Origin of the sequence: Flavobacterium sp. (genome assembly GCF_036782315.1) — a bacterium.
Lineage (GTDB): Bacteria > Bacteroidota > Bacteroidia > Flavobacteriales > Flavobacteriaceae > Flavobacterium.
Window position 1 is genome coordinate 57,985 of sequence record NZ_DAIPZK010000010.1, and the last position, 51,992, is coordinate 109,976.

The window sequence follows — 51,992 nt, forward strand, 5'->3', positions numbered from 1 at the left end:
CTTATTATTACAATAGCGAATTTAAAAGAGATAATTTAGGTTGCCAAATTATAAGCTATTAGTAAAAATATTTTCCTGATAATTAAAAAAACAGGTTGAAATAAAGGTTTTATTAAATTGAAAAGGCCTAACATTGCTGTTAGGCCTTTGTGAAAAAATCTTTATTGTCCCCCTACAGAAATAAAAATTCTTATTATAGCTTGAACGAAATTAGGAAAGGCTTTCCTACTTGCCAAATTAAAAGTGATAAGTAAAAATATTTTACGATATAATTAAAAAAACATACATTTAGTGCACTAATCTAAGTAAAATGGCAGGAGAAGGCTCAATGATGCAAGCAATAAAAAGCTTAGCATACAATAAATCTTTAAGAGATAATCGTAATCGAACTAATTGGAAAAATTATAAAACCAAAGATTTATCTCCTGGTTATGATCCAATAAAATCTACACCAGAACAATTAGAAACTATAAGGCATCGCTTACAAGCTGAAAACAAAAAAAGAAAGAAGCATCAAATTATATTGGCACTTCTTTCTATTATTATAGCAATTCTAGCAATATATTTAGTTACGAAAATAATTTAACTGAAACATTGACTTATTGTCTTATCAACACATTAACTATTCTTTTCTATACTTTTTTGTTTCTTCAAAAACGTGTTCTAAAATTTTAGCATCTTGTTCAGTGAATTCTACATTACGGCGACTCATAACAATTTTAGCTGTTTCAAATGCTTTTTTTGTAACATATGTGGTAAATCCGGAAGCGCCTCCCCATGAAAAACTTGGCACAAAATTTCTTGGAAATCCAGATCCAAAAATATTGGTTGAAACCCCTACAACGGTTCCTGTGTTAAACATGGTATTGATGCCACATTTACTGTGATCGCCCATCATTAATCCGCAAAATTGTAATCCTGTGCGTGCAAAACCTTCCGTTTCATAACTCCATAAACGCACTTCTTCATAGTTATTTTTCAAATTAGAATTATTCGAATCAGCACCAATGTTACACCATTCTCCTAAAACAGAATTTCCTAAAAACCCATCATGGCCTTTGTTAGAATACCCGAATAAAACTGAATTATTCACTTCGCCACCTACTCTACAATGCGGTCCAACAGTAGTAGCACCATAAATTTTAGTCGCCAATTTCACTTGCGCTTCTTCACACAATGCAAATGGTCCACGAATAACCGAACCTTCCATGATTTCAGTATTTTTTCCTATATAAATTGGCCCCGTAGAAGCGTTTAAAGTAACAAATTCTAGCTTTGCGCCTTCTTCTATAAAGATGTTTTCTGGAGCAATTACGTTCACGCTTTTTGGAATTGGTTGCGAAAATCGATCTTCAGTAAGTAATTCAAAATCTTCCCGAATAGCGGCATCATTCTTAGCAAAAATATCCCAAGTGTTTTCGATTCGTAAAACGTCACCTTCGTACTCAATTAATTCATATTCATCAAAATCGATATCTTCTTGTGTATCATGGGTATGAAAAGCGATAATTTCTTCTCCGAAAAGTATAGCTTCCTTTGGATTCAAATTTTGAACCATATCAATTAAAATCGGATTTGGTAAAAAAGAAGCATTAATCATAACGTTCTCCTCCATTTCTACCATTGGATATTTCTCCATCAAATATTCTTCAGTAAGCGTTGTGGTAGTATATCCTAAATATTTTTCCCATTTTTCACGTATGGTTAAAATTCCGACACGAATATCAGCCACAGGACGCGTAAAAGTAAATGGAAGTAAGGCATTGCGAACAGTTCCGTCAAAAAGTATATAGTTCATATTTTAGTATTTTGTTGAGACAAGTCAATGACTTTATCTGTACGATAGACTTTATTAGATTATAAATTCAAAAATACAATTTATTCCACAAAAAAAGCTTCACAAAATGTGAAGCTTTCTTATTATTTTGAAAAAGCGAAAAATTATTTAGCTTTTTTAGCGTATTTACTGTTGAATTTATCGATACGACCTGCAGTATCAATAAGTTTAGATTTACCTGTATAGAACGGGTGAGATGTTCTAGAAATCTCCATTTTATACACAGGATATTCAACTCCTTCGTGAACAATTGTTTCTTTTGTTTCTACTGTAGATTTTGTAATAAATACATCCTCATTTGACATGTCTTTGAAAGCTACTAATCTGTAATTTTCTGGGTGAATACCTTTTTTCATTTTGTAAATCTTTTTATTAAGCGATTATAATTTGTTTCGCGGCTTTAAAACTATAAAGGTGTAAACAACTTATAACCTTTTGGTTTATAAACTTTTTAATTTGAGAGTGCAAAATTACATTTAATTTTTAATTTACCAATGTTTCTGTAACTTTTTTTTATTTATCAACTCTAATTCTACAACGATTAGAATTCTTATATTTGTAAATTAATTAAACCAAAACAAACTATGAACGAAATTATTAAGAAAAACGGAATTAACTTTGGTGTTATCACTGGGGTATTAAGTGTATTGATTACAACTTCAATTTACATTGTAGATTTATCTTTAATGACAAAATGGTGGTTAGGTATACTCATTTTAGTTGTTTACATTATCATTGGTTGTGTTTTACTGGTTAAAACTAAAAAAGATTTAGGAGGCTATATGAGTTTTAAAGAAGGTTTTACAACCTATTTTATCTCAGCTCTAATTGGAATTGCAATTTCTATTGTATATAATATATTACTTTTTAATGTTATTGATCCTGATGCGGCAATTCGTTTAAAAGAACTTACGCTTGAATCAACTGTTCAGATGTTAGAAAAATTTGGAACACCTACTTCTGCTATCAAAGAAACTGTTGATAAAATGAGTGAATACAACCAGTTTTCTCCAGCAGAACAATTAAAAGGAAGTATCTGGAGTATTGTAGGTTCTGCAATTTTCGGTGCTATTTTAGCCGCTATATTTAAAAAAGACAAACCTGTATTCTAAATCAATGAATCTATCCATAGTTATCCCATTATTAAACGAGCAAGAATCGTTACCCGAATTACACAATTGGATTGTGAAAGTAATGCAAGCGCATAACTATTCCTATGAAATCCTTTTTATTGATGATGGTAGTACCGATGCTTCTTGGAATGTTATCGAAAAATTATCTCACGAAAATCCGAATGTAAAAGGAATCCGTTTTCTTAGAAATTACGGAAAATCGCAAGCTTTACATGCCGGTTTTGCCAAAGCAAAAGGTGATGTTGTAATTACCATGGATGCCGATTTACAGGATAGTCCAGATGAAATTCCAGAATTATTCCGTTTAATTACTGAAGATAATTATGATTTGATTTCTGGATGGAAGAAAAAGCGTTATGATTCGGTTGTAGCGAAAAACATTCCATCTAAATTATTTAATTGGGCCGCTCGAAAAACTTCAGGTGTTAAATTGAATGATTTCAACTGCGGATTAAAAGCTTATAAAAATATCGTTATTAAAAACATAGAAGTTTCAGGCGAAATGCACCGTTACATTCCTGTTTTAGCTAAGAATGCTGGATTTGGAAAAATAGGTGAAAAAGTTGTGATTCATCAAGCAAGAAAATACGGAAGTTCTAAATTTGGAATGAGCCGTTTTATCAATGGTTTCTTGGATTTGATTACAATTTGGTTTCTTTCTACATTTGGAAAACGACCGATGCATCTTTTTGGATTATTAGGTTCTATTATGTTTGTGATTGGATTTTTGTTCGCCCTATACTTAGGAATTGATAAATTATTCATCAACACATCTGGAAGATTAATCACAGAAAGACCGCAGTTTTATTTGTCGTTAACCGCAATGTTAATTGGAACCCAATTATTCTTGGCTGGATTTTTAGGTGAAATTATCCTTCGGACAAAAAATAACGAAGAACGCTATAAGATTAGTGAAGAGTTGGGAGCTGAGAGTTGAGAGAAAAAAATTAGTAACCATTTAAATTATATACGCCATGCAAAAATTAGAGATTATTACACAAAAAATTTATGAAATTAGAGGTTATAAAATAATGTTAGATTTTGATCTTGCAGAACTTTATGAAACTGAAACAAGAATTTTAAAACAAGCTGTAAGAAGAAATATTGAAAGATTTCCAAAAGATTTCATGTTTGAATTAACTGAAAGCGAAATTATTTTATTGGTGTCACAATCTGTGATACCATCAAAAAGTAAACTTGGAGGTGCAAAACCTTATGCCTTTACAGAACAAGGTGTTGCAATGCTTTCAAGTGTTTTAAATAATGAAAAAGCTATAGAAATAAATATAGCTATAATGAGAAGTTTTGTTTCATTAAGAAAATTTGCTTTAACCTATGAAGAGCTGACCAAAAGGCTTACAGAAATTGAACAACAGTTTCCTGAAATATACAAAGCTTTAAATTATCTGATGGACACCCATCAGAAAAATGTAGAACAAAAAGAAAGAAGCAAAATTGGCTTCAAAAAGAAATAAGAATATGCATATCGAACAAAGTATTTTAAATAAAGTAAACGAGTGGTTAACCCCAACCTTTGACGAAGCAACTCAAGAAGCTATCAAAGAAATGATGACTTCGGCTCCAAAGGAATTAGAAGAAAGTTTCTATAAAAACCTAGAGTTTGGAACGGGCGGAATGCGTGGTGTTATGGGTATTGGAACCAATCGTATCAACAAATATACTCTTGGAAAAAACACACAAGGTTTATCCGACTATCTAAACAAATCGTTTCCAAACGAACAGCTAAAAGTAGCCATTGCTTACGATTGTCGTCATAATAGTGATACATTAGCTAAAGTTGTGGCTGATGTGTTTTCGGCTAACGGAATTAAAGTGTATTTGTTTTCCGATATGCGTCCAACTCCTGAATTATCATTTGCTGTTCGTTATTTGAATTGTCATGCTGGAATTGTGTTAACAGCTTCTCACAATCCACCAGAATACAACGGATACAAAGTATATTGGCAAGATGGCGGTCAATTAGTTCCACCTCAAGATGCTGAAATTATCAAAGTAATCGAAGATTTAAAATACAGCGACATCAAATTCGAAGCGAACAACGATTTAATTGAATATATCGACAATGAAGTTGACGAAGCTTTTGCAAAATCAACCGTTGAAAATGCAAGTTTCAATACTCCAACTGAAGCTAAAGCGAATTTAAAAATCGTTTATACCTCTTTGCACGGAACTTCTATTAAAGCTATTCCAAATGTGTTAGCAAAAGCAGGTTATACCGATGTTAACATCGTTTCGGAACAAGCGGAACCTAATGGTGATTTCCCAACCGTAGTTTCTCCAAATCCTGAAGAACCAGAAGCGTTGTCTATGGCAATTGCTTTGGCAGAGAAAATTGGGGCAGATATGGTAGTAGGAACCGATCCTGATTCTGACCGTTTAGGCGTTGCCGTTCGTGATTTAGACGGAAACATCAAATTATTGAATGGAAACCAAACGATGGTTATCATGACGGCTTTCTTATTAGAACAATGGAAACGCGCCGATAAATTCCAAGGAAACGAATTCATTGGCTCAACCATAGTTTCTACTCCAATGATGTTAGAATTAGCAGCAGCTTATGACGTAGAATGCAAAGTAGGATTAACCGGATTCAAATGGATTGCGAAATTCATTAAAGATTTCCCAAATCAGAAATTCATCGGTGGTGGTGAAGAAAGTTTTGGTTTTATGGTAGGCGATGCGGTTCGTGATAAAGATGCAGTTGCCGCTATTTTATTGGTAAGTGAAATTGCAGCTCAAGCAAAAGCTTCAGGAAGTTCGTTATATCAAGAATTATTGAATTTATATATCGATTTTGGCTTCTATAAAGAGCATTTGATTTCGATTACCAAAAAAGGAATTGAAGGTGCAAATGAAATAAAGCAAATGATGATTGATTTACGCGAAAATCCTATGAAAGAAATCAACGGACAACGTGTAATTTGTATCGAGGACTACCAAGCTTCAAAAGGAAAAGACTTCATGAACAATGAAGAATTTGAAATTCATATTCCAAAATCAAACGTATTAATTTACTATTTGGAGGATGGAAGTAAAATCTGTGCACGACCAAGTGGAACTGAACCAAAAATCAAATTCTATTTCAGCGTAAATGGAGTTTTGGACTCGATTGAAAACGCAAAATCAGTAGAAAAAGAATTAGACAACAAAATTGCAGGAATTATTTCGGCAATGAAATTAAACTAAATGGACGAAAATTTTAAAAAGCTTATTCCTTTTGCTAAAAAGTACAAGTACAATGTGGCGGGTAACATATCGTTCAACATTTTGTATGCTTTATTTGGAACATTAGGAATGGTCTTTATTATGCCAGTTCTTTCTGTTTTATTTGACGAAAGAAAAACAAGTAAAGTTGAACTCCCAAAATACGATGGAATCATTAATGCTTTAAGTAATTGGCAAGAATATATTGCTTATTATGTAAATCAATATTCCAATGATTATGGTATTCAATATGGACTAATGCTAACTGTGGCTTTAGTTTTAGTTACATTTTTACTTAAAAATCTATCTAATTATCTAGCGTTACAACATTTAACAAAAGTAAAAACAGGAGTGCTACGTGATTTACGTGAAAAGATGTTCAACAAAATTGTTTCGTTACCTGTTTCCTATTATTCTGAAAAAAGAAAAGGTGATGTAATGGCTAGAATGCTTGGTGATGTAAATGAAGTTCAAAATTCGTTTTTTATGGTTTTAGAACTCATTATTAAAGAACCACTAACTATTTTGTTTTCTTTAATTGCAATGATTTCAATTAGTTGGAAATTAACTGTTTTCGTATTTATTTTTATTCCCGTTTCCGGATTTGTTATTTCTAAAATTGGGAAAAGTTTGAAATCAAAATCAAGTAAAGCCCAACAAGAAAATGGTTATTTGATTTCAATTGTTGAAGAAAGTTTAGGTGGTTTGAAAGTGGTAAAAAGTTACAATGCTGAAAAATATTTTGCCAAAACTTTCAACGATTCCATTAATCGTTTGTACCAATTAACAATCTCGATTGGAAAGAAAAATAATTTAGCCTCACCTATGAGTGAATTTATGGGGATTCTAGTTATTGGCGTGTTATTGGTTTACGGTGGTAACCTAGTTTTAGTTGAAGGTTCTTTAAAAGGTTCAAATTTTATTACTTATATTGGATTAGCGTATAACATTCTGACTCCAGCAAAAGCCATTTCAAAAGCTTCTTATGCTGTTAAAAATGGATTAGCAGCTGCAGAACGTGTGTTTGAAGTTTTAGAAGTGGAAAACACCATTACCAATAAAGAAAATGCAATCGTAAAAGAGACTTTCACAGAAAAAATTAGCATTGAAAACATTAACTTCGGATACGCTGAAGAAAATGTATTGAAGAACTTCTCTTTGGAGATTCCAAAAGGAAAAACGGTGGCATTAGTGGGACAATCTGGTTCTGGGAAAAGTACGATTGCGAATTTATTGACTCGTTTTTATGATGTGCAAGAAGGAACCGTAAAAATTGACGGAATCGATATCAAAGATATGACGTTAGAATCGCTTCGTGATCTAATGGGATTGGTTACTCAGGATTCGATTTTATTCAATGACACCATTAAAAATAATATTCGTTTAGGGAAAGAAGATGCAACCGATGAAGAAATTATTGCAGCTTTAAAAGTGGCCAATGCTTACGAATTCGTAAAAGATTTACCTAATGGAATTGAAACCAATATTGGTGATGCAGGAGGGAAACTTTCAGGAGGACAAAAACAACGTTTATCGATTGCAAGAGCCGTTTTGAAAAATCCACCAATCATGATTTTAGATGAAGCAACTTCGGCTTTAGATACCGAAAGTGAAAAATTCGTTCAAGTAGCGTTAGAGAATATGATGCAAAATAGAACATCAATTGTAATTGCGCACCGATTATCTACGATTCAAAAAGCAGATAAGATTGTCGTAATGCAAAAAGGCGAAATCGTAGAACAAGGAACACATGACGAATTATTAGCTTTGAATGGAACATATTCGAAGTTAGTGATGATGCAAAGTTTCGAATAAAAGTGAAGAGTTGGGAGATGGAAGTTAGGAGTTTAGCAAAATAAATTAATCTCATTTTCAAGATTTTTTAGATTATGTAAATTTCTTAAATCTGTGTTCCAAAACTTGAATTTTGAACTTGAATTTGATTTTTGAACTTAAACAATTATGTACGTAAAACATCCAAATATCACTTTACCCGATGACAATGACACCGTTGTTTGGAAGTATTTGGACTTGTCTAAGTTTTTAGACATGCTGTTATCGCAACAGTTGTTTATGTCGCGTTCGGATAAGTTTGAAGATCAATACGAAGGTACATTTTCGGAACCTACTTTTGAGGAAATCAAGAAAATTGCTGCTAACAATCCAAAATTTTTAGATTACTATAAATCACATCGCGAAAAAGTAGTGATTAGCAGTTGGCATATTAACGAATATGAATCGTTTGCCATGTGGCAGATTTTCACTCAAAACACCGAAGGTTTAGCGATTCAAACTACAATTGGCAGACTAAAAGAAGCCTTACAACCTGAAAGACAAACCGAACAATATATTGGTGCGGTTAATTACATTGATTACAAAAAAGAGTTTATTCCGTTTGAAGATACTTTTTTCCCTTTTTTGTTTAAACGTAAAAGTTTTCAGTATGAAAGAGAAATTCGCATTATTTCTGACGTTTCTAATAACGGAATGAAAATAGATAATGGCTTAAAAGTAGATATTAACTTAAATCAGCTGATTGAAAAAATCTATATTCACCCTAAAAGTGAAAACTGGTATAAGAATTTGGTAATTCAGCTGGTTTCTAAACTGGGATTTGATTTTGAAATTGAAAAATCAGATTTAGAGAGCGATATTTTGATTTAGGATTGGAACGCGGATGAAACGGATGCTTAGCAACGCGGGTTAAAACCAATTTTTTTATATCGTCCCAACGGGACTTGTCTGTTCATGCTAGAGTTACTTTTACCCAAATTTCGTTCCTACGGAACTAATAAATTTATGTATAAATATTTCTGAAATTTGAATAATGCCGTTAGGCATGAAATTAAGATTAATTCGGATTATAAACTTCCACTTTCCAATCGTTATCTAGAAGATTTACATAATGGTAATGTACTTTGTCATTTTTATCAAAAGCGCCGTTTTTATTGATATCTTCAATACATCTGAAATACAAACGATTTTGTGCTTCGATGATGTTCCAATCGATTAATTCTTGAAATTCTTCAGAAATCTTAATGAATTTACTTCCACTTATCGTACTTAAGTATAAAGATTTAATATCATTTTGATTTACTTTTCCGTCTTGATTTGTATCGCTGTCCACTAAAGTATACACTATAATTTGCTTTTTAGTTTTAGCAGCAATGGTATTTAAGTAGGTTGCTGTTTGAATTTGGATTTTCTTATCAGTCAATGGTTTTACTGAAGTAGAATCTACATGTTGAAAGTTCAAATTATCAAAGAATCCCGTAATTTCAAATCGGTTGTAATTTGAAATCGCGTAACTTACTTGATTCGTTTTACTACTTCCGTATACTTTACTATCGGTATCATACACTCGAACATCGCCCACAGGATGAATCAGATATTGTGTTCCTTCCATTAAAATCGGTAAATCGGCTACTTTTATTGAACCACTATCTCTTACCACAACTTCAGCTTTAGCTTTACCTTCTTCGTAAATTACTTTTGGAGTTGGTTCTTCTTTTTTACAACTTAACAAAGTCGTAAATGCAACTAATGAAAAAAGGATACGTTTCATTCTGAAAATTTTATAGTCAAATATACTAAAATAATTCTTGGCTTACAATCGGGCAACCAATTTGATATTGAAAACACGTGTTGTCATGTAATTAGGAATACCATATTGTGATTTTGTGTACACATCGCGAACCCAAGTATTCGTAATCGAATTTTGATTGTTAAACAAATTGAAAATCTCTAAACCTAATGAAAACTCATTAAAAGGTTTTAACCATATTTTACTCGATTTAATACCTTCGTCTTTAAACACATAAGAAAACCCAACATCAGCTCTACGATAATCATTTAAACGCAATTGATACGCATACGGATCAGCGTATGAAGGTGAACCTCCTGGCAATCCCGTATTGTAAACCAAATTCAGATATAATTTTAAGTTGGGTATATTAGGCATATAATCTTGAAATAGCATTCCAAATTTCAGTCTTTGGTCGGTTGGACGAGCAATATAGCCTTTACCATCTTGATTTTCTTCAGTTTTTAAATAACCAAAACTAAACCATGATTCGGTTCCAGGAACAAATTCACCGTTTAAACGAGCGTCAAATCCGTATGCGTAAGCTTCTGCATCGTTATTAGCTCTGTATCGAATTCTAACATTATCAATAGTATAGGTATTAACATCTGTAATATTTTTATAATAGGCTTCCGAAACCAACTTGAAGGGTCGGGACCACATTTTAAAACTATAATCATTACTTAAAACCACATGAATCGATTGTTGCGCTTTTACATTGGTTTGTACGACCCCATTTTTATCCCGAAGTTCTCTATAAAATGGTGGCTGATGATACAAACCTCCAGACAATCGGAACATCATATCTTTATTCCAATCGGGCTTAAAGGCAAATTGAGCTCTAGGTGAAAAAGTTATTTGACTCTCACCATCAGGTCTTCTCTCAGCCGTAACTTGCCATTGGTGTGCTCTTACCCCTGCATTTAACCAATACTCATGTGTTCCGATTTTCCCTCTGTAATTCCATTGTGCATATCCTGAAAGACGATTAATTTTCGTGTAATTTGTTGCTCTAATATTTTGATAAGGGGCTAATGGTCCAACATATGGATTATAAGGTTGATCATTAACATACTCTAAAATAGGATTTGGTAAAGAAAAACCAGCAGAATCAACCACCTCCCACTCTACTAAACGATCTCTAATATCTTCTAGAGTATACTTTGCACCCCATTCAATTTGTGATTTCTCATTTAATTCATGAAAACCTTTTACTTCAGTATTGACAATCAAAGCATCTAAATCGTTACGGGCATGATTTAATTGCGAACCTATGCCGCGAGAAAAAACAACGTCTCCAAACGTTTCTGAACCAATATTGGAATCGACTTCACCCAAACGATATTCGGCTAAAATATCATAATATTCTTGTTCTTGAGTATGGTAAGCAGAAGCAATAAACTTCAACTTATTTTTATCATTATATTGATATACCGCTTTTCCTGCTCCAAAAAAAGTAAGATATTTATCTTTTTCTTGACCTTGATAATACACTAAAAGTGCAATTGGTTCATCTATTGTTCCAAAGTTGGTTTGACGCGTTAAAGGCTGATAATTGTATTTATTTTGAGAAATGTTACCCAAAAAACTATATTGCCATTTAGCAGATGCATTAAAATTTAATAAACTTTGTACATCAAAAAATGTTGGTCTAAAATTAGTTTGTGTTTCCTGACTATTGACTAAAAGGCTGTTATCACGATAACGAATTCCTGTTATATTACTCCACTTTTGATTTTTAGAAACACCTTCAACTGTTAAACTTCCTCCTAAGAAACTGGCTTCTAAACTTGCTCCAAAACGTTTTGGATTTCGATAGGTAATATCTAAAACGGATGATAATTTATCACCATATTTTGATTGAAATCCACCAGCAGAAAAATCTACGTTTTGAACCATATCGGTATTGGTAAAACTTAATCCTTCTTGTTGCCCTGAGCGGATTAAAAATGGACGATAGACTTCAATTTCGTTTACATAAACCAAGTTTTCATCATAATTCCCACCTCTTACAGCATAAGATGTACTTAATTCATTATTAGAATAAACTCCTGGTAATGTTTTGATTATATTCTCAATTCCAGGGTTAGCGCCAGGAATTTTACGAATTACTACAGGATCAATGGTGGTTACACCTTCAATGCGTTTTTTACTATTTCCTGTAATAAAAACTTCTCCAAATTCTTCTACTTTAGAATTCATAACAGGATTTAATTCGAAATCTTCATTAGCTTTCAAATTAACTTCGATAGTTATTTTCTTTAGGGAAACGTGAGAAAAAACAATAGTTACTTTTTTGTTTGCTTCAATTTCTAAAATATAAAAACCGTTTTCATTGGTTACCGTTCCTTTGTCACCCGCTTTTACGGTTACATTTTCAACTGGATTATTAAATTCATCTAAAATAATACCTTTAACTCTAGCCTTTTGTGCTGAAACCGTTAAAGAAAATATGCCTATAAAGAATACAAAAATTATATTTTTCAAGAGAAATTGTTTTAATTATCTAAAAAAGTAAGATTCAAAGGTACTAGAATTTTGCAAATTATCCGTCACAACAATCTTTAAATCGTTTCTACCTTGAACGCAAATATTATCATCTAAATTGTGTACCAGCTTTTTTGTCTTATAATCGTATTCCATTAAAATCCATTTTCCATTCAAATAACCGTTGTATGTGTTAATATCCGATTGTAAATCACTAATAGAAACACTAATTATTTTTTGCTCTTTTAGCGTGCTTCCTTCTACAAAATTTACGTTATAAATTCTAGGAGGCGTTACATCTTGTGCCAATTTATACTTCCCTAACGTTTTAGTTTTAATGGAGAATGTATTTCCTTTTCGATACGTTTTATTGTATTCTAATTTATAACCATCTAAAGTAGCAATATAGGTTTTGGCTAATTGTTCTTCTGTTAATCCTTGTACGTTACTAAATGTAATTGTTATGTTTTTATGTACTGGAACACTATCATCATGTAAAGTTAATATATCTTTATTTACATCAAAATTCAAATAGAAATTCGAATAAAAAGCATTTTCTGGGATTTGAACCGATACATTTTCTTTCTCAAAAATCGACTCATTTTTAGCTTTTACGAAGTAAGGTGTTTTTTGAATTACCTTTTTAATCGTAGGTTCTGTAGTCGAAAATTCTATTGGAATAACTAATTCTACTTTATTGCCATGGAAATCATACAATTCTACTCGATAAGTATAATTAGCACCCGGCTGCACTTTTATTGTGCCATCTTTTTTATTTCCTGCTACAACAGACAAAGGATAATCGGACAATTGAAATAATTTTTGCACACGTTGTCCCATCAAATGAAAACGTTCATAATCGATAAAATTATTAATGTAACGCGTTTCATCAAAAGCAAAGCCATCAAAACCATATTGGTAATACAAAACGCCATTTAAATAGGCCTTTACTTTATATAAACCATTTTTATTGTAGGCATTTGTACAATAATCAAAAGCATTAATACCTATTCCTATTTTACCATTGGCTTGAATTTTAGTACCTAAATAATTCCCATCAGCTTGTTTAGAAAAGTTAATAGCAATTGGCTTTTGCGATTTATTAACCACGGTAGAATCTAACGGATAAGCAACAACGCCTTGAATTACGGGTTTTCTATCATCGTTAATAATTTTTTTGAAACCAAAATGCATTGGGTTTAAAATTTCTTCTGATTTAGTGTTTCGAAATTCAAAATGCAAGTGAGGTGCCCCACTTCCTCCCGTATTACCAGTAAAAGCAATAATATCACCTTTTTTTACAGGTAATTCTGTTGGATACAAATACATTTCTACTTCGTATGATTGCTCTTTATATTGCTTTGATTTGATGTAAGTCTCAATGGCTCCATTAGCTTTTTGTAAATGACCATAAACCGAAGTATAGCCGTTTGGATGTGTAATGTAAATTGCTTTTCCGTATCCAAAAGTTGAAATTTTGATACGCGAAACATAACCATCACCAGCAGCATAAACTGGTAAACCTTCTACTCCTTTTGTTTTAAAATCTAATCCCGAATGAAAATGATTACTTCTTAGTTCTCCAAATGAACCAGAAACATCAAGAGGAATATCTAACGGCGATTGAAAATAATCTTGAGGAAAATCCTGACTAAAAACAAAAAGTGGGGCAATTAAAATGGCTAATACAAATTTCATGAAGCTTGTGTTTGTTGCTAAAATAGTAAAAATAATTTTATATAAAGTAATCAAAAACCATACCCTGAATAATTATTTAATTATCAAACAGTTAGATGTAATAAAAATTAATTCAGAAAATTTAATAAAAAGTATTGCTATTTTTGAATACTAATGTTAACTTTGTGAAATATTGAAATGAATTCTATCATTAATGAATGGATTATCTGAATTAATTGATTCTCTCGAAGTTAAATTTTTTAAGCTCAATCAAAAAGTGGTTATGCTTGAAAAGAAAAACCAAGAGTTGCAAGACGAATTGTTGCTTTCTAAAAAAAATCAACAACAGCAATCAAGCGAAATTGAAGCTTTGAAGAGTCAATTGGATACTCTAAAAATGGTAAATTCATTACTAGGCAGTGAAGAAAACAAACGAGAAACAAAACTCAAAATAAATTCATTAATCAGAGAAATCGATTATTGTATAGCCCAACTTTCGGATTAGAAAGCTCATGAGTGAAAAGCTGAAAATTAAAATATCTATAGCAGATCGCGTTTATCCATTAACCGTGGATCCATCGCAGGAAGAGGGACTAAGAAGTGCTTCAAAAAAAATTGATGCTATGATTAAACAGTTTGAACAAAGCTATGCAGTAAGAGACAAACAAGATGTTTTAGCTATGTGTGCTTTACAATTTGCTGCACAGGTTGAGCAAAAACAAATTAATAAATCTCAAGATAATGAAACCAATATTACCAGATTACAGAATTTGGATAAAAAATTGAGTGAGTTACTCTCAAAATAATACGTTCTTACAAAAATAAATACGATACTGCCTACATTAGTATATATTTGATAAACTCAACACTAACAAATTAAACGAGTGAATCTTTGCAACTATAACAGGCCCTTAAGTGGGAAGTTTGAACTGCATGTTAGCTCAAATCTTGTATAACAGAGTTTATACAAACCCCTAATGTAGGCTTTTTTTATATAATTTTTTTTACACATATCATGATACTAAACATAATAATAGGTATTTTAATTGGTCTTGCTGGAGGTTTTGGAGTTGCTAAATTTTTAGAAAAAAGCAACGTTTCTAATTTAATTAAAAATGCAAAAAAAGAAGCAGCTTCAATTTTAAAAGATGCAAAAACAGAAGCTGAAGCAGCAAAAAAAGATAAAATTCTTCAAGCTAAAGAGAAGTTTTTAGAATTAAAAGCCGAACATGAACAAGTAATTTTAGCTCGTGACAAGAAAATTGCTGAAGCCGAAAAAAGAACACGAGACAAAGAATCTCAAGTTTCTAATGAATTAGCTAGAGCAAAAAAAGCGGCTGATGAAGCTGAAGCTAAAATTGCAGATTACAACAACAAAATAGAGTATTTAGACAAGAAACAACAAGAGATTGACAAGCTTCACAGAAGTCAAGTGGAACAACTAGAAGCTATTTCTGGATTATCTGCCGAAGATGCCAAAAATCAATTAGTAGAAAGCTTAAAGGCGGAAGCTAAAACAAATGCTATGTCATTTATCCAAGATACTGTGGAAGAAGCTAAAATGACAGCACAACAAGAAGCTAAGAAAATCATCATCAACACTATTCAACGTGTAGGTACAGAAGAAGCAGTTGAAAACTGCGTATCGGTATTCAACATTGAATCAGATGATGTAAAAGGTAGAATCATTGGTCGTGAAGGACGTAACATTAGAGCTCTAGAAGCAGCAACGGGAGTTGAAATCATTGTGGACGATACTCCAGAAGCTATCATTCTTTCTTGTTTTGATCCTGTGAGAAGAGAAATCGCACGTTTAGCATTACATAAATTAGTAACTGATGGGCGTATCCACCCTGCTCGTATCGAAGAAGTTGTGGCAAAAACTGCAAAACAAATTGACGAAGAAATTATCGAAACTGGAAAACGTACGGTTATCGATTTAGGAATCCACGGATTACACCCTGAATTAATTAAAGTGGTAGGTAGAATGAAATACCGTTCATCTTACGGACAAAACTTACTACAACACTCAAGAGAAGTAGCTAAGTTATGTGGTATCATGGCGGCTGAATTAGGCTTAAACGTTAAACTAGCCAAAAGAGCTGGTTTATTACACGATATTGGAAAAGTACCAGATACCGAGAGTGAATTACCTCACGCAATCTTAGGTATGCAATGGGCTGAGAAATATGGTGAAAAAGAAGAAGTTTGTAACGCTATTGGAGCGCACCACGATGAAATTGAAATGAAATCATTAATTTCTCCTATTATTCAAGTTTGTGATGCTATTTCTGGAGCACGCCCTGGAGCAAGAAGACAAGTTTTAGATTCTTACATCCAACGTTTGAAAGACTTAGAAGATATTGCTTTTGGATTCAACGGAGTGAAAAACGCTTATGCAATTCAGGCTGGTAGAGAATTACGTGTAATTGTTGAAAGCGAAAAAGTATCTGATGATGCAGCAGTGAATTTATCATTTGATATTTCTCAAAAAATTCAAACTGAAATGACATATCCAGGTCAGGTGAAAATTACGGTTATCCGTGAAACTAGAGCTGTGAATATCGCTAAGTAATATTAATAAAATAAACATTAAAAGACCTGTTAAGTAATTTAATAGGTCTTTTTTTTTTAATCAATTTATACTTTTTGGCATCATTTTTTCGTTTTAAATGTGTAATCATAAAACTAAAAGATATGAAAAAAGTAATTTTATCAGTACTAGTTTTTATCGGTACACAAACTTTATTGGGACAAGAAACATCAAAAAATGATAGTAATTTTGGAATCAAAGGTGGGTTAAATTATTCTACTGTAACCAAAGGTGATTTCGACGAAGGCCCAGATCCAAGAACAAGTTTTTACATTGGTTTCTATGGTGAAATTCCGCTTGTAGAAAAAGTATTTTCCATTCAGCCTGAATTTATTTATTCTCGACAAGGTTTTGAAAATAACTTTACGATTTTAGGAAATAATTACAAATCCACTTACAAAATTGACTACATTAACGTGCCCATTTTAGCCAAAATCTATCTGGGAAAAACATTTGCTATTGAAGCAGGACCTCAATTTGGTGTAAAAATTAATGAAAATATAGAAACCAATAATTCATCGAGTGACAGGAATGAAGTAAATTCTTTTGATACAGCCTTAGCTGCGGGTGTATCTTTAAATTTTGATTCGATGTTTATTTCTGGAAGATATACATACAGTTTGAATGAAGTTGTTAAAGATTCTGATGCTAAAAATTCTGTTTTTCAAGTTGGAATAGGCTTTAAATTTTAAATCTATTATTTTAGAATATCCATTTTTTTGTCCCTTCGAGCGAAGTAGGATACTTATTATAATTAATAAAATCTCGACTTCGCTCGATTTGACAACAAATACAAGTACAATTACAATTTCAAAAATTAACTTAGACCTTAAAACCTGTACAACTACAACATCCGAAACTTTGAACTCGGTTTAACTCTCTCAACACAGTACGTTTAAAAAAACTCAATTTAATTCTGTGAAAAAACAAACACTACTTCCTCGGATGATAATTATTCAAAACTTCTGACAAGAATTTTCTATCCAAATGCATATATACTTCTGTAGTTGTAATCGATTCGTGGCCAAGCATTAATTGAATAGAACGTAAATCGGCACCATTTTCAAGTAAATGTGTAGCAAATGAATGACGAAATGTGTGTGGGCTGATGGTTTTATTCAAACCAATTTTTACGGCTAAATCTTTTATAATAGTAAAAATCATTGCTCGAGTCAATTGTTTGCCTCTTCTGTTTAGAAAAAGTGTATCCTCGTGCCCTTTTTGCACCGGATAATGAACTCGAATTAAATTTACATAAGTAGTAATATATTTGATTGTAGATGTTCCTATGGGTACAAATCGTTGCTTATTACCCTTTCCGGTAATTTTAATAAAACCTTCTTCAAAATATAAATCGGAAAGTTTTAAACCGACTAATTCAGAAACACGCAAACCACAACTATATAAAGTTTCTAAAATAGCTCTATTGCGCTCTCCTTCAGGAGAAGATAAATCGATAGCAGCAATAAGTGCATCTATTTCAGAAGTTGCCAAAGTATCAGGCAACTTCCTTCCTGTCTTGGGAACTTCTATTAATTCTAGCGGAGTATCTTTCCGATAATCTTCAAAAACTAAATAATTAAAAAAGCTTTTAAGTCCAGAGATTATTCGTGATTGACTTCTAGCATTTACTTTTGAAGCAACTTCGTAAATAAATTGTTGAATGGTTTCCTCTGTAATTGTAATTGGAGAAACTTGAATATTATATTGATTTAAAAACAACACTAACTTTTCAATATCAAACGTATAATTTTCAATGGTGTTTTTAGAAAGCCCACGTTCTAAACGCAGATAATTTTGATATTCTTTAATATAGGATTGCCAAGTACTCATATTTCAAATGTAGGCAAATTACAGCAATAAAAAAATCCCGCAGAAGCGGGATTTTTGACTTATTTGTTTTTTACAAATTAGAATTTGTAAGTTAAACCAAATTGAGCAGTTGTAAAGAAGTTATTGAAAACATTTACGTTTGCATTGAATTCAGATACATTCTCAGCACCATCCCATTTTTGAGAAGAGTAAGATAAAACATCTGTTAAAGCGAAGTTGATAGCAAAACTATCAGAAACGAAATAGTTCATTCCTAATCCTGCACCAAATCCAAATCCAGAATACTTAGCATCTCCTAAACCAGCTTTTCCTGATTCCATACCTAAACCAGCTTCAGCATAAGTTTTGAATCTTTTTCCTAAATCTAAGAAATAATAACGACCAAAAACACCTGCATCAAAATTTGAATTTTTGTCAGTTTCTGTTCCTGCTACTTCTTCTTTGTCTGAACCAACACCTAATTCAACTCCAACAACAAATTTGTCAGTTAAAAAGTAACCAACTTTTGGATTGAATTGAAAACTGTTAGTTTTTTCTTCAGTGTTTTTGTCATTAGTAGATGAAAAACCTAAGTTACCTTCTACAATAACATCACCTTTAGCGAAACCAAATGCTTTTTCTTCTTCTTGTGCGTTAGCAAAACCGAAAGCCAATAATGCTACAGCAGATAATAAAACTTTTTTCATGTTTAGTTTAAATTTAAAGTTAATAGAGCAAATTTATAGTATTTTTATTTACGAAATAACAAATTTTGTTATGTTATTAACAATTTTATTAACAAGAAAATTCAAAACCACTCAATATCAAATAGTTAAAAATACCAAAATTGAAAAAATTAAAGTTTTTTTAATAAAATTAAACAAACCCTAATAGATTAAAAAAATCACAAATAACTGAAAACCAACAAGTTCCTAAAAACGTTAAAACGTGCATTTCGTCGATGATTATACTAAAAAGCGCTAACAAGCGTTACAACAATAAAACATTTTAATATGAATAGAATAATTGCAACGATGATTTTACTAGTTCTAGGAACTGGTTTTTCACAGGCTCAAATGCTAAAATTTGGCGTAAAAGGTGGTGTTAACTTTGCTAATTATACTGGCGGCGACATTTCGGGAGTTGATTTTAAAACCATAACAAGTTACCATATGGGTGCGGTTATGGAGCTAAAAGTATTTGAAAACTTTGCTATTCAACCTGAACTTTTGTATTCTACTCAAGGCTCCGAATTGGAAGGCTTTGGTGAACAAGTTAAAAATGAATTGGGTTATCTTTCTTTACCTGTTTTGGCTAAGTTTTATTTAACAACTAATAAACTAAGTTTAGAGTTAGGTCCACAAGCTTCGGTATTAGTAAGTGAACGAAATGAAGTAGATGCCAACGACAGCAATTCGTTCGATTTTGGTTTAGCGGGTGGATTAAGTTACAAGATAACCGATGGTTTATTTATTTCAGGCCGTTACGTAGCTGGATTAACCGAAGCTAAAAAAGATGCTGATGTGAAAAATTCGGTAATCCAATTTTCTATAGGTTATATGTTTTAACACTAAAAGTTATAATATTTTGCTAAAACCATTCTCAAAAAGAATGGTTTTTTTACTTTTACAAAAACAATTCTCATGAAGATTATCATTATAAATGGTCCAAACCTTAACCTATTAGGCAAAAGAGAACCCGAAGTTTATGGCAATGAAACTTTTGAATCGTACTTTGAAAAACTTCAACTTCAATTTCCAACTATCACATTAGAATACTTTCAAAGTAATATTGAAGGCGAAATTATTACGAAAATTCAAGAAGTGGGTTTTACTTATGATGGTATTGTTTTAAATGCTGGAGCTTATACGCATACTTCTATAGGAATTGGCGATGCGGTTAAAGCGATTACAACTCCTGTTGTTGAAGTTCATATTTCAAATACATTTTCTAGAGAGTCTTTCCGCCATCAATCTTATATTTCCCCTAATGCAAAAGGAATTATTATTGGTTTTGGTTTGCAGAGTTATGAATTAGCGTTAAAATCATTTACATAATGCAACCTTTTGAAAATAATATCCGTCTATAAAATAAACTCTTATGAATAAAATTTTATTTGCCTTTTTGTTTTTAACTTCTTTCTCTTTTTCACAAATAAAAGGAACTATAAAAGATAAAGAAGGTAATCCATTGCCTTTTGTAAATATTTATATTGAGAACACTTACATAGGTACAACTTCAAATGAACTTGGAAAATATGAATTAAATACTACTGAAAAAGTGAATGTTCATTTGATTTTTCAATACTTAGGATTTAAAACGCAAAAACATATTTTAAACATCACGAGTTTCCCTTACGAGTTTGATGTTACTTTATATGAAGAAGATTTTCAATTAAGAGAAGTTGTAGTTGTAAATGGCGAAAATCCTGCAAACGAAATTATTAGAAATGCTATCAAATCTAAAAAGAAGAACGCTGCGAAAACCGATAAATTTGAAGCCGATTTTTACTCAAGAGGAATTTTTAAAGCTAAAGACATTCCTAAAAAATTCATGGGCGTAGAAATTGGTGATTTAGAAGGTAATTTAGATTCTACGAGAAGTGGTATTATTTACCAATCGGAAACGGTTTCTAAAATTAAATTTCAAAAACCTGATAATTTAAAAGAAGAAATTATTGCCTCTAAAATTGCGGGTGATGATAACGGATTTAGTTACAACACAGCATTAAATACCAATTATGATTTTTATGATAATTATGTTGATTTTGGAATCAATTTAGTCTCTCCTATTGCTGATAATGGTTTCAATTACTATAAATATAAACTAGAAAGCACATTTTACGATGACAAAAATCAGTTAATCAATAAAATATTGGTTACTCCTAAACGCGATAAAGAACCTGTTTTTGAAGGTTATATTTATATTGTAGAAGATTCGTGGGCTATTTATGGGATAAATTTAGATATCAAAGGGTATCGTATGCAACAACCTATTTTAGAAACTATGAAATTGACACAAAATTTCAGCTACAATAGTGAAAATAAAATTTGGGCTAAAAACATACAAACACTTGATTTTAATGCGGGAATTTTCGGAATGAAATTTACCGGGAAATTCACCCATGTTTTTACCAACTATAACTTCAAAGATATATTTGATAAGAAAACTTTTGGTAAAGAAATAGTTACGTTTGCAGAAAATGCTAATAAAAAAGAAGCAAGTTATTGGGAAACTTACCGTCCTGTACCTCTTACAGAGGAAGAAATTACTAATTATAGTAAGAAAGATAGTATTCAAACCATCAGGAAATCACAAGTATATTTAGATTCTATTGATGCAAAAGGAAATAAATTTAAATTACTGAAAATTATTACAGGTTACAGCTACAAAAACACCTTTGAAAAATGGAATTTTAACTATCAAGGAATTACCAATATCGGTTCGTTGAGTTTTAATACCGTACAAGGGTATAATTTGAATAGTGGCTTTTCTTTTAGAAAATGGAATGATGAAACGGGAAAAGTAACTTCAATTTCATCGACCTTTAACTATGGTTTTGCTGAAGATCGACTTAGAGTAAACGGTCGTTATTATCACCGATTTAATAACCGAAATAACGCTTACATTAGTTTAAGTGGCGGAAGTACTATTAGTCAGTTTAATCCAAATGAACCTATTAGCAATATGGTTAATACAATAGCAACCTTATTTTTTAAGAACAATTACATGAAATTGTACAATAAAGAATTTGCTGAAATTAACTATGGAAAAGAAGTTACTAATGGTATTTTTGCTAATGGAAAATTATTGTATGAAAACCGCCGTGCTTTATTCAACAATACTGATTATAGCACCATTAAGAGTGATGATTTGTATTTTTCAAATAATCCATTACAGCCATTTAATTATACTTCGGTACCGTTTGAACAGCATCATATTATGAAAGCGAGTTTAGGAACGCGCATTCGTTTTGGTCAAAAATACATTTCGCGACCAGATGGAAAAATCAATATTCAAAATGATGATTATCCAATATTGAGTTTGTATTACGAAAAAGCATTTGGTGCTTCAAATAGTAATTATCATTATGATTTTGTTACTGCAACTGTAGATTATAATAAAACGATAGGAAACAAAGGTGATTTTGGCTTACGTTTTAAAGCTGGAAAATTCTTTAATGCCGACAATATTTCATTTGTAGATTATAAACACTTCAACGGAAATCAAACACATGTAAATTTGTTGAACAATTCGTTAAATGCTTTTAATTTACTTCCCTACTATACCCATTCTACGAATGATGCGTATTTGGAAACCCATATTGAGCATAATTTCAAAGGTTACATTATGAATAAGATTCCATTGTTAAATAAACTTCAATGGAATTTAATTGGTGGATTTCATCAATTGAACATTCCAAATATGAAACCGTATCAAGAATTTACTGTGGGATTTGATAATATTGGTTGGGGTAAATTTAGATTTTTACGAGTAGATTATGTTAGAAGTTACCAAAATGGTTATCAAGGCGATGGCGTGATGTTTGGTTTGAAATTCTAAATAATAATAAGAAAGCACTTCAATAAAAGAAGTGCTTTTTACTTCAAAAACACATCATAACCAAAGCGAAGCAACGCTAATCCTACCACAATTAAAAAAAAGATTCGAATAAATCCGTTGCCTTTTGATATAGCTAACCTTGCCCCTAACCATGAACCGGTAATGTTACAAATTGCCATAGGAATAGCTAAGGTCCAAATGATTTTGCCTTTTAAAACAAACAGCGTAATGGAACCAATATTGGTAGCTAGGTTGACTAATTTTGCATAAATATTTGCTTTTAAAAAATCAAAACCTAGAATCGCAATAAAAGCCATGATTAACAAACTTCCAGTTCCCGGACCGATAAACCCATCATAAAAACCTAAGAAAATACAAATAACACTTCCGTAAATGTAGGTTTGCTTTTTTGTTAATTTATCAATTTGAAATTGACCAAAATCTTTTTTGAAATAGGTGTACAGTAACAATAAAATTAAAACCACAAAAAGTAAAGGTTTCATAAAATCGTTTTGCATTACATTAAGCAAACTCGAACCCAAATAAGCAAATGTAAAAGAAACTATTGCCATAACAACAAATAATTTCCAATTCACCTTAGCCGATTTCAAATAATGATACGTTGCCATACTGGTGCCGCTAAAACCGGGAATTTTTAATGTACCAATGATAGAAGAAACAGGTACATTTGGTAATAAAATTAAAGCTACTGGAGTTTGAATTAAGCCACCGCCACCCACAATAGCATCGATGAAACCCGCTAAGAAGGATGCAATACAAAGAAAAAGAATGATGTAGGTTTCCATTTTTAGTAATCAGTCTCAGTGTTCAGTCTTAGTAATACTGCTTACTGCGACTGAATACTGAATACTAAATTATACTCTTACGATATTAGCTCCGATAGCGCGTAGCCTTTCATCTATACGCTCGTAACCTCTGTCGATTTGTTCGATATTTTGGATGGTAGACGTTCCTTTTGCTGTTAGAGCGGCAATTAACAAGGAGATTCCGGCTCTAATGTCGGGAGAACTCATCGTAGTAGCTTTTAATTGCGATTGGAAATTATGTCCCATAACTACGGCTCTGTGCGGATCACATAACATAATTTTGGCTCCCATATCAATTAATTTATCTACGAAGAACAAACGGCTTTCAAACATTTTTTGGTGGATTAATACATCGCCTTTTGCTTGTGTACAAACTACTAAAACGATACTCAATAAATCTGGTGTAAATCCAGGCCATGGTGCATCAGAAACCGTTAAGATAGAACCGTCAATATCCGTTTTGATTTCGTATCCATCTTTGTGGGCTGGAATGTAGATATCGTCACCTCTTCTTTCTAAAGTAATTCCTAATTTTCTAAACACGTTGGGAATTTGTCCTAAATTATCCCAACTCACATTTTTAATCGTAATTTCACTTCTTGTCATGGCTGCAAGTCCAATCCAAGAACCAATTTCAATCATGTCTGGTAAGATTCTGTGTTCGCAACCGCCTAAACTTTCTACTCCTTCAATGGTTAATAAGTTTGACCCTACACCTGTGATTTTCGCACCCATAGAGTTTAACATTTTACACAATTGTTGCAAATAAGGTTCGCAGGCTGCGTTATAAATTGTTGTTGTTCCCTCAGCCAAAACCGCTGCCATAACAATATTAGCAGTTCCGGTTACTGAAGCTTCGTCTAACAACATGTAGTTTCCTTGCAATCTTCCGTCGATTTCCACACCGTAGAAATGGTCTTCTCTTTCGTATCTGAATTTTGCTCCAAGATTAATAAAACCTTCAAAGTGTGTATCTAAACGACGACGCCCAATTTTATCACCTCCCGGTTTTGGAATGTACCCACAACCAAAACGCGCTAATAAAGGTCCCACAATCATAATAGAACCTCTTAAACTTCCTCCTTCTTTCTTGAAAGCTTCTGTTTTTAAGTAATTTACATTTACCTCATCGGCTTGAAACGTGTAATCGCCAGGTCCATTTTTTTGGATTTTAACGCCTAAATTTCCTAAAAGCGTAATCAATTTGTTAACGTCGATGATATCTGGAATATTTGTTACTCTAACTTTTTCAGAAGTCAACAAAACTGGACATAACACTTGTAACGCTTCGTTTTTAGCGCCTTGAGGTGTAATTTCTCCTTTTAATGCTTTTCCTCCTTCAATTTTAAATGTTCCCATGCAACTACCTATTTTTTAAATGTATTTTTATTTTGATTGTTTTTATTCATATGCCCTTTGTTGTTATTATTTTTCTTAACAATTCCAGGTTTTCCAGAGCTAAATTGAGTTTTATTTGAAACTTTCTTATTCACCTTCATCAAATCATGTGTATTAGAAAGTTCTTCATTAGACTTGGAAAGATTTAATTTTCCTCCCGAAAGTTCTAATAAATGTTCGAAAATTACTTCATCGGTTACTGTGTCTTTGTTCCAACTCAAGTAACATTTTTTCATGTGATTTGCGATTACTAGAACTAAAGCGTTTTTTAATTCACTTTCTTCCCAACTGTTTGCTACATCAATCATGTATTTGATGTTGTTTCCGTAAAAACGATATTTCGGGAAATTTTGTGGATATTTTAATCGTTCTGGCTTTTGCGTCAAAATATCTTTTGATGGAATCGGATAAGGCGAATCTACATCCAATTTAAAATCAGACATGATAAACAATTGATCCCACAATTTATGTTGAAAATCTAACACATCTCGTAAGTGAGGATTCAAAGATCCCATAACTGAAATGATGTATTTTGCCGCTTTGTTTCGCTCTTCACGATCTTCAATAGCAGTAGCTTGATCGATTAATTTTTGCAAATGTCTTCCGTATTCAGGAATGATTAAATGTGGACGTTGCGAATTATATTCTAAATAACTTACTTCTTCTTGCATGTTTATTTTATAATGAAATGATGCCTTCTATATCAGATACTTCTATATATTTATCAATCACACTCTGCGGATTTGGCATGTTAACACTCACAGAAACACTTGTAAATTTACCCGTTTTCGATTGTTGGGTAGAAATAACCGCTCCCATATTGTTAAAAGCCGCTTCTACTTTTGCAATACTGTGAATATCCGAAGGCATAATAAATTTATATAAATACTCTGAAGGCCAAAGTGTTGAATTGGTTAATTCTTCTTTTAATCGAATGTAAAATTCTTCTGTTTTCTTATCCATCATCATTTCGTATTAGGAAAAGCAAATATACTTTATTCTCTTTAGAATTGTATTGTAGTAACTTATAATTTTTAATATTGATTAGATTTTTAAAAAAACTTACTTTTGCGCCTTAGAATTTCCAATATGAACAAAGAAATTGTGGTTTTAATTGGTGGACCAAGCTCTGGAAAAACCACCTTAATCGAAGCGTTAAAAGCAAAAGGACACACTTGTTATCCTGAGATTTCACGTGAAGTTATACGTGAAGCACAAGAACAAGGAATTGAACAATTGTTTCTTGAAAAACCACTTTTATTTAGCGAATTACTTTTAGAAGGAAGAAAAAGACAATACAAAGAAGCTTTAAATGAAGAAGCGAATATCGTTTTTTTAGATAGAGGTATTCCCGATGTTTTGGCATACATGCATTACATAGGGGATTCGTATCCGTCTTTTTTTGAAAAAGCTTGTCAAGAGCACAAATATTCGGCTATTTTTGTTTTACCACCTTGGAAAGAAATTTATGTAAGTGATGCAGAACGTTATGAAAACTACGAACAAGCCGTTTTGATTCATGAACATTTAATGGAAACTTACAAAAAATATGGCTATTCAATTACAGAAGTTCCTAAAGACACTGTAGAAAACCGCGTTGAATTTATTATGAAACATCTTGTTAAATAATATTTTTTGTAACTTAGTGTTTCTAAAAGCCAATTCACATGTCGGAAGCCTTACAAATTCTTCAAAAATACTGGAAACACGATAGTTTTAGAGCGCCTCAAGAAGCCATTATTCAATCGGTTTTAGAGGGAAATGATACGTTTGCGCTTTTACCAACTGGTGGCGGGAAATCGGTTTGTTTTCAGATTCCGGCAATGATGTTGAATGGGATTTGCTTGGTAATTTCACCTTTGATTGCTTTAATGAAAGACCAAGTTCAGAATTTACAAAGCAAAAACATCAAAGCGATTGCTTTAACAGGTGGCGTTTCTCAAGACGACATTATTGATATTTTAGACAATTGCCAATTCGGAAATTATAAGTTTTTATATCTTTCCCCAGAACGTTTGCAACACGATTGGATTGTAGAACGTTTGAAACAATTACCCATCAATCTAATCGCAATCGATGAAGCGCATTGTGTGAGTCAATGGGGACATGATTTTAGACCGGCTTATTTGAAAATTTCGGCTTTAAAAACGCACTTCCCCTCTACTCCATTTTTAGCTTTGACGGCAACGGCTAATAAAAGAGTTCAAGAAGATATTTGTACCCATTTGGCTTTGGTTAACCCAAAAGTTTTCACTAAATCGTTTACTAGAGAAAACTTAGCGTATCATGTCATTAAAACTGAAGATAAATTATTCAAGATTCAGCAGATATTGACAAAAAATCCGCAATCTTCAATAATTTATGTTCGTAATCGCAAGTCTTGTATTGAAACATCGCAACAGTTGAATCAATTGGGATTTACTTGTACTTTTTACCATGGTGGCTTACCTGCTAAGGAGAAAGAAAAGAACATGCAATTATGGTTGGAAAACAAATCGCAAGTTATTGTTGCCACAAACGCTTTTGGAATGGGAATTGACAAACCCGATGTTAAAACGGTAATTCATATTCAATTACCAGAAAATATAGAGAATTACTATCAAGAAGCTGGAAGAGCTGGAAGAAATGGCGAAAAAGCCTTCGGAATTATTGTTACCAATCCATATGATATTGCTTATACCAAAGCGCAATTTATCGATGTTTTACCCGATAAAAAATTCGTAAAAGACGTTTATATCAAACTAAATAATTACTTTCAAATTGCTTATGGCGAGGGTTACAATGAAAGTTTTGCCTTCAATTTGAATCAATTTTGTGCGCATTATCGATTTCCTGTAATTAAAGCGTTTAACAGTTTGCAATTTTTAGATCGTCAAGGCATTATTACATTTCAAAGTGAATCAACCGAGAAAATAAGTTTACAATTTATTATTCCGAGTAAAGAAGTGATTCGCTACATTAGTTTACACCCACACGATGAACCTGTTATTACAGCAATTTTAAGAACTTATTCGGGAATTTTTGATGTAGAAACCACTATTAATCCGCATTTGGTTGCCAAAAAAGCCCATACTTCAGAAACACAAGTAGAAGAAGTGATTGATAAATTATCGGAAAATCAGTGTATTATTTTACATGCCAAAAACAATGATAGTTCAATTACATTCAATGAAGCTCGGGAAGATGATTTAACGATTAATCGGGTGGCGAAGTTTTTAGAGCATCAAAACAAATTGAAAGAAGAGCAATTTCAAAGCGTAGTAAACTATATAACGAACGAAGATACTTGTAAAAACAGAATGCTTTTGGCTTATTTTGATGAAATTGCAAAAGAAGATTGCGGCATTTGTTCTTATTGTACCAATAAAAAAAAAGCACATCCTAAAGAAATAACGCAATCGGTCATTCAATTATTAGAAAAAAGCCCGTTAACTTCAAGAGAAATTGAAAACCAACTTCACATTTCTTCAGAAGCGACTATCTTTGCGATTCAATTATTACTGGAGAATAATCGAATCAAAATTAATTCAAACAATCAATATTACCTTATATAATGGAAAAATTACGAATTGTATTCATGGGAACACCCGATTTTGCTGTTGGGATTTTGGATACTATTTACAAAAACAACTATGAAATTGTTGGTGTTATAACCGCTCCAGACAAGCCAGCTGGTCGCGGTCAAAAAGTAAGCATGAGTGCCGTAAAAGAATATGCATTAGAAAAAAACCTACGCTTATTACAACCTACCAATTTAAAATCAGAGGAATTTTTAACCGAATTAAGGAGTTTGGAGGCTAATTTACAAGTAGTCGTAGCCTTTAGAATGTTACCTGAAGTGGTTTGGAAAATGCCAAAATTAGGAACATTTAATCTTCACGCTTCATTGTTACCAGAATACCGTGGAGCTGCTCCTATTAATTGGGCTATCATAAACGGAGAAACCAAAACAGGTGTTACTACTTTCTTTATTGATGATAAAATTGATACTGGTGCGATGATTTTAAGCAAGGAAACAGAAATAGGGGCAAATGAAACTGCTGGTGAGTTACATGATCGTTTGATGCATTTAGGAAGTGAAACCGTTTTAGAAACTTTACAATTAATTGAATTAGGAAAAGCTACTACTACTTTACAAGAAAATAATCCAGATGTTAAAACGGCATACAAACTAAACAAAGACAATTGTAAAATTGATTGGTCGCAATCAGGAAAGTCAATTTTTAATTTAATTAGAGGTTTATCGCCATATCCTGCTGCTTGGACTTATATAAAGGATGGCGAAAACGAATGGAATGTAAAAATTTACTTGGCAAGTTTTGAAGAAAAAGCACATTCAAATGCTATTGGAAAAATAACTACAACTAAAAAAGAGATTTTTATTGCGGTAAAAGATGGTGTTTTAAAAATTGATAGTTTACAATTTCCTGGAAAGAAAAGAATGTTAGCACACGAATTGTTAAATGGAATTTCTTTTTCTGAAAATGCTATGGCGCTTTAAGCCTTGAAAACACTATATTTAAGGGTAAAAACCAAAAAAACAAACAATGTTATTAACATTTAATCCAATTTATTAACATTTTAGTCGAAAAACAAGTCGAATACTTGCGTAGTTCAACAATACCGCTAAATTTGCTATAAATAATTAAGTTTAACCAATTATAAATAACTTTAATCATGAACAAATCAGAATTAATCGATGCAATGGCAGCTTCTGCTGGCATTACAAAAGCAGCTGCTAAATTAGCTTTAGAATCATTTTTAAGCAATGTAGAAGGAACTCTTAAAAAAGGTGGAAGAGTATCTTTAGTAGGTTTTGGTTCTTGGTCAGTATCTAAAAGAGCTGCAAGAGATGGAAGAAACCCACAAACTGGTAAAACTATCAAAATTGCTGCTAAAAACGTAGTAAAATTCAAAGCTGGTGCTGAATTAGAAGGTGCAGTAAACAAATAATATTTTTGTTACATAAAAATAGGAAGTCTCGATGCAAATCGGGACTTTTTTTTACAGTTTATCGAGTTTTTTTTGAATTTTATAAGTTTTTTATTAACTTTAAAATTATAAACCTGCAGAAATATGATATCAATCTTACCAAAAAAAGGACATCTGCTAGTAGCAGAACCTTCCATTTTAGGCGATGTTTCTTTTAATCGCTCTGTGGTTTTATTGGCAGAGCATAACGATGAAGGTTCAATTGGTTTTATCTTAAATAAACCTTTAAATTATACCATTAATGACTTGTTGCCAGAGATTGAAGCCTCTTTTAAAATTTATAATGGCGGTCCTGTTGAACAAGATAATTTGTATTTCATTCACAACATTCCAGATATTATTCCTAACAGCGTTGAAATTTCAAACGGAATATATTGGGGTGGTGATTTTGAAACTACCAAGCAACTTATAAATGAAGGAAAGATAACAAAAAACCACATTCGTTTTTTCTTAGGTTACAGTGGCTGGAGTGTTAATCAGTTGGAAATGGAACTACAAGAAAATGCTTGGATTGTTGCAGAAAATACCCTTAAAAACAAGTTACTATCAAAAGCTAGTACTCTTTTTTGGAAAGAAAAGATTATTGAACAAGGCGGAGAATATATTTTATTTTCAAATGCTCCCGAAAATCCCATACTTAACTAAGTCTGATTTTTGCATTTAATCTTTTTAACACTTCAGATGCAAATGATATTGTATATTCTTTTTTACGATATTTTGTAATGGGCTGAATTCCAGAAATCACATTTGTTAAAAACAACTCATCTGCTTTTTGCAAATCAAAAGGAGAAATAGAAGTTTCTTTCACTTCAATTCCCTCCATTTTTTTCAAGATTTCAAGCACTTGTTTGCGCATTATTCCGTTCAAGCAACCATCAGAAACTGGTGGAGTAACAAGTACATTACCCGTTTTCATGAATACGTTACTTTGCAAAGCTTCTACCACATTCTTTTCATCATTCAACACCAAACAATTATCATAACCGTTTTCATCGGCAAAAATACTTCCTGTAATTTGAAGCATCTTATTATTTGTTTTCAAAGTAGTTAGCAGTTGTTTAGAAATGTAAAAATCTTTGTACAATTCAACTTCATAATTTTCTTTACCAAAAACATACAAATCAGAATTCAATGGAAAAGCAGTTACAATGAATTGCACATTTCGCGTTTTTGGCAAATAAAAACCTTCCGCCTCTCTGTAAACCGAAAAACGAACGCGGAATGAATTAGATGCTGGAAGTGTTTGAACTAAATTTACAATTTGTTCTTCAAAATATTCCATGGTAAAATTCATCGGAATTTCCATACGACAAATGCGCATAGAAGCCATTAATCTAAAATAGTGATCTTCAAGAAATAACACTTTATTATCCAACACTTTAATTGTTTCAAAAATGCTATCACCAAATAAAAAACCTCTATTATTTTCAATAGAAATTGAACTGTTTTTCTGAATATTTCCGTTATAATTTACCATAAAAAATCCCGACATTTAAATCGGGACAAATATAGTTGATATAATTGAGTTTTTACACTGAACCCAATACATGTTTTAGATCGGAAATTTGATTTTCCCACAATAATTTAGACTCTTCTAATTCATCTGCATGAGCAAAATCTGAAACTACAATAGAAACATCTTTAGTAATTTCATCTTCTAGTATCTTCATTTCAAAGAAATAATCGGTTTCATTACCATCTTCATCAAGCCATTTGAATTTTATTCTTTCCCCTGATTTTTTTGATGCCAATTTTGCTTTTTCTTCGGAGTCATCCCAAATGAAGGTAAAAAATTCACCTCTTGAATTCACGTTGTCAGCAAACCACTCTGATAATCCGGAAGGTGTTGATATATATTGATATAATAATTGCGGCGAAGATTGAATAGGAAATTCTAATTCATACTTTACTTTTACACTCATAGTTTTTCATTTTTCAGTTTGGAAATATATAGAGAATAAATCTAATTAACAAAAAAATATTTTAATTTATTTTAATCAAAAAAATATTTGCAAACAAAAGAATTAGTTTTATATTTGCACCCGCATTCAGCAAGGATGTAAGACCAACATTTGGCGAGGTAGCTCAGTTGGTTAGAGCGCAGGATTCATAACCCTGAGGTCACGGGTTCAACTCCCGTCTTCGCTACGAAAAACCCGAATTTTACTTATTGTAAATTCGGGTTTTATTTTTTAATTCCCTAACCCATTGATAATGAAATTAAAACATCTATTTCCATCTTTATTTATATTCATTTATTCCTTTAGTTTTTCCCAACTAAAACCGGTAAAGAATAAAACCACTTATCCTTTTTGGATTAATATTCCCGAAAAAGAGAGTAGCGAAAAGCAACCTGTTTTGATTTTTCTTCACGGAAAAAGTTTATCAGGAACTAATTTGAATCGCGTTAGACGTTATGGTGTTTTGTATGCTATGGACAAAGGAAAAAAAATTCCGGGTATTGTGGTAGCACCCCAATTAGCAAAAGGAAATTGGAATCCTGATAAAGTCTTAGAAGTTTTAGAATATGTAAAGAAAAATTACAATGTAGATGAATCTAGAATTTATGTTTGTGGCATGAGCTTAGGTGGATATGGGACATTACATTTTGCTGGAAAACATGCCGATAAAATTACTGCTGCAGTTGCTATTTGTGGTGGCGGAAATGTTAGTGATGGCTGCAAATTAGCTACTATTCCTCTTTGGATTCAACATGGCGATGTAGATTATATTGTTCCAATGTCGGAATCAAAAAAAGTAGTAGATGCTATAAAAAAATGTAATGAAAATGCCGATGTTACTTTTACCATAATAAAAGGTGGAAATCATGGTAATGTGGAACGCCTTTTCCATGAGGACGCTATATATGATTGGTTATTTAAACAGAAAAGAAACTAATCAGATTCTTTGGCTTATCTTTGTCGCATGAGTATTACATTATTATCTTCACCTTTACAAGGATTTACCGATTTTAGATTTCGAAATGCTTTTCACAAATATTTTGGCGGAATTGATACGTTTTATTCCCCTTATATTAAGTTGAACGGGAAATTAGTCGTAAAAGGGTCGTATGAACGTGATATTCTTCCAGAAAATAACAATACTTTAGAAGTTATTCCGCAAATTATTACCAATGATGCAGAAGAATTTTTATTCGTCGCAAAATATGTGCAGCAATTTGGTTATAAAGAATTAAATTGGAACTTAGGTTGTCCCTATCCTATGGTTGCAAAATGCGGAATGGGTTCAGGATTAATTAGCAATACTTCACAAATTGAACATATTTTAAAACGCGTTCACAATGAAACGGATATAATTGTTTCGATGAAAATGCGGATGGGTTATGAAAATCCAACTGAAATTCTAGATGTTTTCCCAATCTTAGAACAATACCCAATTAAAAACATTGCGATTCATGCCCGAATTGGAAAACAGTTATACAAAGGTGGTGTGGATTTAGATTCGTTTCAAAAATGTTTAGACTCTTCTAGACAGAAAATTTATTATAACGGCGATATTACATCTGTAGCGAAATTTAAAGAATTAAAAGAACGTTTCCCATCTATTGATCATTGGATGATTGGAAGAGGCTTAATTGCAGACCCTTTTTTACCATCCATGATAAAAAACAACACAACGGATTATCCTAAAAATCGATTTGAAATTTTCGAAGCTTTTCATGATGAAATTTATCGCGAATACGATGCTTATTTGCAAGGCCCTACTCCCATTCGAATGAAAATGTTAGGTTTTTGGGAATATTTTTCAGAATCATTTTCTAATCCTCAAAAAACTTATAAAAAAATTAAAAAAGCGGGAAACAGCAAGAATTATGAAGCTGCTGTGAAAGAGATTTTTAAAAATGGATGATTCATTTTTTTAAAAAATAACCCAACACTTAGTCTACACACTTATTAATAAAATCTATACAGTTATTCTTTTTCATTTTTTATTTCGAGTTAACAACTTCAAATTTGTATCTATTTTAATGAGCAATAATGCTGTTAAAATTGCAATGTCTTAAATTATTATCTAATAATTCTATTTGCCAAAGCTTACCATTTCTTCCCCCAATAAAAGATATTAAGACAAGTTCTTAATTCAAAGAAATAAAATTATGAAAAAAAAACACCCCAAAAAGTTTTCGAATTTCCTTATCATTTTTGTGTGCCTTTTTAGTTCGATAATGGTAAATTCACAACGATTAATTAACTACCAAGGTTTTGACGAATCGTCAATTGACACTTGGAATTACACAACTACACTGAATACAGGAACTATTGAAACGAATACCTCAACTTACGTTTCATCTCCTAATTCATTAAGACTTGGAGGTTCTAATACTGTTTTAGCTCTTTCTTTACTTGACGATCCTTATATTACCTTTAATAATGTGGACATTAGTGGATATACCAATGTATCAGTTAATATCTACTTTTCCACAAACGGAACTCCCGATGATAATGACGATTTATTTTTAGATATTTCCTACAATAATGGATTAACCTATCCAACTTCAATAAAATTAATCGACGGAAAAAATAGTACAACCTCTGATGTTTATGGGTTTACTCATAGTGCAAGTGCAGGAAATACCGTTGGTTCTCCTTATACTTTTTCAGTTCCTAATGGAAATTCACAAATAAGAGTTAGAGTACGATTTGATGAAGCTGACGGATTAAACAATACTGCCGACTACTATTTTATTGATAACGTTAGTTTACATGGAACTCCAATTGGAAATCATTTAGAAGTTTTAGGCACCAATAACACTAACATTGCTTACAATTCTTCTGCAAATTCATCAAATGGAACCGATTTTGGCGAAACGCAAATAATAACCGATCCTGTTACAAGAACTTTCTCCATAAAAAACATTGGTACAACTACAATTAATTTAACTGGTTCTCCTTTAATTCAGTTAACTGGAAGTAGTGATTTTACAGTTGTTCAAAACCCAAGTAGTTCAATAAATACAAGCAATTCTAGCAGTTTTCAAATAAGATTTAATCCAAGTTCTATAGGAATTAAAACGGCTCAAGTTTCTATCGCAAGTAATAGCGATGATGTGAGTCCGTTTATATTTACCATTACAGGTAAAGGAATTCAAACCTTTTTTGATAGTGATGGCGATGGAATTTTTGATAATGTTGATATCGATGATGATAATGATGGAATTAGAGATAGCATGGAAGAAGCAAACTGTAATTCCCTCAATGGTAACAAAGTAAATTATAAGTTTTTGTACGAAACATTTGGTGCTGGAACACGTACTACTATAAACACTACATACAATGCCTTAACCACATATTGTTATGAAGACGGGACAGTTGGTGTAAATACTCCTGAATGTCCTAACTTGAATTTAACCGATTTAAATGACGGAAAATATACGGTTGGTCCATCGGCACAAATTGCTTCTTGGGCACCAACATATTGGCACATGGGAGGCGATCACACAGGTAATCCTAACGGTAGAATGGCTATTTTTAATGCTTCGTATACACCAGGAATTTTCTATACTGCAACCATAACGGGTGCTTTACCAAACATTCCCATTACGTATAGCTTTTGGGTATTAAATTTAGACCGTACAGATGCTCCAGGGATAGCTACGCGCTTAAGACCGAATGTTAGAGTAGAATTTAGAGACATGAGTAATAATTTAATCACTTATGTAGAAACGGGTAATATTCCTCCAACAACTGCGGGAAATTTAGCGGGAAATTGGCAACATTTTACAGCCAACCTAAACTTAAACGTGAGTTCATTTAGAGTAATTTTTATAAATAACGAAACAGGAGGAACTGGAAATGACCTAGCTTTAGATGACATCCTAATTTCACAAACCTTATGCGATTTAGATAATGATGGAATTGCTGACGTATTTGATTTAGATTCTGATAATGATGGTATTCCAGATGTGGTTGAAGTAGGTTTAGGTAATTTATCAAACGGAAAAGCGTATTTACATAATTGGGTTGATATAAATCAAAATGGTATGCATGATACAGCTGAATCGCATATTATCCCTGACAATGATGGAGATGGAGTTCCAAATTACCTAGATTTAGATAGTGATAATGACAGTATTTTTGATGTTGATGAATCATGGGCTGGAAACATAAATGCCTATTTAGGTTATGAAAATGGTGATGGTGATATTAATGGAGACGGCGTTGGAGATGGACCAGAATCAGAAACTTTCAGAAATAAAGATACCAACGGTGATGGAATTCTTGAAGGTTTTGGAGATGGAATTTTAGATATTTACGATTATGCTTTCAATATTTACGGAAATAACAATCAAGGAACAAATGTAGCTCCATTTAATAATTATGTTAAAGATACTGATGGTGATGGAATTCCTGATTATTTAGATGTAATGTCTGATGGAGTAACTTTTGATATTTCTAAAACACTTTATGCGCATTTAGACACAAATAATGATGGTATAATTGATGGAAACTCAGATATTGATGGTGACGGAATTTTAGATGCGTTTGACACAAACAATGCGGTTTTTGGTTCGCCAAGAAATTTAGAAAGAAAACTATTTATTGCATTTGACGGTAGAAACGATTATGGCTCAGACACTTCCATTATAAGCAATTGGCAAAATGCTTCTTTAATGGCTTGGATAAACATCAATAATGCTTTTACATCACAAGGTGTGATTGTTGGGCAAGAAAAATTTCAAATTCGAATAAACAATTCTAAACAAGTAGAAGTAGTTGCAAATGGTAATACATTAAATTACAGCACTCCATTAAATACTTCGCAATGGATTCATGTAGGAGCTGTTTATGATGGTAATAACGGAGTATTAAAGCTTTATGTGAACGGCCAAATGATAAATAGCACTTCTATTTCAGGAAGCATTACTTCGGATTCTTCTTTATTCACTATTGCTAAAAATCCAATTGCAAACAATCAATATTTTAAAGGAAAAATAGACGAAGTGAGATTATTTAATATCGCTTTAACCGATGCGCAATTTCAAAAAATAGTGTATCAAGAAATTGAAAATAATAGCGGTCAAATTCGCGGAGCAATTATACCGAAAAATGTTCCAAGTTTACCTTGGGCTAACCTTGTGCGTTATTTTAAAATGGACAATTATAAAGATGATATTATTGATAATCACACAACAATAACAATCGATACCAATGCGGGAGCTAAAATTTACAATGTAAAAACAATAGCTATACAAGAAGCTCCTATGCCATTTATTACAGAGCAAATTGGAGATTTCCCTATAGCTGTAAATTCCATAGGTAAAGAAATTAGAGGATTAGATATCTCTGATTATGATTGGTCTATTGTACATGTTAAACACAATATCATTTCAACTGCAAATCAAATTGATTTAGGAATGATCGTGGATTCCAATGTTCAAATAAATGTGACAAGCGACTCAAAACTTCAAAACGATTGGTATTTAAAACTAAATGGAAAAATCGATTTAGAAGGATATTCACAATTGTTACAAACAACTGATAGTGATTTAGATGTGGCAAGTAGTGGAAGTATCGAAAAAGACCAAAAAGGAACAGGAAATTTATACAATTATAACTATTGGTCATCACCTGTTAGTACCGTTTCCAGCTTTGTTGAAAACAATACTGGTTTCACAGTTGGTGGTGTACTAAGAGATGGAACAAATCCAGCTTCTCCGCAGTCAATTACATGGATTTCTGGACTTAATGGATCTGCAAATCCAATGAAATTAGCGCGATATTGGTTGTATAAATTTGCTAATTTAACATCTGATTATTCAAATTGGCAGCAAATTAATGAAAATACCATTCTAAAAACAGGACAAGGTTTTACAATGAAAGGAAATGGAATTGCAACTGCTCCTAATGTTGTAACTCAAAATTATGTTTTCACAGGAAAACCAAACAATGGACTAATAAATAATTCTACTATTCAAATTGGAGCTAATAACATTAATTTAACTGGAAATCCTTATCCTTCAGCCATTGATGCAAATGAGTTCATTAACAATAACTTGAGCGCTATAACAGGAACTCTTTATTTTTGGGAACACTATGCATCAAATAGTACGCATGTTTTATCGGCTTATCAAGGTGGATATGCTGCACGTAATTTAGTTGGTGGTGTTGCACCTGTAACTCCAATTTTAATTAGTGGTTTAGGCTCAAGTTCTAGAATTCCTGGCAGGTATATTCCAGTGGCACAAGGATATTTTGTGAAAGGAAATTCAAATGGCGGTCAAATTATCTATCAAAATAGCCAACGTAAATTTATTAAAGAAACAAATATCAACTCTAATGAAATGTTTAGAGCGGATAATAATTTCACTCATTCCAACAATAATAGTGATGATGAAGAAGCGCCTGATACATTTGCAAAAATAAGATTAGGTTACACTGGAAGCACCAATTTTCATCGTCAACTCTTATTAGGCTTTATGAACGAAAATGCTGATGATAATTACAATTTAGGCTACGATGGTGAAATTATTGACATTCAACCAAATGACATTTATTTTCAATCGGGAACTTATAAATTAGTTATTCAAGGAGTAGGTTATTTCAATACAAACGCATCCTATGCTTTAAATATAAAATCAAGTCAAACCGGAATTGTAAATTTCATGATTGATGGTTTAGAAAACTTTGATGTAAATCAGCCTATTTATATTCATGATAATTTTGACAATAGCTACCATAACATAAGATTGATGAATTATAGCGTATCAATTCCAGCAGGTGAAATCACAAATCGATTTTCACTTCGATTTTCTAATGGAACACTTTCTTCTGGTAATTTTGAATCCTATTCTACCCTTGTCTTTTTTAATTCCAATGAGAAAGAAATTGAAATTGCAAACCATAAAAACTTACAAATTGAGGAAGCGACTTTGTTCTCCATTTTAGGACAAAAAATTAATCATTGGAAAATAAATAGTTTTGAAAGTAGCATTAAATTACCAGTTAAAAATATTGAAACTGGAGTTTATATTGTGAAAGTAAAAACTAATGATGGTAATTATTTAAGCGAAAAAATTATCATTAAATAATTATATTTTGAATCTATCGCCTATTTTTTTTCCAATAAGATAGGCGATAGCTATTCCTAAAATTAAAATCCAAAGATTCATTAAAATATAAAACGTATATGCAATTGGATTTTCTGTTGAATTGAAGCAGTAAGTATCAATCAAAAAACAAAATTGCGTAGTTTCTTTAGAAAATAACGACAACGCAAAACTCATCAAAAAAGTAATTACTAAAGCAGAAAGAATATAAACCAAGTTTTTATTCATAGGTTTTTTACCTGTTGGTTTAAAAGCATTACGTTCTTCTTCAGTACGTTTATTGTTCTGAAGAGACCAAATTACTTTTTTAGCTTCGTCGTCTACCATATCAAAAATCAATTACAAGTTCAAGGGCAAAAAATTAAATTTAAGCTCAAGTACAAAACTCAAATGCAATTTCAAACTCAAATAGGTGAAACGCTCTGTGTATGTCTACTCAACCCAATCCATTCCGAAACTTCGGGACAAAAAACTCAGAGAATCTCTGTGTAAATTACTTATTTCAACAAAGAAACTAAAGTCTCAAAATTCACTTTCTGTTGCTCACCAGTAGTCAAGTTTTTCAATCCAAATTCTTCACGCTCCATTTCCGATTCTCCTACAATTACTGCAAATGGAATTCCTCTTCTATCCGCGTGTTTGAATTGCTTATCAATTTTTGATTTATCTGGATATAATTCAACTTTGATTCCTTTTTGACGTAATTTCCCAATGGCTTTCATCGCATACAAAGCTTCTTTATCACCAAAGTTTAAGAACAAGGCTTTTGATGTTGCTAAAACCGCTTCTGGAAATAAACCAACTTCTTCCATTACCAAAGCAATTCGGTCTAAACCAAACGAAATTCCAACTCCCGACATATTTTTCAATCCGAAAATACCTGTCAAGTCATCATAGCGGCCTCCACCACCAATTGAACCCATTGCGACACCTTTTGGCGCTGCAACTTCAAAAATGGCGCCAGTGTAATAATTTAAACCACGCGCTAACGTAACATCTAAATCCAAGAAAGCAGTTTGTAAACCTAAAGTTGTAACGTTATCACAAATGAATTGCAACTCGTTAACACCTTTCATTCCTTCTTCTGAATTAGCTAATAATTTCGCTAATTTTTCTATTTTTTCGTTGATGGTTCCTGTGAAATTGAACAACGGTTGTACTTTTTCAATCGCTGTTTCCGAAATGCCTTTTTCCAACATTTCTTTTTTCACGCCGTCTTCTCCTATTTTGTCTAATTTATCTAATGCTACCGTAAAATCAATCAATTTATCCGAAGCACCTATAACTTCAGCAATTCCAGATAATATTTTACGATTGTTAATTTTAATGGTAACGCCACCTAAACCTAACTGACTAAAAACCGAATCATACAATTGCACCAACTCCACTTCTTGCCAAAGCGAATTAGAACCCACCACATCCGCATCACATTGATAAAACTCTCTAAAACGCCCTCTTTGAGGTCTATCCGCACGCCAAACAGGTTGAATTTGGTAACGCTTGAACGGAAACTCTATTTCGTTTTGATGTTGCACTACATAACGCGCAAAAGGAACGGTTAAATCGTAACGAAGTGCTTTTTCAGAGATTTTTGAGGTTAGTTGTTTATAGTTTATAGTTTGTAGTTCTTCCATTGGAACTTTATCCAAGTAATCTCCCGAATTCAAAATCTTAAAAATCAATCGATCACCTTCTTCGCCATATTTTCCCATTAAAGTTTCTGAGTTTTCAAACGAAGGTGTTTCAATAGGTTGAAAACCAAATTTCTCAAAATTAGTTTTTATCGTATTGAAAATATAATTTCGTTTCGCCACTTCTGCTGGTGAAAAATCTCGAGTTCCTTTTGGTATGCTTGGTTTTTGTGCCATTTTTCTAATGTGTCAATTTGAAAATGTGTCAATAAGACAATTCTAATTTTTGTAGTGCAAATATCGGATATATTGTGGAGTTTAAAAAATCAAATCAAAAATTTAAAAAATTCAAGTTGCTGCTATATGATTATCAAGTCGAGCGAAGTCGAGATTCATTCATTAAACGTTCTCGACTTCGCTCGAACTGACAAATTTCTCACTTTAAAAATGTAACAAAAAACAAATTCTTTAGTCTTATAGTCATGGTAGGATTATTTAAGGAAAATACAAAAATTGCGCTTGATTCCATTAGAAGTCAGGCTTTGCGTACTTCGTTAACGGTTATGATTATTGCTATCGGAATTACGGCTTTGGTTGGAATTCTAACTGTTGTTTCGGCGTTACAAAACACTATTTTAAAAGATTTTGCTTCTATGGGAGCGAATACTTTTTCGATAAGCCAATATGATTTTTCTTCTGAAATCAATCAAAACGATACCGATCAACGTGTAAATCCTATAATTAGTTATCCTGAAGCAAAGACTTTTCAAGACAAATTTAATTTTCCGTTTACTACTACTTCCCTATCGTTTACAGCTGGTTCGTCCATTGAAGTAAAGTATGGAGAAAAGAAAACGGATCCAGAAATTTCGGTTGTAGGAGTAGATGAAAATTATTGCCCAAATAAAGGTTTAGAAGTTACAAAAGGAAGAAATTTTAATTCATTTGACATATCTAACAATAATTACGTTTGTATTTTAGGTTCTGATTTTGAAAAAGGATTGTTTGAAAATATCAATCCCTTGGATAAAACGATTTCGATTCGTGGAGCTAAATTTAAGGTAATTGGTGTTTTAAAAGAGAAAGGTTCTACTTTTGGAAACAGTCAAGATTTACGTGTTTTGATTCCAACACAAGTAGCGCGTTCATTATTCTCTGCACCAAATATCAATTATGATTTAGATGTGATGGTTACCAATGAAGGTTTATTAGACGAAGCGGTTGATGATGCGATAATTACCATGCGACGAGTTCGTAAATTAAATCCAATTGAGAAAAACAACTTCGGAATTGAAAGAAGTGATGATTTAATTCAAACTTTACTTTCTAATACAGAAGTATTATCGATTTCGGCTTGGGTAATTGGAATTATTACCATTTTTGGTTCTTCTATTGCCTTGATGAACATCATGTTAGTTTCCGTTACCGAAAGAACACGTGAAATTGGCGTTAGAAAATCGCTTGGTGCAAAACGTAGCACCATTGCATGGCAGTTTTTTACCGAAACATTAGTAATTGGTCAATTAGGAGGAATTGTTGGAATCATTTTAGGAATTTTAATAGGATTTGGAATTGCCTCTGCAATTGGTTTTTCTTTTACAATTCCTTGGATGGCGATTATTGCAGCTTTTATTACAACATTCATAGTTACCATTGTGTCTGGATTATATCCTGCGATAAAAGCATCGAAATTAGATCCTGTAGAAGCGTTGCGTTATGAATAAAAAGTTAACCACAAGGAACACAAAGAAGGCACGAGGTTCACAAGGTTTTTAAATTATAACTTTGTGGGACTTTGTGAAAAAACTTTGTAAAACTTTGTGCTACAAACCTAAATCGTACACCTAATCATTCGATCATTACCATACATATCTTTTTTCAATTCAATATTTTTGAAACCTAGATTTTCAAGTAACTCAACCGTTTCTTTTCCTAAATATTGATTGATTTCAAAGAATAATAATCCGTTTGAAGCTAAATTTTTCAATGCTAATTGTGCAATTTTTCTATAAAAAAGTAAGGCATCAGTATCTTCAACAAACAAAGCCAAATGCGGTTCGTAATCCAAGACATTTTTCTTGATTTCTTCTTTTTCCAAATTACGAACATAAGGCGGATTGGAAACGATTATGTTGTAGGGTGATGGATGATGGATGATGGATGATGGAAGTTGGGATAAATCTTCAACTTCTAATATATTTGCCTGAATGAAATTGATTTCAACCTTATTTGATTGAGCATTTCGTTTAGCTACTTCTAAAGCTTTTTCAGAAACGTCAATCGCTGAAACATTAGCTTGCGGTAAATTTACTTTTATCGAAATAGGAATACAACCCGTACCGGTGCCGATATCCAAAATTTCCAACTTTTGACTTTGAACTTTTGACTTTTGACTTTCAATAACCCATTCTACTAACTCTTCTGTTTCTGGTCTAGGAATTAAAGTATTCTCATTGACTTCAAATCGCAAGCCATAAAACCAAGCTTCTCCCGTTATGTATTGAATTGGTTTTTCTTGTTGTAAATCCGCTAAAATAGCATTCCACTTTTCAACATCATCTTCTGAAAGTTCAAAATTTGGATTCAAAGCTACATCTACTCGCTTCAAATTATGCAAATATTCCGTTAGAATGAAAAAGAAACTTTCGATTTCTTGTTCATCTTGAATGTTTTTTAAAGAATCGAAAAAGTGTGTTTTGTATTGTTTTAGTAGCATTAGATTCCGTATTTCTTTTTTATAAGTTCTAAAATATCTTTTCTTAATTGCCACGGAGGCAAGCCCACAGCTATTCTTCGTTTATCTAAGTTTTCAAAATCGTCTATTTTATCTGGCCCTAGGTTATTATAAATACCATACAGATAAACACCATTACTTCTTAAATTACTATCTATCAAACTTCCATAAATTTCAGCAGGTGCTCTTCCTCTTCTAATTAAATCTAAGAAAATAGGTTTCCAATATTCTGCTCTTTCTCTATTGATATGAAAAACGAAAGTCGTTGCATGGAAAAATTTATCATCAATTGTATAATTTCCAAACTGAGTAAACATTTCATCGGGAAAACAATCACAGTCGGCAACTATTTTCTTAAACTTTAAATGATTTATGCTGTCCACTCTTTTCAATCCTTCATAATCTTTATTGATTCTCACAGTTTGGTCTTCCTCCATCATTTTTAAAATCTGATTTCTCAAATCCAAATCCACTTGTTTTAAATAAGCATCAAGGTATTTTTTAGCTTTTCGCTCTAATTTTTTCCAATATTTTGTGTTTTGAATATCCTTATAAAGAGGAGTGTTTTTAAAACCCTTAAAATCAGCACCATAATCTCTAACTAAAATTTCAATATAATGAACAGCTTCTTCTGGTTTATTCAATCGCATCGCACATTCAGCTAAAATTCTTGGTTCATTAATTTCCATTTGTTTTAATAACGGGCAATTCTTTTCAGCTGTTTTTAATAAATCAAAGGCTTTTTGATAATCCTCTTTCAAATATTCATAATATGCCTGATAAACAAACTGATAATAATTGTTGATGTAATCATATTCTTCATTTATTTTTTTCTTTTGAGAAAAACCAACTACTGATATCAATAAAAAAAATAAAATCTTAATCTTCATAAACTTTGTCTTAATACTTAATACTCAAATCTTATTTCTACAACTTCTTCGTCATCCAAACTTCACAACTATTATGACCTGTGTTTCCCATTGGGCCACAAATATTTTCAAAACCTATTCGTTTGTATAATTTTTGAGCCGCCGTCATGAAAGATAAGGTTTCCAAATAACAGATTTCGAATCCTTGAGTTTTGGCATATTCTAAGCATTTTTCAATTATTTTTTCGGCATAACCTGTTCCTCTGATTTCGGGAGCAAAATACATTTTTTGCAACTCACATACCGAAATATCTGCATTCTCTAAAGGAGCAATACCGCAACCACCAACTACTTTTCCATCTTTTTCTACCACATAGTAAACAGAACGCGGTGCTTGATATACTTCATACAAGGTGTCTAAAATTGGATCTGCATAAGCTGTACCTACTTTTGGCGCATCGAGTTCATGAAAAATATCGCGAATTACCTTAGCAATCGGCTCATTATCTTTTTGTTGGATTTCTCTAATTAACATAGCATTTTTATTGTTGGGTAAAAGTACGTAAATTGAAAGAATCGATTATTAAATTTGTCTTAAAAACATTACTTTTGTATTATGACGACGCACGAATTTTACATGAAACGCTGTATTGAACTTGCTAAAAATGGTCTGGGAACCACTTATCCCAATCCGTTGGTGGGAAGTGTGATTGTGCACGAAGGTAAAATTATCGGAGAAGGTTGGCACAAAAAAGCCGGCGAACCTCATGCAGAAGTCAATGCCGTGAATTCTGTAAAAGACAAATCGCTGTTAAAGGAAGCTTCTATTTACGTGAGTTTAGAACCATGTAGTCACTTTGGAAAAACACCTCCTTGTTGTGATTTAATTATTGCAAATGAAATTCCGAATGTTATAATTGGAACCGTTGACCCATTTGCAAAAGTAGCAGGAAATGGCATCAAAAAATTGGTAGAAAATGGCAAAAATGTAACCGTTGGTATTTTAGAAGACGAATGCAACGAACTCAACAAACGCTTTTTCACCTTTCATCAAAAGAAAAGACCTTATATTATTTTAAAATGGGCTGAAACGGAAGATGGTTTTATTGCTCCTGAGATGTTGAAACCTGTTCAGCATGACAAGTTGAAACCTGTTTGGATTACCAATCCATATTCAAGACAATTGGTTCATAAATGGCGAACAGAAGAACAAGCTATTTTAGTTGGAACTAATACCGTTTTAGACGATAATCCCAAATTAGACGCACGTGATTTTTCTGGAAATAATCCTATTCGTATTGTACTCGATAAATCAGGTAAAATTTCTGAAAACTTTCATGTTAAAGACAATTTGCAAAAAACAATTTTTATTACGGAGAGCGAAAATTTCATTTCTACTGAAAATTGTATCTATGAAAATGTTATCTTTGATACTCGCCTAATTTCTTCAATTTGTTCGATTTTATACCAAAACGATATACAATCCGTTATAGTTGAAGGAGGAAGCAAAACAATTCAATCTTTCATAGATGCAAATTTATGGGATGAAGCAAGAGTTTTTACTGGAAAAGCAGCATTTCAAAACGGCACATTAGCCCCACAGATTTCAAAAAATCCGGTTGCTAGTTTTGACATAATGAATGACGAACTTAAAATTTTCAAGAATTATGATTGAAGCAATTATTTTTGATTTTGGCGATGTTTTCATCAATTTGAACAAACAAGCAATTGATACCGAATTTAGAAAATTAGGCTTAACCGCTTGGCATGATGACTTAGATGATTTAAATAAAAAGTATGAAATTGGTAAAATTGACGAATTTGAATTCATGCAAGGATTTCAAAAGTATTTACCAAATGCTGAATTAACAGAAATCAGAGCCGCTTGGAATTCAATTTTAGGGGATTTCCCATTATACCGTTTGGAATTTTTACAAATGATTGCTTCTAAATATCGTTTATTCCTTTTAAGTAATACCGATCATACACACATTGAAAAATTTGAACATAAAGAAGGCCAAACTTTTGCTCGTGATTTTTACAGTTGTTTTGAAAAAGTCTATTTTTCATACGAAATAGGAATTAGAAAACCCGATGAAAATGCTTTTAAGTGCGTTATTAACAATCATAATTTAAATCCAAAAAAGACGTTATTCATTGATGATAAAAAAGAAAATACTGATGCTGCTGAAAAATTAGGTTTAAATGTTTGGAATTTAAAACCTGGCATCGATGATGTAACCGAAATTTTTGATAAAAAAATAATATATTAATACGTGACTTACTTACTACTAAGCATTTTATTTAACTCTGTACTTTTTGTAATCATTAAGCTTTTTGCAAAATACAACATTGACGCATTGCAAGCTCTCGTGGTTAATTATTTAGTTGCTTTTTTAGTAGGACTGCTTTTCATAGACCAAAAAATTGAGTCTTTTGAAATTATCCATCACAATTGGTTCAAAGGAAGCTTATTTTTGGGTTTTATTTTTATTTCTACTTTTTATGTTACCACATTAACTTCTCAACTTAACGGACTTTCTGTTGCTTCTGTTGCTTCAAAAATGTCTGTTATTATTCCTATTACATTAGGAGTTATTTTGTACAATGAAAATCTTGGTGCTATTAAAATTTTTGGAATTTTATTGGCACTAATAGCGGTATATTTTACTTCAAAAAAAGAAACTGGAGAATTTCAAAAAACACCAAGTTTATTTTATCCCATTATGGTATTTATTGGAGCTGGAACTATTGATTCAAGTTTAAAATATTTACAAACCTATCATGTTCCGGCCAATCAAATTGGTCTATTTTCAACGGTAACTTTTTTTTGTGCTTTTAGTGTTGGCGTTTTAACCATTCTTTTTTTAACTATCAGAGGGCAAATTAAATTTTCGGGAAGAAACATTTTAGGAGGAATTGCTTTGGGATTACCCAATTATTTTTCGTTGTACTTTTTAGTCAAAATGTTAGAAGCAAAAGCCTTTGAAAGCGCCACTCTATTTACCATTCACAATATTGCTATTGTAATTGTTTCTACCTTTGCAGGTATCCTTTTCTTTAAAGAACGAATTTCACTGCGAAATGCGTTCGGAATCGGATTAGCTTTATTTGCTTTATTTTTAGTTACCTATTAAAATGGATTTTCCAGAAAAAGACACGTACAAAACCATTGCTGCTCCTTCAGAAGAAGTATTGTATAAAGAAAAGAATAGCAAATTCTTTGGTTATGCATTTCCAGTAACCACCGAAGAAGAAATCAAAGAAATTTTAGAACGTTTACGAAAAGAGCATTTTTCGGCGCGTCATTGGTGTTATGCGTATCAAATTGGAACTGAGAAAATTCAGTACCGTGCTAATGACGATGGCGAACCTAATAATAGCGCAGGAATGCCTATTTACGGACAAATTCAGTCATTTGAAGTTACAAATGTACTGGTGGTAGTAGTTCGTTATTTTGGTGGTGTAAAGCTTGGTGTTGGGGGTTTGATTTCAGCATACAAAATTGCAGCCCAAATGGCATTAGAAAATTCTGAAATTGTTGAATGCACCATTGATAAACATTTCATTATTACTTTTGGATATGCCAATATGAATAAAGTAATGCGAATCATTAAAGAAAAAAACTTACAAATCGTTTCTCAAAAAATGGAAATGGATTGCGAAATTGAAATTGCTACACGAAAAAAAAATGTCCAAAACGTATTGGACACTTTTGAAAATTTATATGAAATAAAACTAACCGAAATTTAAACTTTTAAGAAAGAGTCTATTTTCTCCGAAACATATTTTGGAGGCAAAATTGGACGTCCTGTTTTCATATCTACAAACACCAACATTGAATATCCCGTTGTTAATAACTCATTTTGCTCATTATAAATTTCGTAGTCAAATTCTATCTTCACCGACGTCTGATTTTTTAATATTGTCTTAACAGTTAACAAGTCATCATAACGAGCGGGTTTTTTATAATTCATGGTTAATGAAACTACAGGTAGCATAACACCGTTTTCTTCCATCCATTTGTACGAAACCCCCAGATTTCTTAGCCATTCCACGCGTCCCATCTCAAAATACTGCGCATAATTTCCGTGATAAACGACTCCCATTTGATCCGTTTCTGCATAACGCACACGAACTTGGTAAACATATTCTCTCATGTTAAAATAATATTAATACAATCTTAAAGAAATATAATTTTCACTACAAAATTTTTTTTATTAAATCAATAGGAAAAAATTTTTTTTTACAATTTTTTGTTCACATATTTGCTATCCCAAATCATTTGAACAGAATATTCATTCTGATCCTTTTTGTAACCTTACAAAATATAAAAATAACTAGTAATAATTAATTGAATTTATGACAAAAACTGCGCAATCGGTATGGAACAACTGTCTGTCTTTTATAAAAGACAATATTCAAGATCAAGCATACAAAACTTGGTTTGAACCTATACAGTCAGTTGAGCTAAACGATAACGCGTTATCAATTCAAGTACCTAGTAAATTTTTCTACGAATGGTTAGAAGAACACTACGTTAAATTATTAAAAGTTGCCTTAACTAAAGAATTAGGACCAGGCGCAAAGTTATTGTATAAAATTAAAATGGAAAACACTTATGGCAATAAACTTCCATTTACTGAGCAAATTCCAAGTTATAATAGAACAGCGGTAAAACCTCAGGAAGTAGATGTGCCAATTGTGAATAAAAATCCAGAATTAAAAAACCCGTTCATCATTCCTGGAATTCGTAATTTAAAAATCGAATCACAATTAAATGCTAATTATAGTTTTGACAATTTCCTTGAAGGAGATTCAAACCGTTTAGCAAGAAGTGCTGGTATGGCGGTAGCAAACAAACCTGGCGGAACCTCATTCAATCCATTATTGATTTTTGGTGGAGTTGGATTAGGAAAAACGCACTTAGCTCACGCTATTGGGGTTGAAATCAAAGATAAATATCCAGAAAAAACCGTGTTGTATATTTCGGCTGAAATATTCACACAACAATATATTGATTCAGTTAAGAAAAACACACGTAACGACTTCATTCACTTCTATCAATTAATTGATGTTTTGATTATCGACGATGTTCAATTCTTATCGGGTAAATCTGGAACGCAAGATGTATTTTTCCACATCTTCAATCACTTACACCAAAACGGAAAACAAGTCATTCTTACTTCTGACAAAGCACCTGTTGACATGCAAGATATTGAGCAACGCTTATTATCTCGTTTCAAATGGGGATTATCAGCAGAATTACACCAACCTGATTACGAAACGCGTATTTCAATTTTGAAAAACATTTTATTCCGTGATGGAGTTGAAATGCCAGAAGAAATTATCGAATACGTTGCTAAGAATATCAAATCTAACGTTCGTGAATTAGAAGGTGCTATCATTTCTTTGATTGCTCAATCTTCTTTCAACAAACGTGAAGTTACAATTGATTTAGCCAAACAAGTAGTTGAGAAATTCGTTAAAAACGTTAAGCGTGAAATTTCAATTGATTACATTCAGAAAATTGTTTCGGATTATTTCCAATTGGATGTTGAAACGTTACAGTCTAAAACTAGAAAACGTCACGTTGTACAAGCAAGACAATTAGCTATGTTCTTTGCTAAGAAATTTACTAAAGCTTCTTTAGCCAACATTGGTTCGCAAATTGGAGACAGAGACCACGCAACGGTTCTTCACGCTTGTAAAACAGTTGACAATTTAGTGACTACTGACAAACAATTCCGTAAATTCGTTGACGATATCAATAAGAAGTTATCGCTGTAATTGATGGCTACAAAAATCTTAATGGTTTGCTTAGGAAATATTTGCCGTTCTCCTTTGGCAGAAGGTATTATGCGCTCTAAACTTTCCGATGATTTCATTGTAGATTCAGCAGGAACTGGCGGTTGGCACGCAGGAGAATTACCCGACAAACGTTCGATTGCTACAGCAAAAAATAGAGGTTTAGACATTACCAATCAAAGAGCTAGAAAGTTTACAAAAAACGACTTTGAAACTTTTGATTATATCTTTGTAATGGATAATTCGAATTACAAAGACGTTTTGGCTTTGGCTCCTAATGAAGAAGCAAAATCAAAAGTCAAGCTGATTCTAAACGAAATTTTTCCCAATGAAAACGTCGATGTTCCCGACCCATATTATGGTGGTCAAGACGGATTTGAAAACGTTTTTGATATGTTAGATAAAGCTTGTGAAGAAATTGCAAGGAAACTAATTCAAACAAAAAATCAATAAAAAAGGCAATCTAGAATAGATTGCCTTTTTTTGAATATAATTATTTATCTACTCTCTTTTAATTATTTTAAATGCACCCATTGTGTCATCAGCAAATACTTTTACAATATAAACTGAAGCAGCTACATCTGACATATCAACATTAACTTCATTGTTATTTGTTTTCATGTTTTTAACTAATCTTCCATTGATATCATATACTTGGATTGATGTAATCGCTCTTGTATATGTTACTGTGAAATTACTAATCACAGGGTTTGGATAATAAGTTAATTGAGTTAAGTTAAATGAATTATTTGATAATGTAGTAACATCAAAACATGTACTCATAGTGGTACAACCATTTTTAGTCACCTCTACTGCATAACTTCCAATAGCTGTTACTACATATGATTGAGAAGTTGCACCAGATATTATTGTATAAACTGGACCTGCACTACAAGTGTACCATTGATAAGTTGCTCCTGATTCTGTAGCTGTTAATGTATCTCCCGTACGTGTAATTGTAGCATTTGGTAATGCATTAACCGTAATAGTTCCTGTTGCATTTACTGTACCACAACCTCCTGTTAATGGAATACTATAATTAAATGTTCCTGCTACAGATGGTGTACCTGAAATCGTTATCGTATTTGATGCCCAAGCTGCCGTTACTCCCGTTGGTAATCCTGTAGCAACTCCAATTCCTGTAGCTCCTGTTGTGGTATGCGTGATATTTGTTATCGATGTATTGATACAAACCGTAGGACTTGATGAGGCTGCACTTACCGTATTAGCTGCAGTTACCGTAATAGTGCCTGTTGCATTTACTGTTCCACAACCTCCTGTCAATGGAATACTGTAGTTGAATGTACCTGCAGCTGATGGTGTTCCTGAAATCGTTATCGTATTCGATGCCCATGTAGCTGTCACTCCTGTTGGCAAACCTGTTGCAGTTTCAATTCCTGTTGCTCCTGTTGTTGTATGAGTTATATCCGTTATAGCGGTATTAATACATACTGTTTCAGTTGACGATGCAGCTCCAACAGTGTTAGCAGCTGTTACCGTAATTGTTCCTGTTGCATTCACTGTTCCACAGCCTCCTGTCAATGGAATACTGTAGTTGAATGTTCCTGCAGCTGATGGTGTACCTGAAATCGTTATCGTATTAGATGCCCAAGCTGCTGTCACTCCTGTTGGCAAACCTGTTGCAGTTCCAATTCCTGTTGCGCCAGTTGTTGTATGAGTTATATCCGTTATAGCGGTATCAATACATACTGTTTCAGTTGACGATGCAGCTCCAACAGTGTTAGCAGCTGTTACC

At 32.3% G+C, this 51,992-nt stretch carries 49 protein-coding genes and 1 tRNA gene; 30 read left to right on the forward strand and 20 right to left on the reverse strand.

Going from position 1 to position 51,992, the window contains the following annotated elements; all coding sequences use genetic code 11:
- Positions 1-310 precede the first annotated feature (310 nt).
- Positions 311-586, forward strand: coding sequence for a hypothetical protein (locus V7P59_RS09625; RefSeq protein WP_333809951.1), 276 nt, complete (start codon positions 311-313; stop codon positions 584-586).
- A 36-nt stretch (positions 587-622) separates the two neighbouring features.
- On the opposite strand, the gene V7P59_RS09630 is transcribed toward V7P59_RS09625, so the two are convergent.
- Positions 623-1,798 (reverse strand): GlmU family protein, encoded by a 1,176-nt coding sequence (locus tag V7P59_RS09630; RefSeq protein WP_333809952.1) that lies wholly within the window; start codon positions 1,796-1,798, stop codon positions 623-625.
- Between the two features lie 143 nt (positions 1,799-1,941).
- Positions 1,942-2,193: a type B 50S ribosomal protein L31 gene (locus V7P59_RS09635; protein ID WP_231843429.1), complete on the reverse strand. Its 252-nt coding sequence runs from the start codon at positions 2,191-2,193 to the stop codon at positions 1,942-1,944.
- A gap of 228 nt (positions 2,194-2,421) precedes the next feature.
- On the opposite strand from V7P59_RS09635, the gene V7P59_RS09640 reads away from it, so the two are divergent.
- From V7P59_RS09640 to V7P59_RS09665, 6 genes are all read left to right on the forward strand, one after another.
- Positions 2,422-2,949: a DUF4199 domain-containing protein gene (locus V7P59_RS09640; protein WP_333809953.1), complete on the forward strand. Its 528-nt coding sequence runs from the start codon at positions 2,422-2,424 to the stop codon at positions 2,947-2,949.
- A 4-nt stretch (positions 2,950-2,953) separates the two neighbouring features.
- Positions 2,954-3,907, forward strand: a complete 954-nt coding sequence (locus V7P59_RS09645; protein ID WP_333809954.1) for a glycosyltransferase family 2 protein — start codon at positions 2,954-2,956, stop codon at positions 3,905-3,907.
- A 37-nt stretch (positions 3,908-3,944) separates the two neighbouring features.
- Positions 3,945-4,445 (forward strand): ORF6N domain-containing protein, encoded by a 501-nt coding sequence (locus tag V7P59_RS09650; protein WP_333809955.1) that lies wholly within the window; start codon positions 3,945-3,947, stop codon positions 4,443-4,445.
- 4 nt (positions 4,446-4,449) lie between these two features.
- Positions 4,450-6,177: a phospho-sugar mutase gene (locus V7P59_RS09655; protein WP_333809956.1), complete on the forward strand. Its 1,728-nt coding sequence runs from the start codon at positions 4,450-4,452 to the stop codon at positions 6,175-6,177.
- Entirely contained in the window at positions 6,178-8,010 is a 1,833-nt protein-coding gene (locus V7P59_RS09660; RefSeq protein WP_333809957.1) for an ABC transporter ATP-binding protein, read from the forward strand.
- A gap of 147 nt (positions 8,011-8,157) precedes the next feature.
- The gene (locus V7P59_RS09665) at positions 8,158-8,859 is read left to right on the forward strand and encodes a hypothetical protein (RefSeq protein WP_333809958.1); all 702 of its coding nucleotides are present in this window, start codon (positions 8,158-8,160) and stop codon (positions 8,857-8,859) included.
- A 187-nt stretch (positions 8,860-9,046) separates the two neighbouring features.
- On the opposite strand, the gene V7P59_RS09670 is transcribed toward V7P59_RS09665, so the two are convergent.
- From V7P59_RS09670 to V7P59_RS09680, 3 genes are read right to left on the reverse strand one after another with little or no spacing between them, the layout of a single operon-like run.
- The gene (locus V7P59_RS09670) at positions 9,047-9,760 is read right to left on the reverse strand and encodes a hypothetical protein (protein WP_333809959.1); all 714 of its coding nucleotides are present in this window, start codon (positions 9,758-9,760) and stop codon (positions 9,047-9,049) included.
- A 42-nt stretch (positions 9,761-9,802) separates the two neighbouring features.
- Positions 9,803-12,265, reverse strand: a complete 2,463-nt coding sequence (locus V7P59_RS09675) for a TonB-dependent receptor (protein WP_333809960.1) — start codon at positions 12,263-12,265, stop codon at positions 9,803-9,805.
- 15 nt (positions 12,266-12,280) lie between these two features.
- Positions 12,281-13,963 carry a M23 family metallopeptidase gene (locus V7P59_RS09680; protein ID WP_333809961.1) on the reverse strand — a complete coding sequence of 561 codons (1,683 nt, stop codon included), beginning with the start codon at positions 13,961-13,963 and terminating at the stop codon, positions 12,281-12,283.
- Positions 13,964-14,156: 193 nt separating this feature from the next.
- Between V7P59_RS09680 and V7P59_RS09685 the strand changes: the two genes are divergently transcribed.
- The 4 genes from V7P59_RS09685 to V7P59_RS09700 all read left to right on the forward strand — a co-directional run bounded on the left by V7P59_RS09685 (position 14,157) and on the right by V7P59_RS09700 (position 17,227).
- Positions 14,157-14,447 carry a hypothetical protein gene (locus V7P59_RS09685; RefSeq protein WP_333809962.1) on the forward strand — a complete coding sequence of 97 codons (291 nt, stop codon included), beginning with the start codon at positions 14,157-14,159 and terminating at the stop codon, positions 14,445-14,447.
- Positions 14,448-14,454: 7 nt separating this feature from the next.
- Positions 14,455-14,748 (forward strand): cell division protein ZapA, encoded by a 294-nt coding sequence (locus V7P59_RS09690; RefSeq protein ID WP_333809963.1) that lies wholly within the window; start codon positions 14,455-14,457, stop codon positions 14,746-14,748.
- Positions 14,749-14,954: 206 nt separating this feature from the next.
- On the forward strand, positions 14,955-16,517 hold the full coding sequence (gene rny / locus V7P59_RS09695; protein WP_333809998.1) for a ribonuclease Y: 1,563 nt from the start codon (positions 14,955-14,957) through the stop codon (positions 16,515-16,517).
- 122 nt (positions 16,518-16,639) lie between these two features.
- Positions 16,640-17,227: a porin family protein gene (locus V7P59_RS09700; RefSeq protein WP_333809964.1), complete on the forward strand. Its 588-nt coding sequence runs from the start codon at positions 16,640-16,642 to the stop codon at positions 17,225-17,227.
- 241 nt (positions 17,228-17,468) lie between these two features.
- Here the strand turns inward: V7P59_RS09700 and xerD are convergent, their stop codons facing one another.
- Positions 17,469-18,368, reverse strand: a complete 900-nt coding sequence (gene xerD / locus V7P59_RS09705; protein ID WP_333809965.1) for a site-specific tyrosine recombinase XerD — start codon at positions 18,366-18,368, stop codon at positions 17,469-17,471.
- A 77-nt stretch (positions 18,369-18,445) separates the two neighbouring features.
- Positions 18,446-19,054, reverse strand: a complete 609-nt coding sequence (locus tag V7P59_RS09710; protein WP_111567779.1) for an outer membrane beta-barrel protein — start codon at positions 19,052-19,054, stop codon at positions 18,446-18,448.
- 306 nt (positions 19,055-19,360) lie between these two features.
- Between V7P59_RS09710 and V7P59_RS09715 the strand changes: the two genes are divergently transcribed.
- The 3 genes from V7P59_RS09715 to V7P59_RS09725 all read left to right on the forward strand — a co-directional run bounded on the left by V7P59_RS09715 (position 19,361) and on the right by V7P59_RS09725 (position 22,910).
- Positions 19,361-19,915 (forward strand): porin family protein, encoded by a 555-nt coding sequence (locus V7P59_RS09715; protein WP_333809966.1) that lies wholly within the window; start codon positions 19,361-19,363, stop codon positions 19,913-19,915.
- Positions 19,916-19,990: 75 nt separating this feature from the next.
- The gene (aroQ, locus tag V7P59_RS09720; RefSeq protein WP_333809967.1) at positions 19,991-20,404 is read left to right on the forward strand and encodes a type II 3-dehydroquinate dehydratase; all 414 of its coding nucleotides are present in this window, start codon (positions 19,991-19,993) and stop codon (positions 20,402-20,404) included.
- 43 nt (positions 20,405-20,447) lie between these two features.
- Complete coding sequence (locus tag V7P59_RS09725; protein WP_333809968.1) at positions 20,448-22,910, forward strand: DUF5686 and carboxypeptidase regulatory-like domain-containing protein; 2,463 nt, start codon at positions 20,448-20,450, stop codon at positions 22,908-22,910.
- Positions 22,911-22,948: 38 nt separating this feature from the next.
- Here V7P59_RS09725 and V7P59_RS09730 read toward each other — a convergent pair whose 3' ends face one another.
- The 4 genes from V7P59_RS09730 to V7P59_RS09745 all read right to left on the reverse strand — a co-directional run bounded on the left by V7P59_RS09730 (position 22,949) and on the right by V7P59_RS09745 (position 26,098).
- Positions 22,949-23,716 carry a sulfite exporter TauE/SafE family protein gene (locus V7P59_RS09730; protein ID WP_333809969.1) on the reverse strand — a complete coding sequence of 256 codons (768 nt, stop codon included), beginning with the start codon at positions 23,714-23,716 and terminating at the stop codon, positions 22,949-22,951.
- 69 nt (positions 23,717-23,785) lie between these two features.
- The gene (gene murA, locus V7P59_RS09735) at positions 23,786-25,096 is read right to left on the reverse strand and encodes a UDP-N-acetylglucosamine 1-carboxyvinyltransferase (RefSeq protein WP_333809970.1); all 1,311 of its coding nucleotides are present in this window, start codon (positions 25,094-25,096) and stop codon (positions 23,786-23,788) included.
- An 8-nt stretch (positions 25,097-25,104) separates the two neighbouring features.
- The gene (locus V7P59_RS09740; protein ID WP_333809971.1) at positions 25,105-25,806 is read right to left on the reverse strand and encodes a DUF4290 domain-containing protein; all 702 of its coding nucleotides are present in this window, start codon (positions 25,804-25,806) and stop codon (positions 25,105-25,107) included.
- Between the two features lie 7 nt (positions 25,807-25,813).
- A complete protein-coding gene (locus V7P59_RS09745) occupies positions 25,814-26,098 on the reverse strand; it encodes a DUF493 domain-containing protein (protein ID WP_333809972.1) in 285 nt (94 codons plus the stop codon).
- Positions 26,099-26,224: 126 nt separating this feature from the next.
- Between V7P59_RS09745 and V7P59_RS09750 the strand changes: the two genes are divergently transcribed.
- The 5 genes from V7P59_RS09750 to V7P59_RS09770 all read left to right on the forward strand — a co-directional run bounded on the left by V7P59_RS09750 (position 26,225) and on the right by V7P59_RS09770 (position 30,772).
- Complete coding sequence (locus tag V7P59_RS09750) at positions 26,225-26,764, forward strand: ATP-binding protein (RefSeq protein ID WP_333809973.1); 540 nt, start codon at positions 26,225-26,227, stop codon at positions 26,762-26,764.
- 38 nt (positions 26,765-26,802) lie between these two features.
- Positions 26,803-28,689: a RecQ family ATP-dependent DNA helicase gene (locus V7P59_RS09755; RefSeq protein WP_333809974.1), complete on the forward strand. Its 1,887-nt coding sequence runs from the start codon at positions 26,803-26,805 to the stop codon at positions 28,687-28,689.
- The gene (gene fmt, locus V7P59_RS09760) at positions 28,689-29,636 is read left to right on the forward strand and encodes a methionyl-tRNA formyltransferase (RefSeq protein ID WP_333809975.1); all 948 of its coding nucleotides are present in this window, start codon (positions 28,689-28,691) and stop codon (positions 29,634-29,636) included. The genes V7P59_RS09755 and fmt overlap by 1 nt, the downstream gene beginning before the upstream one ends.
- Positions 29,637-29,812: 176 nt before the next feature.
- Positions 29,813-30,088 carry an HU family DNA-binding protein gene (locus V7P59_RS09765; RefSeq protein WP_333809976.1) on the forward strand — a complete coding sequence of 92 codons (276 nt, stop codon included), beginning with the start codon at positions 29,813-29,815 and terminating at the stop codon, positions 30,086-30,088.
- A 123-nt stretch (positions 30,089-30,211) separates the two neighbouring features.
- The gene (locus tag V7P59_RS09770) at positions 30,212-30,772 is read left to right on the forward strand and encodes a YqgE/AlgH family protein (protein WP_333809977.1); all 561 of its coding nucleotides are present in this window, start codon (positions 30,212-30,214) and stop codon (positions 30,770-30,772) included.
- Here V7P59_RS09770 and V7P59_RS09775 read toward each other — a convergent pair.
- Together V7P59_RS09775 and V7P59_RS09780 are read right to left on the reverse strand one after the other, a co-directional pair.
- Positions 30,765-31,604, reverse strand: coding sequence for an aminotransferase class IV (locus V7P59_RS09775; RefSeq protein WP_333809978.1), 840 nt, complete (start codon positions 31,602-31,604; stop codon positions 30,765-30,767). The genes V7P59_RS09770 and V7P59_RS09775 overlap by 8 nt on opposite strands.
- Before the next feature lie 52 nt (positions 31,605-31,656).
- Complete coding sequence (locus V7P59_RS09780) at positions 31,657-32,049, reverse strand: START-like domain-containing protein (protein ID WP_333809979.1); 393 nt, start codon at positions 32,047-32,049, stop codon at positions 31,657-31,659.
- A 152-nt stretch (positions 32,050-32,201) separates the two neighbouring features.
- On the opposite strand from V7P59_RS09780, the gene V7P59_RS09785 reads away from it, so the two are divergent.
- The 4 genes from V7P59_RS09785 (at position 32,202) to V7P59_RS09800 (ending at position 39,176) form a co-directional block, all read left to right on the forward strand.
- Positions 32,202-32,275, forward strand: a tRNA-Met gene (locus tag V7P59_RS09785).
- A gap of 66 nt (positions 32,276-32,341) precedes the next feature.
- On the forward strand, positions 32,342-33,025 hold the full coding sequence (locus V7P59_RS09790) for a prolyl oligopeptidase family serine peptidase (RefSeq protein ID WP_333809980.1): 684 nt from the start codon (positions 32,342-32,344) through the stop codon (positions 33,023-33,025).
- A gap of 27 nt (positions 33,026-33,052) precedes the next feature.
- The gene (locus V7P59_RS09795) at positions 33,053-33,997 is read left to right on the forward strand and encodes a tRNA dihydrouridine synthase (RefSeq protein ID WP_333809981.1); all 945 of its coding nucleotides are present in this window, start codon (positions 33,053-33,055) and stop codon (positions 33,995-33,997) included.
- A gap of 316 nt (positions 33,998-34,313) precedes the next feature.
- Positions 34,314-39,176 carry a LamG-like jellyroll fold domain-containing protein gene (locus tag V7P59_RS09800; RefSeq protein ID WP_333809982.1) on the forward strand — a complete coding sequence of 1,621 codons (4,863 nt, stop codon included), beginning with the start codon at positions 34,314-34,316 and terminating at the stop codon, positions 39,174-39,176.
- Here V7P59_RS09800 and V7P59_RS09805 read toward each other — a convergent pair whose 3' ends face one another.
- Positions 39,177-39,521 carry a hypothetical protein gene (locus V7P59_RS09805; RefSeq protein ID WP_333809983.1) on the reverse strand — a complete coding sequence of 115 codons (345 nt, stop codon included), beginning with the start codon at positions 39,519-39,521 and terminating at the stop codon, positions 39,177-39,179.
- 170 nt (positions 39,522-39,691) lie between these two features.
- A complete protein-coding gene (gene hisS, locus V7P59_RS09810; protein WP_333809984.1) occupies positions 39,692-41,062 on the reverse strand; it encodes a histidine--tRNA ligase in 1,371 nt (456 codons plus the stop codon).
- Between the two features lie 245 nt (positions 41,063-41,307).
- On the opposite strand from hisS, the gene V7P59_RS09815 reads away from it, so the two are divergent.
- Positions 41,308-42,549: an ABC transporter permease gene (locus V7P59_RS09815; protein WP_333809985.1), complete on the forward strand. Its 1,242-nt coding sequence runs from the start codon at positions 41,308-41,310 to the stop codon at positions 42,547-42,549.
- A gap of 107 nt (positions 42,550-42,656) precedes the next feature.
- On the opposite strand, the gene prmC is transcribed toward V7P59_RS09815, so the two are convergent.
- From prmC to V7P59_RS09830, 3 genes are read right to left on the reverse strand one after another with little or no spacing between them, the layout of a single operon-like run.
- Positions 42,657-43,541 (reverse strand): peptide chain release factor N(5)-glutamine methyltransferase, encoded by an 885-nt coding sequence (prmC, locus tag V7P59_RS09820; RefSeq protein WP_333809986.1) that lies wholly within the window; start codon positions 43,539-43,541, stop codon positions 42,657-42,659.
- The gene (locus V7P59_RS09825) at positions 43,541-44,449 is read right to left on the reverse strand and encodes a hypothetical protein (protein ID WP_333809987.1); all 909 of its coding nucleotides are present in this window, start codon (positions 44,447-44,449) and stop codon (positions 43,541-43,543) included. The genes prmC and V7P59_RS09825 overlap by 1 nt, the downstream gene beginning before the upstream one ends.
- A 37-nt stretch (positions 44,450-44,486) precedes the next feature.
- Complete coding sequence (locus V7P59_RS09830; protein ID WP_333809988.1) at positions 44,487-44,963, reverse strand: GNAT family N-acetyltransferase; 477 nt, start codon at positions 44,961-44,963, stop codon at positions 44,487-44,489.
- A gap of 81 nt (positions 44,964-45,044) precedes the next feature.
- On the opposite strand from V7P59_RS09830, the gene ribD reads away from it, so the two are divergent.
- From ribD to V7P59_RS09850, 4 genes are read left to right on the forward strand one after another with little or no spacing between them, the layout of a single operon-like run.
- Positions 45,045-46,103, forward strand: coding sequence for a bifunctional diaminohydroxyphosphoribosylaminopyrimidine deaminase/5-amino-6-(5-phosphoribosylamino)uracil reductase RibD (gene ribD / locus V7P59_RS09835; RefSeq protein WP_333809989.1), 1,059 nt, complete (start codon positions 45,045-45,047; stop codon positions 46,101-46,103).
- Positions 46,096-46,701 (forward strand): HAD family hydrolase, encoded by a 606-nt coding sequence (locus V7P59_RS09840; RefSeq protein ID WP_333809990.1) that lies wholly within the window; start codon positions 46,096-46,098, stop codon positions 46,699-46,701. Before ribD ends, V7P59_RS09840 begins: the two co-directional genes overlap by 8 nt.
- Positions 46,702-46,704: 3 nt before the next feature.
- A complete protein-coding gene (locus V7P59_RS09845) occupies positions 46,705-47,565 on the forward strand; it encodes a DMT family transporter (protein ID WP_333809991.1) in 861 nt (286 codons plus the stop codon).
- 1 nt (position 47,566) lies between these two features.
- Positions 47,567-48,181, forward strand: a complete 615-nt coding sequence (locus V7P59_RS09850) for an IMPACT family protein (protein ID WP_333809992.1) — start codon at positions 47,567-47,569, stop codon at positions 48,179-48,181.
- On the opposite strand, the gene V7P59_RS09855 is transcribed toward V7P59_RS09850, so the two are convergent.
- Positions 48,178-48,588: an acyl-CoA thioesterase gene (locus V7P59_RS09855; RefSeq protein ID WP_333809993.1), complete on the reverse strand. Its 411-nt coding sequence runs from the start codon at positions 48,586-48,588 to the stop codon at positions 48,178-48,180. The two genes, V7P59_RS09850 and V7P59_RS09855, sit on opposite strands and share 4 nt — an antisense overlap.
- 202 nt (positions 48,589-48,790) lie before the next feature.
- Here V7P59_RS09855 and dnaA point away from each other — a divergent pair, with 202 nt between their 5' ends.
- Together dnaA and V7P59_RS09865 are read left to right on the forward strand one after the other, a co-directional pair.
- Positions 48,791-50,218, forward strand: a complete 1,428-nt coding sequence (gene dnaA, locus V7P59_RS09860) for a chromosomal replication initiator protein DnaA (RefSeq protein WP_026724816.1) — start codon at positions 48,791-48,793, stop codon at positions 50,216-50,218.
- Between the two features lie 3 nt (positions 50,219-50,221).
- Positions 50,222-50,689, forward strand: a complete 468-nt coding sequence (locus V7P59_RS09865; RefSeq protein WP_333809994.1) for a low molecular weight protein-tyrosine-phosphatase — start codon at positions 50,222-50,224, stop codon at positions 50,687-50,689.
- Positions 50,690-50,737: 48 nt separating this feature from the next.
- Here V7P59_RS09865 and V7P59_RS09870 read toward each other — a convergent pair.
- Positions 50,738-51,992, reverse strand: a 1,255-nt coding sequence (locus V7P59_RS09870; protein ID WP_333809995.1) for a T9SS type A sorting domain-containing protein, incomplete at its 5' end; no start/stop codon positions are given.

Excerpts from the sequence above, each read along its gene's own strand:
- V7P59_RS09625 (WP_333809951.1), top strand. The coding sequence starts at position 311 with ATGGCAGGAGAAGGCTCAATGATGCAAGCAATAAAAAGCTTAGCATAC.
- V7P59_RS09630 (WP_333809952.1), bottom strand. The coding sequence starts at position 1,798 with ATGAACTATATACTTTTTGACGGAACTGTTCGCAATGCCTTACTTCCA.
- V7P59_RS09635 (WP_231843429.1), bottom strand. The coding sequence starts at position 2,193 with ATGAAAAAAGGTATTCACCCAGAAAATTACAGATTAGTAGCTTTCAAA.
- V7P59_RS09640 (WP_333809953.1), top strand. The coding sequence starts at position 2,422 with ATGAACGAAATTATTAAGAAAAACGGAATTAACTTTGGTGTTATCACT.
- V7P59_RS09645 (WP_333809954.1), top strand. The coding sequence starts at position 2,954 with ATGAATCTATCCATAGTTATCCCATTATTAAACGAGCAAGAATCGTTA.
- V7P59_RS09650 (WP_333809955.1), top strand. The coding sequence starts at position 3,945 with ATGCAAAAATTAGAGATTATTACACAAAAAATTTATGAAATTAGAGGT.
- V7P59_RS09655 (WP_333809956.1), top strand. The coding sequence starts at position 4,450 with ATGCATATCGAACAAAGTATTTTAAATAAAGTAAACGAGTGGTTAACC.
- V7P59_RS09660 (WP_333809957.1), top strand. The coding sequence starts at position 6,178 with ATGGACGAAAATTTTAAAAAGCTTATTCCTTTTGCTAAAAAGTACAAG.
- V7P59_RS09665 (WP_333809958.1), top strand. The coding sequence starts at position 8,158 with ATGTACGTAAAACATCCAAATATCACTTTACCCGATGACAATGACACC.
- V7P59_RS09670 (WP_333809959.1), bottom strand. The coding sequence starts at position 9,760 with ATGAAACGTATCCTTTTTTCATTAGTTGCATTTACGACTTTGTTAAGT.
- V7P59_RS09680 (WP_333809961.1), bottom strand. The coding sequence starts at position 13,963 with ATGAAATTTGTATTAGCCATTTTAATTGCCCCACTTTTTGTTTTTAGT.
- V7P59_RS09685 (WP_333809962.1), top strand. The coding sequence starts at position 14,157 with ATGAATGGATTATCTGAATTAATTGATTCTCTCGAAGTTAAATTTTTT.
- V7P59_RS09690 (WP_333809963.1), top strand. The coding sequence starts at position 14,455 with ATGAGTGAAAAGCTGAAAATTAAAATATCTATAGCAGATCGCGTTTAT.
- V7P59_RS09700 (WP_333809964.1), top strand. The coding sequence starts at position 16,640 with ATGAAAAAAGTAATTTTATCAGTACTAGTTTTTATCGGTACACAAACT.
- xerD (WP_333809965.1), bottom strand. The coding sequence starts at position 18,368 with ATGAGTACTTGGCAATCCTATATTAAAGAATATCAAAATTATCTGCGT.
- V7P59_RS09710 (WP_111567779.1), bottom strand. The coding sequence starts at position 19,054 with ATGAAAAAAGTTTTATTATCTGCTGTAGCATTATTGGCTTTCGGTTTT.
- V7P59_RS09715 (WP_333809966.1), top strand. The coding sequence starts at position 19,361 with ATGAATAGAATAATTGCAACGATGATTTTACTAGTTCTAGGAACTGGT.
- aroQ (WP_333809967.1), top strand. The coding sequence starts at position 19,991 with ATGAAGATTATCATTATAAATGGTCCAAACCTTAACCTATTAGGCAAA.
- V7P59_RS09725 (WP_333809968.1), top strand. The coding sequence starts at position 20,448 with ATGAATAAAATTTTATTTGCCTTTTTGTTTTTAACTTCTTTCTCTTTT.
- V7P59_RS09730 (WP_333809969.1), bottom strand. The coding sequence starts at position 23,716 with ATGGAAACCTACATCATTCTTTTTCTTTGTATTGCATCCTTCTTAGCG.
- murA (WP_333809970.1), bottom strand. The coding sequence starts at position 25,096 with ATGGGAACATTTAAAATTGAAGGAGGAAAAGCATTAAAAGGAGAAATT.
- V7P59_RS09740 (WP_333809971.1), bottom strand. The coding sequence starts at position 25,806 with ATGCAAGAAGAAGTAAGTTATTTAGAATATAATTCGCAACGTCCACAT.
- V7P59_RS09745 (WP_333809972.1), bottom strand. The coding sequence starts at position 26,098 with ATGGATAAGAAAACAGAAGAATTTTACATTCGATTAAAAGAAGAATTA.
- V7P59_RS09750 (WP_333809973.1), top strand. The coding sequence starts at position 26,225 with ATGAACAAAGAAATTGTGGTTTTAATTGGTGGACCAAGCTCTGGAAAA.
- V7P59_RS09755 (WP_333809974.1), top strand. The coding sequence starts at position 26,803 with ATGTCGGAAGCCTTACAAATTCTTCAAAAATACTGGAAACACGATAGT.
- fmt (WP_333809975.1), top strand. The coding sequence starts at position 28,689 with ATGGAAAAATTACGAATTGTATTCATGGGAACACCCGATTTTGCTGTT.
- V7P59_RS09765 (WP_333809976.1), top strand. The coding sequence starts at position 29,813 with ATGAACAAATCAGAATTAATCGATGCAATGGCAGCTTCTGCTGGCATT.
- V7P59_RS09770 (WP_333809977.1), top strand. The coding sequence starts at position 30,212 with ATGATATCAATCTTACCAAAAAAAGGACATCTGCTAGTAGCAGAACCT.
- V7P59_RS09775 (WP_333809978.1), bottom strand. The coding sequence starts at position 31,604 with ATGGTAAATTATAACGGAAATATTCAGAAAAACAGTTCAATTTCTATT.
- V7P59_RS09780 (WP_333809979.1), bottom strand. The coding sequence starts at position 32,049 with ATGAGTGTAAAAGTAAAGTATGAATTAGAATTTCCTATTCAATCTTCG.
- V7P59_RS09790 (WP_333809980.1), top strand. The coding sequence starts at position 32,342 with ATGAAATTAAAACATCTATTTCCATCTTTATTTATATTCATTTATTCC.
- V7P59_RS09795 (WP_333809981.1), top strand. The coding sequence starts at position 33,053 with ATGAGTATTACATTATTATCTTCACCTTTACAAGGATTTACCGATTTT.
- V7P59_RS09800 (WP_333809982.1), top strand. The coding sequence starts at position 34,314 with ATGGTAAATTCACAACGATTAATTAACTACCAAGGTTTTGACGAATCG.
- V7P59_RS09805 (WP_333809983.1), bottom strand. The coding sequence starts at position 39,521 with ATGGTAGACGACGAAGCTAAAAAAGTAATTTGGTCTCTTCAGAACAAT.
- hisS (WP_333809984.1), bottom strand. The coding sequence starts at position 41,062 with ATGGCACAAAAACCAAGCATACCAAAAGGAACTCGAGATTTTTCACCA.
- V7P59_RS09815 (WP_333809985.1), top strand. The coding sequence starts at position 41,308 with ATGGTAGGATTATTTAAGGAAAATACAAAAATTGCGCTTGATTCCATT.
- prmC (WP_333809986.1), bottom strand. The coding sequence starts at position 43,541 with ATGCTACTAAAACAATACAAAACACACTTTTTCGATTCTTTAAAAAAC.
- V7P59_RS09825 (WP_333809987.1), bottom strand. The coding sequence starts at position 44,449 with ATGAAGATTAAGATTTTATTTTTTTTATTGATATCAGTAGTTGGTTTT.
- V7P59_RS09830 (WP_333809988.1), bottom strand. The coding sequence starts at position 44,963 with ATGTTAATTAGAGAAATCCAACAAAAAGATAATGAGCCGATTGCTAAG.
- ribD (WP_333809989.1), top strand. The coding sequence starts at position 45,045 with ATGACGACGCACGAATTTTACATGAAACGCTGTATTGAACTTGCTAAA.
- V7P59_RS09840 (WP_333809990.1), top strand. The coding sequence starts at position 46,096 with ATGATTGAAGCAATTATTTTTGATTTTGGCGATGTTTTCATCAATTTG.
- V7P59_RS09850 (WP_333809992.1), top strand. The coding sequence starts at position 47,567 with ATGGATTTTCCAGAAAAAGACACGTACAAAACCATTGCTGCTCCTTCA.
- V7P59_RS09855 (WP_333809993.1), bottom strand. The coding sequence starts at position 48,588 with ATGAGAGAATATGTTTACCAAGTTCGTGTGCGTTATGCAGAAACGGAT.
- dnaA (WP_026724816.1), top strand. The coding sequence starts at position 48,791 with ATGACAAAAACTGCGCAATCGGTATGGAACAACTGTCTGTCTTTTATA.
- V7P59_RS09865 (WP_333809994.1), top strand. The coding sequence starts at position 50,222 with ATGGCTACAAAAATCTTAATGGTTTGCTTAGGAAATATTTGCCGTTCT.